This is a genomic window from Rhodococcus sp. NPDC057014 (assembly GCF_042673295.1).
In the GTDB taxonomy this organism is placed as follows: domain Bacteria; phylum Actinomycetota; class Actinomycetes; order Mycobacteriales; family Mycobacteriaceae; genus Rhodococcus_F.
Window position 1 is genome coordinate 1 of the sequence record NZ_JBHUSF010000044.1, and the last position, 40,475, is coordinate 40,475.

Here is a 40,475-nt window from a genome sequence, read left to right on the forward strand (position 1 = left end):
CGCGCGCATCGCCCCTTCTCACGAGAACGGCAGAATCATGACTTCCCACTCCTCGCTGTCCGCGAACGGCGGTGCCGGCCCGGACGGCGCCGATCGCGGCGAGGGCATGCATCCCCTGAACCGCGGATTGGGCGTCGGCGCCATCGTCTTCATGGTGGTGGCCGCCGCCGCACCGCTCGCCGTCGTCGCCGCCCAGGTACCCATCGTCATCGCGTTCGGGGGCAGCATCGGTGCGCCGCTGTTCTTCCTGATCGCCGCCGTCATCCTCACCCTGTTCGCGGTCGGGTACACGCTGATGAGCAGGCACGTCCGCAACGCGGGGGCGTTCTACTCGTACGTGCAGGCCGGGCTCGGACGGATCAACGGGCTCGGTGCCGCGTTGCTGGCGCTCGTGTCGTATTCGATGCTCCTCATCGCCGTCTACTCCTATCAGGGGGTGGCGGCGAGCAACGCCGCCGCGCAGTACCTGCATGTCGACGCTCCCTGGTGGGTGTTCTCGTTCGCCGCCTTCGCGATCGTCTCCGTGCTCGGGTACCGCGACATCGAGCTGAGTTCCAAGGTTCTCGGAGTGCTTCTGGTCGCGGAGGCACTCATCGTCGTCGTGCTCGACGTCGCCATCCTGGTCAAGGGCGGCGCAGCAGGACTGACAGGCGCCCCTCTGCTGCCGGCCACGGTGTTCGACGGCTCGCCCGGGCTGGGTCTGATGTTCGCGTTCTTCGCCTTCTTCGGGTTCGAGGCCACGGCCGTGTTCCGGAACGAGGCGCGCGACCCCGACCGCACCGTTCCGCGCGCAACGTACGTCGCGGTCGTGTCGATCGGGGCGTTCTACGCGCTGTCCGCGTGGGCGGTGGTCGTCGGAGCCGGTGTGACCGATGCGGTGGACACGGCGTCGGACGATCCCGTGAACATGGTGTTCGACCTCGCCACCCGGTACGCCGGGCCGGTCGTGCACGACATCATGCAGCTTCTCGTGGTGACCAGCGTCTTCGCGTGCGTCCTGTCGTTCCACAACGTCATCACGCGATACCAGTTCACGCTCGGCGCGATGGGAGTGCTGCCGTCGGCGCTCGGCCGGGTCAGCCCGAAGTACGGGGCGCCATCGCGCTCGTCGATCGCCCTGACCGCGATCTCCGGAGTGCTGCTCGCGGTGGTCGCGGTCAGCGGCATCGACCCGATCACCCAGGCCTACACGTGGCTGTCCGGTGCGGCGACGCTCGGGATCGTCCTGCTCATGGCGCTCACCAACCTGGCGGTCATCGTGTTCTTCCGCACGCACGATCTCGACAAACGCCGGTGGCACACGGTCGCGGCACCGTCGCTCGCGATCCTCGGTCTGCTCGCGGTGGTCGCTCTCGTCGTGACCAACTTCGAACTCCTCATCGGAGATCGGCTGGGCGCGTTGATCATCGGAGGCCTGGTGCTCGCCGCGTACGGCGCCGGTGTGGCCGTCGCCCTGCGGATGCGACGGTCCCGCCCTGCGGCCTACGCGGCGCTGCGGGGCGAACCGCAGGCCGGCGACTGACGCTGCGCAATGCGCAGCAAGGCCGGCGTAGTTTGACGCAAAGTTTCAGTGTCTCCGGGGTTGTGTGTCGGTTTGCGCGCTGTTAATGTGGTCTGCAACACGCAAAGCGTTGAATCAATCCCCATTGGACGCCGAAATGCGCAGCATCGGGTCCCATCCGCCGCCGAAGCGGCGCAATCAGAGGAGCGCGTCTTGACGATTCAGGACTTTCCCACCGCAGACTGGCCGGGAGGCAAGGCCGCCGCGGTGTCGTTTACCTTCGACGTCGACGCGGAGGCCGGCTGGCTCGGTGAAGGCGAGGAGTACGCACGCCGCCTGACCATCCTGTCCGAGGGCCGCTACGGCGTCACGCGCGGCGTGCCGCGCATCCTCGAACTGCTCGCCCGATACGACATCTCGGCCACGTTCTTCGTCCCCGGACACACCGCGGAGCATCACCCCGCGATGGTGGAGAGCCTGCTCGACGCGGGGCACGAGATCGGCCACCACGGGCACCTGCACCTGCGCAGCGACAAGGTGAGCGAGCAGCAGCAGATCGACGAGATCGACAAGGGCCTCGAAGCCCTCGAACGGCTCGGCGTCCCGCGGCCGAAGGGATACCGCTCCACGTCCTGGGAACTCACCCCAGAGACGTTCGCTCTGCTCGTCGAGCGCGGATTCCTGTACGACTCCAGCTGTATGGGCGACGACCGCCCGTATGTCGAGTCCTGGGACGGCCTCGAGATCCTCGAACTGCCCGTGCACTGGTCGCTCGACGACTGGCCGCGCTTCGGCTGGAACATCGACGGCGGCGGCAACGTCGCCGACCCCGAAGAACTGCGTCGTTGCTGGACAGCCGAATTCGAGTCGGCCCGCGCCGAACGTCGGCACACGAGTTTCACCATGCATCCCGAGGTCATCGGACGCCCCTACCGGCTCGCCCAGTTCGAGCAGGTGGTGGCACACATGGCCGAATCCGGCGACGTGTGGTTCGCCCGTCTCGACGAGGTCGCCGAGTTGGTGGCGCCGCGACTGCTGCGGGTGGCGTCGTGACCCGCCGGTTCCGCTCCACGCAGACCCGGCCGTGGGACCGCGGATACGAATTCGGCAATGCCCACGCGGAACGGGTCGGCGCGTCGGTGGCCGCGTACCAGCGGCTGTTCGACCGTGCCGCCGGCTCGGCCGTCGACCTGGACCACTGGGGAACCCTCGCCCTCGAACGGATCACGGCGGCCGCGCCCGCACTCGCCGACGAGATCGCCGGCATCGCGGACGGCGCCGGCCTTCCCGTGACCGCGGTCGCGGCGATCAATGCGCGCACCGAAGTGCTTGCGGCGGTGGGCTCGACCACGCCGAGTGAGTGCTCGACGGTCGTTCGTCTCCGGGACGGGGCGCCGCCGGTCTCCGTCCAGGCGTGGGACTGGTTCGCCGAACTCGCCGACCTGTGGCTCGTCTGGGAGATCCCGCACGAGAACGGTCACCTGACCACCACCGTCACCGAATACGGCATCGTCGGCAAGATCGGCGTCAACGACCGCGGCCTGGGCGTGCACTTCAACATCCTCCACCACACCGGGGACGGAAACGGAATCGGTGTCCCGGTGCACGTGCTGGCCCGCGCCGTACTCGACGAATCACGCGACCTCAACCACGCGCTCGTCCGGCTCGCGCAGGCGGACGTCACGGCGTCGACGTCGCTGACGCTCGTTGCGAGCGCCGGTGGCGAATCCGCGGCCGTGAGCGTCGAACTCCACCCCGGCGGGATCGGATACGCGCTGCCGGACCACGACGGCCTGCTCGTCCACACCAACCATTTCCTCAGCAGCCCGGCGAACCTGCACGACACGGAACTCCGGAACGGACCGGACACCGTGATCCGATTCGACCTGCTCCGCCGTCGACTGGCCGGCAGGCCGGACATCGACGCACCCGCGGTCGTCGAGGCGATGACGTCGCATCTGCTCGGCGGCGGGGCGACGTGCTGCCACGTCGACCCGTCCCTGCCGGCCTCGTCGCGTTTCGAAACCCTCGCGACCGTCTCGCTCGACGTCGAGAACGGAACCCTGACCGCCCATTCCGGTGGGCCCTGCACCATTCCCGCCGATTTCGCGGCACCGACCAAGGAGAACACCGTGCTGAAACTGAAGCGCATCGACAACATGGACATCCTCACGCGCGATGTCGACGCACTCGTGGCGTTCTACCACGGCGTCCTCGGGCTGCCCTTCCACCTCCCCTACGAGAAGGACGAGGAGTGGGCGGCGATCGACATGGGCAACGTGACGCTCTACATCTTCAAATCCGAAGTGGGCGAACATGCTCCGCGCCGCACCGCGGTCAACCCCGACAACGCACCCGGCTACGACTCGATCGCGTTCGAGGTCGACAGCCTCGACGAGGCCGAGGCCGCGCTCGACGGGCGCGTCGAATGGGTCGACGAGCGGATCCAGTGGAAGCACCCCAGCGGCACCTGGTACCAGTACCGCCCGTTCTTCGACCCCGACGGCAACATGCTGTACGTCACCGAGCCGCACATCGTGGGAGCGGGAGCATGAGTGTCACCGCCATCCCGAGTGTGCGGCTGGACGGCCGTGTCGCGCTGATCACCGGGGCGGCACGGGGCATGGGGGCCGCACACGCGCGGACCCTCGCGTCCCGCGGCGCCGACCTGATCGTCGCCGACCTCGACGCCGCGGAACTGTCGGCGGTCGCCAAGGAGATCCGCGACAGCACCGGCCGCCGCGTCGAATGCCTCGAGCTGGACGTCACCGCTGTGGACGCCGGCGAACGGGTCGTCGCCGTAGCGAACGACAACTGGGGCCGCCTCGACATCCTCGTCCACAACGCCGGCATCATGCACGACTGGAAGGGTTTGAGCGACACACCCGTCGAGAACCTGCGCCCCTACCTCGACGTCAACGTCCTCGGGCCGTACGCCATCACCCGCGCCGTCGCGCCGCTCCTCGCCCGCAGCGAGGCACCGCGCGTCATCTTCATCTCCTCGCAGTGGGGGCAGGTCCCCGGCGGCCACTCCTACGGCTACATGGTGTCCAAGACGGCGCAACTCGGGCTGATGAAAGCGCTTGCTTCCGAACTCGTCTCGCAGAAGATCCTCGTCAACGCCGTCGCCCCGGGCGCGATCCACACCCGGATGGTCCCCGACGACGTCTACGCCGAGGAACTCGCCGCCGTCCCCCTCGGCCGCCTCGGCGACGCCCACGAAATCGCCGCGGCCGTCGCCTTCCTCGCCTCCGACGGAGCCGCCTTCATCACCGGACAGACCCTCGCGGTCAACGGTGGAGCGCTCGTCGTCGGCGCCTGAACTCCCCGAAAGGACCCTCGTGACCACCTCGATCCCCACCCCCACCAAACGCGAACTGGCCGAAGCGTCGATGCGCCGCTCCTGGTTCCCCGTCGCCCGCCTCCGCGACCTCGACAAGCCCCAGACGGCCACGCTTCTCGGCGTCAGCCTGGTGATCTACCGCGACGGCGAGGGGCGGATCTCGGTGCAGTCTCGGCGTTGCCCGCACCGCGGCGGCGACCTGTCGATGGGTGAAGTGCACCAGAGCTCCATCGGCTGCCCGTACCACGGCTGGGAGTTCTCCAGCACCGACGGCAGCTGCAGCCGCATCCCGTCCCTGGCCGATCAGGGCAAGATCCCGCCGCGCGCGTCGATCGTCACGTACCCCGCCGTCGAACGGTTCGGTCACGTCTGGACGGTGCTCGAGGACCCGATCCGCGACATGTACGAGATCGAGGAGTGGCAGGGCCTCGACCTCGAATGGCTGGCCGCCGACCCCATCGACTCGTCCGTCGGAGTCGGGGTGACGATCGAGAACTTCCGCGACGTCGCGCACTTCCCCTTCGTCCACAAGGTGTCGATGGGCCCGACGCCGGAGGTCGTGGAACCGCTCAACGTCAACCGGGACGGACTCGACGTCTGGATGGACCGGCCCCTCGACGCCGGCTCCGGCGACTGGGCCAACGACGGCGACTGCATGATGCGGTACCGCTGCTCCGCACCGGGTCTCGCGTCCATCACGTACCACTACGAGAAGCTGGGCCGCCGCGTCGTCGCCGGGTTCCCGTCGCCGATCGACTACGAGCACGTCAAGATCTTCTGGGGCGTCGCCAACGAGGTCGGCTACCGCGGCGCCGACCTCGAGGAGTGCCTGCGCGTCGAGGAGATGGTGTACCTCGAAGACATCCCGATCGTCGAATTCATCGAACCCCGCGAAATTCCCTGGGATTCGGAGTTCCAGGAATTCTCCGTACCCGCCGATCTGTTCACCCTCAACTACCGGCGCTCGTTCACCGAGCTGATGAACCGCGTCAAGGACGGCAGTCATGTCAACGAGTTCGTCTGACCCGCTGACCCTCCCGCTGCGCGTCGTCGCCGCTCGCTGGGAGGCGGAGTCGATCACGTCGTACGAGTTCGCCCGCCCCGACGGCGGCGAACTGCCGGCCTGGGAGCCGGGCGCGCACGTCGACGTGCACCTGCCGTCGGGGACGGTCCGGCAGTACTCGCTGTGCGGCGACCCCGCTGACACGAGCCGTTACCGCATCGCCGTCCTCGAACTGCCCGCGGGCAGGGGTGGTTCGGTGGAGGTCCATCGCGAGCTGCGTCCGGGCCGCCTGATCGAGATCGGTCGTCCCCGTTCCAATTTCGCGTTGACCGACGCGGACCGGTACGTGTTCGTCGCCGGCGGCATCGGCATCACCCCGATGCTGCCGATGATCCGGGAAGTGCAACGGCGCGGCGGAACCTGGGAGCTGGTGTACGGAGCGCGCACCGCCGAGCACTTCGCGTTCGTGAGCGAGCTGGACGCGTCCGCGGTCCGGCTGGTGCCGCAGGACACGGACGGTCATCTCGATCTGGCGTCCGTCGTGGCGTCCTCGGCGGAGGCGGCGGTCTACTGCTGCGGGCCGACACCGCTCATGGACGCGCTGGTGGAACGGATGTCGCATGCGGGTCGCGCCGGCGACCTCCACCTCGAACGGTTCGCCGCGGCTGCCCCCGCGGTCGGGTCGAGTGGTGAGTTCGAGGTCGAACTGGCCCGCAGCGAGAAGGTCGTCCCGGTGCGCCCCGACCAGACGGTGCTCGAGGCCGTCCGCGGCGCCGGGATCGACCATCCGTCGTCGTGCGAGATGGGCATCTGCGGGTCCTGCGAGGTGAAGGTCCTGAGCGGCGACGTCGACCACCGTGACGACCTCCTCACCGAAAGCGAACGCGCGCAATGCAACAGCATGATGATCTGCGTGTCCCGGGCAAGGGGTGATCGCCTGGTCCTCGACCTGTGACGGGGGCGGCTCCGCCACCCGTGAGTACTTGTTAACCGCGGGCGGTTAACAAGTACTCACGGGCGCGAAGCGCACGACGACACCGGGACGGAGCAGGGCAGGGGGAGTGCGCCCGGCATCCCAGATCGATTCGTCCGTGGTCCCGATGAGCTGCCACCCGCCGGGCGAGGTGCGGGGGTAGATCCCCGTGAACTCCCCTCCGAGCGCCACCGTCCCGGCGGGGACCGAGGTTCGGGGCGTCGCGCGGCGCGGCACGTGCAATTCGGGTGCGCCGCCGGTGAGGTACCCGAAACCGGGGGCGAAGCCACAGAACGCCACCGTCCACGGCGTTCCGGTGTGCGCCGCGACGACGCCGTCGACACCGAGACCGGTCAGTTCGGCCACGTCTTCGAGGTCGGGTCCGTCGTAGCGCACGGCGATCCGGACCTCCTCCGGGGAGTCCTCGGCGACAACCGCCGCCGGTTCCGTCCTCCGCACCCACTTGGCGACGCGGTCGCGGCTCGTCGCGCCGTGGTCGAACCGCACCAGGATGGTGCGCGCCGCCGGTATCACCTCCCGGACCCCGGGTGGCCGGGAGTCGTCCAGAGCCCGGAAGTACGCGAGCACGGTGCCCTGATCCTCGAACTCGGCGAGGATCGCGCTTTCTCCGACGTCGAGGATGCGCATCACACGAACGGCTCCACCGTGACGCCCTCGGCGTCGAGCAACGACCGGATGGCGGTGGCCATCTCGACGGCGGCGGGCGTATCGCCGTGCACGCAGACGGATTCGGCGGTGACCGCGAGGACGGTGCCGTCGACCGCTTCGAGGGCGTGATCGACGACGAGTCGACGGACCCGCTCCGCCACGACCACCGGATCGTGCAGGACCGCGCCGTCCCTCGTGCGGGGCACCAGCGTTCCCTCGGGCGTGTACGCGCGGTCGGCGAACGCCTCGGTGACCGTCCGCAGTCCGGCCTTCTCGGCCTCCTCCAGGAACACCGAACCGGGCAGACCGAGAACCGGAAGGGTGTCGTCGTATGCGGTCACCGCCGCGACCACCGCGCGGGCCTGCTCTCGGTGATGCACGATCGCGTTGTACAGCGCGCCGTGCGGTTTCACGTACGCCACCGCGGACCCGGAGACCTGGGCGAGACCGTCGAGAGCGCCGATCTGGTACACGACGTCGGCCGTCAGATCACGCGGTGTGACGTCGATGAATCGGCGCCCGAACCCGGCGAGGTCGTGATAGCCCACCTGCGCGCCGATCCGGACCGTCAGCTCGGACGCCGCGGAACAACAGGCCAGCAGGGTCGCGGGATCACCCGCATGAAAACCGCAGGCCACGTTTGCACTGGTCACGAGCTTCAGCATCGCGACGTCGTCGCCGAGGGTCCAGGCACCGTAGCTCTCGCCGAGGTCGCTGTTCAGATCGATTGCCGGCACATATTCGATATTAGGGTTCCGAGTGCCGTCTTGTAGATTCTCTCGCGGGGGCGGGCGGAACCGGTGAGGGTGCTGCTGCGTCAGAACAATTGACCGTGTGTGGCGGACCGCGCCATCGGAGGGGGAAACGTGACCGACCCGGCATACATCAAGGATCCCGAGAACTTCCACTCGGACCAGTGGGACCACGCGAGGATCGCGAGTGCCGTCGCCGGCATGGACGTCGAGCACGTGAGCGGCATCGCGCGAGCCTGGACCGAACTGGGGACGACGGCCCACGACGCGATCGTCGATTTCAGCGACGCGATCAAGAAGACGATCGGCGAGAGCTGGCAGGGCGCGGCCGCGTCGGCGGCCTACGTCGAGACCGAGCGGTACTCGACGTCCGCGCCGGAGGCACAGAATCAACTTCACGGAGTGGCGGCGGCGCTGACCCCGCTGGCGGAGACGGTCGCGTCGCTGCGGTCGCAGGTCCCCGAGACCATCGGCACCGGACTGTGGGACAAGCTGACGCCCTGGGACACGGACACCGAGGACGAGTACTACCGGCGCGAGGGTGAAGCGCGCGAGAAGATGGCCACGATCTACAACCCGGGGCTCGCGACTTCGGACGGCACCGTCCCGTCGTTCACGAGACCGGAGAGCCGGGTCGATGTTCCTTCGGGTCCGTCCGCGCCCGGCGTCGACTACTCGAGCGGCGTCCCCAGTTCGAGCGATCGGATCGGGGGACCGATCGCCGGGCAGCCGAGTTCCGGCGACGCTCCGAATATCGACGGTCCCGACAGCGACGCGTCCGCTGCGCCCGGCACCCCCGCAGCGGACGGCGCGCAGCAGGATGCGGAAACCGCGTCGTCGTCGGCCACCGCCCCCGCGGCGACGGCCCCGGCCGCGGTGACGGGTGATCAGGCGCAGAGCCGATCGGTCGTGCCGCCGGGTGCCGACTCGTCCTCGGGTGCCGGTTCGCGATCCGCGGGGGCGGGTGCGGGTGGAGGTGCCGGCGGATTCGGCGTCGGCGGGCTCGGCAGTGCCGGCGGCGTCGGCGCCGGAAGTCGGGCGGGGGCCGGCGCCCGGCCGGGCACTACACCGCCCGGGGTCGCGGGGACCGCAGCCGGTGGTCGCACCGGTGCCGGGGTGCGGGGCACCGGCCCGATGGGCGGCGGAATGATGGGCGGCGCCCCGGGGGCTGCCAGGGGCGGCGGCGAGGACAAGGAACACAAGACGCCCGACTACCTGATCACCCTCGACAACGGCAACGAGCTGATCGGCAAACTGCCTCTTGTTTCACCGCCGGTGATCGGCGCATGAGCATGCGCAATTGGCGGTTGCGTCCCGAACTGTTCGACGCACTGTGGGCCGGCACCGGGCAGGACCGCATCCCGTACCCGTTCCGGATCGTCAGCGCACACCCCGGGCTCAACGCCTATGTGGCAGAGCAGAACCAGATAAGGGAAGCCTTCGCGGGAGCCGGGCACGACGATGTGCGGTCGGCGTTGAACGTGCTCGCCGAGCCCGAGGTGTACGTCGAGATCTCCGGTTCCACCGCCGATGAGACACCGATCCGCATCATCGGTGCGCAGCACCGGCAGTGGGTCGTGATCGCGTCGCAACTCCCCGGCCGGGCACCGCGGATCGGAGGCGACGTGGTGATCGGCGCCGGGCCGGCCGGCCGCCTGGGCGCGCAACTGATCGGCCTCATCCCGCAGAACGCCGCCGGCAGTCGCCGGTTCCAGCGACGGGACGACGTAGACGCCCACTTCTCCCAGGGAATCCTGCAGGAGGTCAACCGGGCGGCCCCCGCCCCGCGACTCGAATCCGCCGTGCAGAAGGGATACGCGGGCCGCGGCAAGATCCGAGTCTTCCGCGGCCCCCGCTACGGCACCGGCCGCGACGTCGGCATCATGCAGTGGATCGACATCGCCGGCGACGGCCGCTACCTGATCGGCCCGCACGATCCCGCCGCCGCGCACCCGGCAGGCCCCGACCAGCTCGTATCCTCGCTCGACACCCTGATCAGGGTCGGTACGACTCCTCGGGCAGGCTCGGTCGGTGCCCGCAGTTGGTAGATTGCCACGCGCCGGCGATTGCACAGGTGGGGACACAGGGAGGGACACGAACATGGCGGGGCCAGAAGCACCGGAAGCCGGATGGAAGGCTTTCACCGAAAACATCGTCGGCGGAGGCAGGCTCGAACTCGACCCGGCCGGGTTGGAACAGTGCATCAAGCTGTGCCAGGAGCATGCGGAGGATATGCGCGAATTGGCCAGGCGCGCGCGAAACGACCTTCGAGCCCTGGACCTCGGTATCGGCGAAAAAGACATCGAATCAGCGAAGGACCTTGCTCGGAAGTTCGACGAGAAGGCAATTGGCGGCAGCGGAACCATCGATTCCGGCAACACCGCGGTGGGGTTGTTTCTCGCTCATGAGGCCTATGCACTCGATATGAAGTCGATGTTCGAGGCGACACTCACACAGTATCGGGAGCAAGATTCAGCGCTTGTCGGAGACTTGAATCAGTCAGGACAGCAACTGTGATCTATCACCGCAAACGCGTCGGATCCGTGGTCATTCTCGCGGCAGTCTTCGCGCTCAGCGCTTGCAATCAATCATTCGATGGTCAGCCGGGCCAGCAACCGGAACCTGAGATCACATTCCATCCGTGCGACGGACTCCCGCCCGACGCGATCCGCGCCATCGGTCTCGATGTGCGGCCGCCGGAACGCGATGACACCGACGTCCCACGCGCTCTCGGCTGTGGGTATTTGTCTAATAATCCGAATTACGGCATCACGATCGCGGCGCGTGCCGAAACGTTCAGCAGCGTCGAGTCGAGCGACCGCTTCAACGTTCTGAGGGAGACCGACATCGGCGGGCGTGATGCGCTGGTGTCGGATTTCCGTGGTGGTAGTGCGTGCACGGTGTCGGTGGCGATCGATCCGGGGATTTTGGAGTTCATGATCGGGTACAGCGAGTTGGAGGATTTCACGACCGTGGATGCGGCGTGCGATCAGGCGACGAAGGTGGCGACGGCGCTGGCGCCGTATTTCCCCGACCACCTGTGAGGGAGTTGTACTGAGCCTCCACTCTTCGGGGTGTGAGGGCCGATTCGGCCGCCGGGCGGCGAAGAGTGGCGGCTCAGTGCGTGTGTGCGTGGGTGTGGGCGATGCGTCCGGCGTTCTTGCGTCGTGAGGACCCGCTGAGTCGGCAGGCGAGGTAGATGACGAACGAGATCGTGGTGACGAAGCTGGACACGGGCACGCCGGGTGCGAGGGACAGCAGGATGCCGCCGACGGCGGCGAGTTCGGCGAACACGATCGACAGGATGGTCGCCTTGAGGGGGCTGGCGGTGACGTAGGCGGCGGCTGCGGCGGGGGTGATGAGCAGTGCCATGACGAGTAGTGCGCCGACGATCTGGACGCCGAGGGCGGCGGTGATGCCGACGAGGACGGCGAACACGATCGACAGGGCGCGCACGGGGACTCCGCGGGCTTCGGCGACGTCGGGGTCGGTGCTCGCGAACAGGAGGGGACGGTAGATCAGGCCGAGGACTCCGATGACGAGCACGGCGCACAGCAGCAGCAACTGCAGGCCGCTGTCGCCGGGTGCGACGATCTGGCCGATCAGCAGCGAGAAACTGGTGCCGGTGCGCCCCTGGTACGACCAGATGAACAGCACGGACAGGCCGAGCCCGAATGCCATGATCACGCCGATCACGGAGTCACGGTCGCGGGCCTTCGCGCCGAGCAGCCCGAACAGGACGGCCGCGACCACCGACCCGGCGATGGCGCCTGCCCCGACGCTGACGCCGATGAGCAGGGCAGCGGATGCGCCGGTCAGGGACAGCTCGCTGGTGCCGTGCACGGCGAACGACATCTGCCTGCTCACGATCAGCGGTCCGATGGCTCCTGCGAGGAGGCCGAGGATGGCGCCGGCGATCAAGGCCTGCTGCACGAAGTCGTAGTGCAGGAGGTCGACGGTGGCGGAGACGTCGAACATGCGTGACATGGCGTCGGTGAATTTGTTGCTCATGCGTGTCCCTCGTCCGTGTGGTGCACACCCTCGCCGGGGCGGAGGCCGCCCGCGCTGCCGAGGGCGTCGATGGCGTCGCCGGTGCCGATCACGACGAGGCGGCCGCGTACGTGCAGCACCTCGACGTCGGTGCGGTACAGCTCGGACAGCACCTCCGACGTCATGACCTCTTCCGGTTTGCCGATGCGGAACTGGCCGTCGACGAGGTAGAGCACGCGGTCGACGAGGGGGAGGATCGGGTTGATCTCGTGGGTGACGAACAGGACCGCGGTGTCGTGGGTGCGGCGCCGCCGGTCGATGAGTCCGGAGACGAGGTTCTGGTTGGCCAGGTCGAGGCTGAGCAGCGGCTCGTCGCACAGCAGGATCTGCGGGTTGCCGACGAGGGCCTGCGCGATCCGCAGCCGCTGCTGCTCGCCTCCGGACATGGAGCCGATCGGCGCGTCCGCGTAGTGCTGGGCGCCGACCTCGGCGATCGCCGCGTCGACGATGGCCCGGCGCCGCCCGCGCCGGAGGAGACCGGTTCCCCACTGGTGGCCGTCGACGCCGAGTCCGACGAGGTCGCGGCCGCGGAGCGGCAACCCGTCGTCGAGCGACTTCTGCTGGGGGATGTACCCGACGTGCGAATTGCCCTTCCGCGCCGGGGTACCGGCGATGCGGGCGGTGCCGGAGCTGAGGGCGAGCTGACCGAGCAGCACCTTCAGCAGCGACGTCTTGCCCGACCCGTTGGGTCCGAGGACGGCGACGAATTCGCCGGGTTCCACGGTGAGGTCGAGGTCCTGCCAGAGCGTGCGTTCGCCGAAGGACAGTCGCGCCCCCGTCAATTCCAGTGCGGGGACGCGACCGTTGCCGGCGTTCGTCGAAGTGGGTTCTGTCACAAGCCGATCAGTTCTATTGCAGAGCCGCGGCGAGCGACTCGGCGGTGTTGGTCTGCCACTGAATGTAGTCCAGGCCTTCGGGCAGGGTTTCGGTCACCTCGACGACGGGGATGTCCGCCGACTCGGCCGTGGCGCGCACGTCCTGGGTGACCCGGTCCTGTGTCTGCACGTTGTAGACGAGGGCCTGCACCTGCTTGCCGGTGAGCAGTTGCCGTGTCGCGGCGATGGCGGCGGGCGCGGGGTCGTTGCCGTTCTCGATGGCGCTCGTGAACTCGGGCGGGGTGACGTCCTTCAGGCCTGCGGACTGGAGCAGGTAGTAGGCGATCGGTTCGGTCTGCGCGACAGGTGCGTCTTTGTGCGCTGCCGCGATGCCGTCGGTGATCGCGGAGATCTGCTCGAGCTGACCGTGGAAGGTGGCGGCGTTGGCCTGGTAGGCGTCGGCGTTGTCGGGGTCGAGTTGGCCGAGCTTGTCGGCGATGGACTGCGCGGTGGCGTCGACGGTGTCGACGTCGAACCAGACGTGTTCGTTGACGTCGCCGTGGTCGTGGCCCTCGTGCGAATCGCCGCCGTCCGAGTGCTCGTCCTCGCCCGCGTGCGCGCCGCCCTCGAGGAGGTCGAACGCGTTGACCGTGAGTTGGTCGCTGTTGCCGGTGCCGATGATGTCGTCGACGAAGTGGTCGTATCCGCCGCCGTTGTAGACGATCAGCGACGCGTCGGTGAGCTTGGCGGCGTCGGTGGGGCTGGCCTCGAAGGAGTGCGGGTCGGACGACGGTTCGGTGATGATCGAGGTGACGTCGACCTTGTCGCCGGCGACAGCCTGGGCGACGCTGCCCCACACGTTCGTCGACGCGACGACGGTCAGGGTGCCGTCGCCGGTTGTGTCGGAGCCGCACGCGGTGAGGGTGAGGGCCGCGGCGAACGACAGCCCGACGGCCGCCGTGGCTGCACGAAAACCTGAGGAAGCGCGCACAGAGAACTCCTGACAGAACGAATCGCTAAACGCTATTGGAAACCGTTACCGTTGCACTTTAGCGGATCGGTCCTGGTAGTGCACTTTCGGTGCAGCCCCGACGAGCCCGAACCGGCACCAGGTACTAACGTCCCCCTATGCCCAGGTCTCGACAGCCACGTCGCCAAGCCACGCTGGCGTCGCTCGCGGCCGAGCTCAACATTTCGCGAACGACGGTGTCCAACGCCTACAACCGGCCCGATCAGCTTTCCGCCGAACTCCGCGACCGGGTGCTGCAGGCGGCGAAGCGCCGCGGCTACCCGGGCCCCGACCCGGTGGCCCGGTCACTGCGCACCCGCAAGGCCGGCGCCGTGGGACTACTGCTCACCGAGGCCCTCAGCTACTCCTTCCGCGACCCCGCCGCGATGAGCTTCCTGTCCGGGCTGGCCGAGTCGTGTGAGGCCGCCGGGCAGGGCCTGCTCCTGATCCCGGCGGGCCCGGGCCGGGAGGAGGCGGACGCCGCGGCGGTCGTGCAGCAGGCGGGTGTCGACGGGTTCGTCGTGTACTCGGTGGCCGACGACGACCCGTACCTCGCGGCGGTGTACGAACGGCACCTGCCGATGGTCGTCTGCGATCAGCCGCGGGAGATCCCCGGTGCGTCGCTCGTGGGCATCGACGACCGCGGCGCGATGCGCGGTCTCGCCGACTACCTCATCGGCCTCGGCCACCGCGACATCGGCGTGCTGAGCATGAGGCTGGGGCGCGACCGCGCGGACGGGGTCGCCGACGCCGAGCGGCTGCGGTCGCCGAACTTCCACGTCCAGCGCGAACGCATCGAGGGCGTGCGCGACGCCATGTCCGACGCCGGCCTGGACCCCGCCACCCTCACCGTCATCGAGCGGTTCGAGCACACCGGCAAGTCGGGGCATGCCGGTGCCGCGCAGGCGCTCGCCGTGAATCCGCGGATCACCGCGCTCGTGTGCACCACCGACGTCCTCGCGCTCGGCGCGCTGGACTGGGCGCGCTGGCAGGGCATCGACGTGCCCGGTCAGCTGTCGGTCACCGGATTCGACGGCGTCGACGACGCACTGCGCGAGGGCCTGACCACGGTGCGGCAACCGCAGGAGGAGAAGGGCCGCCGGGCCGGGGCCCTGCTCATGTCGCCGTCGCACTCCGGCGTCGCGACCGTCGAGATGCTCGAGACCGAACTGCTGCGCGGTTCGACGGCCGGGCCCGCCAGACGCTGACCCGGCCTCCGGCTCACGCCAGGAGCTGAGCGCAGCGCAGCAGTCCCAGGTGGCTGTACGCCTGGGGGTGGTTGCCCAGCGACCGCTCGGCGACGGGGTCGTACTCCTCGCTGAGCAACCCGGTCGGCCCGGCGGCGTCGACCAGTTGCGCGAACAACGCCTCCGCCTGCGACCGCTGACCGATCAGCAGGTACGCCTCCACCAGCCACGCCGCGCAGAGGTGGAACCCGCCCTCGGTGCCGGGCAGTCCGTCGTCGTGGTGGTAGCGGTACACGGTGGAGCCGCTGCGCAGTTCCGCCTCCGTGGCCGTGACCGTGGCCGCGAACTTCTCGTCCGACGGGTCGATCAGCCCGGACAGTCCGATATAGAGGGTGGCGGCGTCGAGGTCGGTGCCGTCGTAGGCGGCGGTGTACGAGCGGACCTCGTCCTTCCAGCCCTTCTCGCGCACCTCGTCCGCGATCTTGTCGCGCAACGGTATCCAACCGGGTTCGACGTCGCGCCCGAAGTGCTCGGCCAGCGCCACCGCGCGGTCGATGGTGACCCACCCCATCACCTTGGAATACACGTGGTGCCGCGGGTTGTCGCGGATCTCCCAGATGCCGTGGTCGGGTTCGAACCAGCGCCGCTCCACGGCCTCGACCATGGCGCAGACCAGTTCCCAGTCGCGGTCGTTGAGCGCCACCGTCGCGCCCTGCGTCTCGCGGGCGTGGGAGAGGTCGTGGATGAGTTCGACGATGGGGCCGAACACGTCGAGTTGCACCTGCTGGTTGGCCGCGTTGCCGATGCGGACGGGACGCGATCCTGCGTACCCGGGCAGCGAGTCGATGACGGCCTCGGGTGGCAGACCACCGCCGTGCAGCGTGTACAGGGGGTGCAGGCGTTCGGGGCCGGGCAGCGTCTCGAGGACGTCGTGCACCCAGTCGAGGTAGCCCTCGGCCTCGCCGAGCGAACCGAGGCTGACGAGCGCGGACGCGGTGAGCGCCGCGTCGCGGAGCCAGCAGTACCGGTAGTCCCAGTTGCGGACGCCGCCGATCTCCTCGGGCAGCGACGTGGTGGCCGCCGCCATGATCGCGCCGGAGTCGACGTGCACCAGGCCGCGGAGAGTGAGCGCGGAACGCTTCATCAGGTCGGGTTTCAGCGTGGGCAGGGTCAGGCTCTTCGCCCAGTCCGACCAGTACGATTCGGCGAGCGCGCGGCGTTCCGCCTCCGGGGTCTCGGAGGGTCCGAGCTCCTCGGTGCCGCAACGCAATTCCAGGACGACGTCGCCGCCGGACGGATCGACGACGGCATGCGCGGTCTGCTGGTTGCCGTCGGAGGTGACGTTCCACTGCACGCCGGGGGAGCGCAACACGATCGGCTCGTTGGTGCCGTGCACCCGCAGTCCCTCGCTGACCGCCTCGAGGATGACCTGGCCCTGACCGAACTCGGGCCGCGGGGCGAACGTCACGACGGCGGCAGCCTGCCCGCTGATCACCCGGGTGAGGTCGGTGCGGCCCAGGCGGACGTCGTGCGGCAGGTAGTCGGTGACGGAGAGGCTGGCCCACCGGGTCTGGACGGTCATCGTGCTGTCGATGTACCGCTGGCTCAGCGGCAGGGCGCTGCGGTGCGGGCCGACGCTGAAATGGCCGGCCTCCGGTCCGCCGAGCAGGTGCGCGAAGACGGAAGCAGAGTCGGGTTCGGGGTGACACAGCCATGTGAGGGTCGCGTCCGGCGTGACGAGGGCGACGGTCCGGGGGCTGGCCAGCATGGTGAGGCGCTCGATCGGCGGCGCGTGCGCCCCGGACAGCCAGGTGCGGCGCTCCTCGAGCAGGAACGCGAGGGCCGCGGCGACGTCCTCGGTGGTCGACACCCGGAATTCGGCGAGGCTCTCGCCGGGGCCGACCTTCACACCGAGGTCGGGACCCTGGAGACGGGCGAACGCCTTCTCGTCGGTGACGTCGTCGCCGACGAACACGGCCGCGGTCGCGCCGTCCTGGTGGCGGATCAGGTCGAGGGCGTGGCCTTTGTCGGTGGCGACGACGGCCAGTTCGATGACGGACTTGCCTTCGGTGACCTGCACGCCCACCCGCTGCCCGGCGTCGGCGCGCACCGCGGCCAGGGCCCGGGCGCCTTCCTCGGCGTCGGCGTTGCGGACGTGCAGGGCGACGCTCGCCGGCTTCGCCTCCACCGACGTGCCGGCGTGCAGGCCGGCGATCCGGGTGAGTTCCTCGGTGATCTCGCCGAGAAGCTTCTTGGCGTCGGCGTCGATCGCGTGGATGAACCCGATGTCGAATTCCGAACCGTGGCTGCCGACCAGTTGAACCTCGGCGGGCAGCCGCGACAGCGCGGCGAGGTCCTTGAGCGCCCGGCCCGAGATCACGGCCGCCGTGGTTCCGGCGAGGCTGGCCAGGGCGCGGAGAGCGCGCACCGATTCGGCGTGGGGAAACGCCTTTTCGGGGTCGGAGACGATGGGGGCCATCGTGCCGTCGTAATCGGACGCGACGAGCAGGCGAGGGGTCCGTGCGACCCGGGAGAGGGCACGACGAAGTTCGATGGGCAGATCATGGGCGCTCACACGTTCAAATCTAGGGGATGTGACGGATGTGAGCGCGTTCTCGGCCGGGGCTGTGCCCCGATCGCGTCCTATTCGGGTCTGCGGCTCCCGTCACCGAGCAGCAGTTCGACGGTGAGTTCGAGCCGATTCGCCACATCGGTCGCGGACGAGCGCCGTGTGAGCCAGGCCACCAGGTTCGACAGCCATACGTCGGAGATGACGCGGGCGACGGCCAGCTGGTCCTCGGTGGGTTCGGTGTCCGTCATCGCGCGGGCGAACAGCCGGTCCATCAGCTTGCCCACCTGATCGACCTCGGCGGCGGCGGACGCGTCGGCGAACATGAACGCGCGCGTCATGGCCTCGGTCAGCAGCGGGTCGCGCTGCATGGCCCGGGTGATCTGACTGAGGATCAGCTGCATCCGCTCGAGGGGGTTGCGGCCCGGCGGGTTCTTTCCGCGGGAGTCGATCCGCTCGAACTCGCGGGCGAGTGCCGACACCAGCAGGTGCACCTTGGACGGGAAGTAGCGATACAGCGTTCCCACGGCGACGTCGGCGCGCTCGGCGACGGCCCGCATCTGCACGGCTTCGTATCCGCCCTTGGACGCCAGGGCCAGGGTCGCGTCGAGGATCCGCTTGCGCCGTTCCTTCTGCGCGTTGGAACTGAGATCGTCCTCGCCCAGCGTCGCCGCAGCGACCGTCGTGGACCGTGATCGAGAGCTGGTCGTCATTACCTGTTTTCCTTCGCGCCTTGACTCATGGCCAGGTGTCATATTAGAACACGTTCTAGACAAATGTGTCATTCAGGAGAGGCGGATACCCGTTGTGACTATCGCCACCACCGAGGAACAGAGAGCTGCAGCGGGTGCGATCCAGGCGTGGGCGCGGTCGACGGATCCGCTGGCCACAGTACGGCAAGGACCAGCAGATTCGTGGCACACGTCGTGGCCGTCCTTCTCTTCGCTCGGAATTTTCTCGGTCGCCGTGCCCGAAGAGGTCGGTGGGTCGGGGGCGGAGATCGTCGATCTCGCCGCGATGCTCGAACAGGCCGCGACCGAACTCGTCCCGGGCCCTGTTCTCTCCACCGCTCTGGCCGCTCTCGTCGTCGGCCGCAGCTCCGGCGCCGCCGCGAAACGATGGTCCGAGGACCTCGCCGACGGCGCGATGCCGTGCGCGGTGGCTCTCGGCAACTCCCCGGTGAACGCGACCCTCGGCGCCGACGGCGGGTTGACGGTCACCGGCGACGCCGGCTTCGCGATCGGCGGCGACACGGGAGTGACCGTGCTGCTGCCGGCCGACACGGGCGAAGGGGTCGTGTGGTGCCTGGTCGACGGCGAATCCGACGGTCTCGACATCACGGTCGCCGACACGATCGACAAGAGCCGTCCGCTCGCGCGGGTGCGGTGCGACGGGGTGGCGGTGGCGGCCGACCGCGTGGTCGCGGGGGTGCGGGACGGGCTGGTGCCCGACCTCGCCGCGACCCTGGCCGCCGCGGAGGCGTCCGGCATCGCGGCCTGGTGTCTGCGAACGGCGGTGGAGTACGCCAAGATTCGCGAGCAGTTCGGCAAACCCATCGGATCGTTCCAGGCGATCAAGCACCTGTGCGCGGAGATGCTGTGCCGCGTCGAACAGTCCGCGGCGGCGGCCTGGGACGCGGCCGTGGCGGCGGAGGACGCGTGGGACGCGGACGGCGGCGAGCTGCCGGTCGCGGCCGCGGTGGCGGCGACGATCACGCTCGACGCCGCCGTCGAAACCGCCAAGGACTGCATCCAGGTGCTCGGCGGCATCGGCTTCACGTGGGAGCACGACGCGCACTTCTACCTGCGCCGGGCGACGTCGCTGCGACAGCTGCTCGGCGGCTCCGCCCAGTGGCGGTCGCGGGTCACGGAACTGACCCGGGCCGGTGCTCGCCGGCACCTGTCGATCGACCTGACGGGCCTGGGAGAGGAGCGGGCGCGGATCCGCGCCGACATCGCCGCGCTGGTGGCCCGGCCGGAGTCGGAGCGACGCGCGGCCCTGGCCGAGTCGGGTTACCTGGCGCCGCACTGGCCCGTGCCCTACGGGCGAGGTGCGCGCGCCGCGGAGCAGATCCTGATCGAGGAGGAGTTGGCGGCGGCCAGGGTCGGCAGACCCGACCTCGTGATCGGCTGGTGGGCCGTGCCGACCATCCTCGAGCACGGCAGCGCCGAGCAGATCGAGCGTTTCGCCACCCCGACGCTGCGCGGCGAGATCGTCTGGTGCCAGCTGTTCAGCGAACCCGGCGCCGGCTCCGACCTGGCGGCGCTGCGCACGTCGGCGGAGAAGGTGGACGGCGGGTGGCGGCTGAACGGCCAGAAGGTGTGGACGTCGCGGGCGCAGGAGGCGGACTGGGCGATCTGCCTGGCGCGCACCGACAAGGACGCGCCCAAGCACAAGGGCATCAGCTACTTCCTCGTCGACATGACGACCCCCGGCATCACCGTCTCGCCGCTGCGCGAGATCACCGGCGACGCCCTGTTCAACGAGGTGCACCTCGAGGACGTGTTCGTGCCGGACGACCTGGTGGTCGGGAGTCTCGGCGACGGCTGGAAGCTGGCCCGCACCACGCTGGCGAACGAGCGGGTCGCGATGGGCGGGGGCTCCTCGCTCGGTGCGGCGGTGGAGGAACTGCTCGCGCTCGCGGGTGACGGCGACCCGGTCACCGACGACACGCTCGGCCGGCTCATCGGCACCGCGCTCGTCGGCTCGCAACTCGAACTGCGCACCACCCTCCGGCAGCTGGACGGCCAGGACCCCGGGCCCGAATCGAGCGTCCGCAAGCTGGTGGGCGTCCGTCAACGGCAGGCGGTCGCGGAATTCGCGATGGAACTCGGCGGCACGGACGGCTGGGTGGAGGGTCCGCTCGCGCGCGAGTTCCTGAACACCCGCTGCCTCTCCATCGCCGGCGGAACGACGCAGATCCTGCTGACCGTGGCGGCCGAGCGGATTCTAGGGCTGCCGCGCGGCTGAGCCGGGTCGCGCTCGGCCTTTCGCGGGCTCCGGGATGGTGATACAACTAGAACACGTTCTAAATCGAAGGTGGGATTGTCAGCGTGGACTTCACTCGAGACGAAACCCAGGAGGCCGTGGCCCAGGTCGCGGCCGGACTGCTGGCCCGCGACCTCGACGGCGACGCCCTCTGGGCCGCATTCGCCGACGCCGACCTGCTGACCCTCGCGCTGCCGGAACGTCTCGGCGGCGAAGGGCTCTCGGTCACCGACGTCGGCGCGCTGCTCACCGAGGTCGGGCGGAATGCGGCGCAGGTTCCTGCGCTGGCGACGCTCGGATTCGGGGTGCTGCCCATCGTCGCGCTGGGCGACGACGCGCAACAGGACGCCCTGCTCACCGGTCTCGCCGACGGTCGCACGTTCACCGCGGCGCTCGCCGAACCCGGGGCGCAGTTCCCGGCACGGCCGTCGGTGACCGCGGTCGTGGACGGCGACGGCCACTCCGTCACCGGTCGCGTACTCGCGGTCCCGTTCGCCGAGCACGCGCACCGGATCCTGGTGCCGACGGACGCCGGGGTGGTGCTGGTCGATCCGGGCGAGGACGGCGTCACGCTCACACCGACACCCACGGCGTCGGATAGTCCCGAATTCGCGATCACGTTCGACCGGGCCAAAGGCGAACTGCTCGCCGCCGGCGACAACGCGGTGCAGACGCTGTACCGGATCGCGCTGGCGTCGATCGGGGCGGTGGCCGACGGACTGCTCTCCGGTGCAACGGTTCTGGCGGGCGAGCACCTGGCCACCCGGCACCAGTTCGGCAAGCCGCTCGCGACGTTCCAGGCCGTCTCGCAGCAGATCGCCGACGTCTACGTCACGTCCCGCACCCTGCACGTGTCGGCGCTCGCGGCGTCCTGGCGGGTGTCCGAGGGCCTGGACGCACAGGACGATCTGGACGTGATGGCCTACTGGATCGCCGCCGAGGTGCCCGCCGCCATGCAGGTGCTGCACCACCTGCACGGCGGGATCGGCGTCGACGTGACGTACCCGCTGCACCGCTACTACTCGACCGCCAAAGACCTGGCCCGCCTCGTGGGCGGCGCCTCGTACCGACTCGACCTCGTGGGGGCCCGGTGTTCATCGATCTGACCGACGAGCAGCGGGAGCTGCAGGCGGAACTCCGGCGCTACTTCTCCGGGCTGATCTCCCCGGCCGAGGCGGAGGTGATGCGCACCGAGCGCCACGGCGCCACCTACCGCGAGGTCATCCGCCGGATGGGGAAGGACGGCTGGCTCGGGGTGGGCTGGCCGGTGGAGTTCGGCGGTCGCGGTTTCGGAGAGATCGAGCAGCAGATCTTCGTGAACGAGGCTGTGCGCGCCGATGTTCCGCTGCCCTCGGTGACGCTGCAGACGGTCGGGCCGACGCTGCAGACCTACGGCACCGAGGAGCAGAAGCGCAAGTTCCTGCCCGCGATCCTGGCGGGCGAGGTGCATTTCGCGATCGGCTACACCGAACCCGAGGCGGGTACCGACCTGGCGGCGCTGCGGACCACGGCCACCCGGGTGGGGGACGAGTACATCGTCAACGGCCAGAAGATCTTCACCACCGGCGGCCACGATGCCGACTACCTGTGGCTCGCCGTCCGCACCGGTTCGGCCGACTCGCGGCACCGCGGCATCTCCATCCTGATCATGGACACCAAGGACCCCGGTTACAGCTGGACGCCGATCATCACGTGCGACGGCGCGCACCACGTCAACGCCACGTACTACGCCGACGTCCGGGTGCCCGCGAACATGCTGGTGGGCGAGGAAAACCAGGGATGGCGCCTGATCACCACCCAGCTCAACCACGAACGCGTCATGCTCGGGCCCGCCGGCCGGGTCGGGGGACTCTACGACCGCGTCCGCAACTGGGCGGTCGCGCACGACCTGCTCGGCGAACCGGACGTGCGGCGCGCGCTCGGCGAGATCCACGCGACGTACCGCCTCAACGAACTCCTCAACTGGCAGGTGGCGTCCAGTGAGTCGGATGCCGTCGACATCGCCGACGCGTCGGCGACGAAAGTGTTCGCCACCGAACGCATTCAGCGTATCGGCAGGCTCGTAGAGGAGATCGTCGGACGTTACGGCGATCCGTCCGAGCCGGCGACCGCCGACCTCGTGAGGTGGCTCGACATGCAGGTGAAACGCAATCTCGTCATCACGTTCGGCGGCGGCGTCAACGAGGTGATGCGCGAGCTGATCGCGACAGCCGGCCTGAAACTTCCCAGAGTCCCGCGATAGGAGCGCCGCGCGATATGAGTTCCGAACAGATTCTCGCTGCCGCAGAAGAGGTCCGGTCGGCGGGCCCGAGCGCTCCCCGGCCCGGGCGGGACCCGATCAACCTGCCGATGATTCGCAATTGGGTGGAGGCGATCGGCGACAAGAATCCGATCTACGTCGACGAGGCGGCGGCGCGGGCAGCCGGACACGACGGCATCGTCGCCCCGCCCGCTATGGCGCAGGTGTGGACGATGCAGGGCCTGAACGCCGTTCGGCAAACCGACGACCCGCTCGGGCGCATGACGACCATCCTCGACGAGGCCGGGTTCACGTCCGTCGTCGCCACCAACTGCGATCAGATCTACCACCGCTACCTGACGGTCGGCGAGGAGGTCACCATCACCACGACCCTCGAGGACGTGGTGGGCCCGAAGAAGACGGGCCTCGGCGAGGGGTGGTTCTTCAACACCCGCAGTGTGTGGCGCGACGCCGCAGGCGAACCGGTGGCCGAGATGCTGTTCCGGATCCTGAAGTTCATGCCGAGAACCGACCGGCCCGGGCCGTCGGGGAACGGCCGCGGTGCGTCCTACGACGACCTGGACCCGTCGAGGATGATGCGGCCCAGCGCCTCCCAGGACACCCAGTTCTTCTGGGACGGTGTGGCCGCGCACGAACTGCGGATCCAGCAACGCGAGGACGGGTCGCTGCAGCATCCGCCGGTGCCCGCGCTGTGGAAGGACAAGGCGGAGGCGACGGACTACGTCGTCGCGTCGGGCCGCGGCACGGTGTTCAGTTACGTCGTCCACCACGCGCCGAAGGTCCCGGGCCGTTCGCTGCCGTTCGTGGTGGCGCTGGTCGAACTGGAGGAAGGCGTCCGCATGCTCGGCGAACTACGCGGGGTCGAGCCCGCCGACGTGACGATCGGGATGCCGGTGGAGGCGATCTACCTCGACTTCCCCGGCGACGAAGAGACGGGCGGCGCGCCGTGGACCCTGTACGCGTGGCAGCGCGGAGCGAAGGAGCAGTCATGACGTCCACTCTCGATGTCGTCGTGGGAACGACGCTTCCGGAACTGTCCGTCACCGGCGACCCGACGTTCGTCGTCTCGGCCGCGCTCGCGACGCGCGACTTCCAGGACGTCCACCACGACCGCGACCTGGCGCAGCAGCGCGGATCGAAGGACATCTTCGTCAACATCCTCACAGACACCGGTCTGGTGCAGCGGTTCGTCACGGACTGGGCGGGACCGACCGCGGTGATCAGGTCGATCGCGCTGCGCCTCGGGGTTCCGTGGTACGCCTACGACACGCTCACGCTGAGCGGCACGGTGGCGTCGGTGGACGACGGCGTCGTCACGCTCGACGTCGTCGGGAAGAACGGTCTCGGCGACCACATCACGTCGAAGGTGACCCTCGTCCTGGACGGACGCACGAACGGAGCGGGTGCATGAGCGGGCTGTCGGGCAAGGCTGTCATCGCCGGGATCGGCGCCACCGACTTCTCGAAGGATTCGGGCCGCAGCGAATTGCGGCTGGCGGCGGAGGCCGTGACGGCGGCGCTCGAGGACGCCGGGCTGACACCGGCGGACGTCGACGGGCTGACGTCCTTCACGATGGACACCAACACCGAAGCGGCCGTGGCCCGTTCGGTAGGCATCCCGGACCTGAAGTTCTTCAGTCGCATCCACTACGGCGGTGGCGCGGCGTGCGCGACCGTGCAGCAGGCCGCGATGGCCGTGGCCACCGGCGTCGCCGACGTGGTGGTGGCGTATAGGGCGTTCAACGAGCGGTCGGGGATGCGGTTCGGGCAGGTGAACTCCGGTCTGGTGCAGCAGGTGAACTCGTCCGGTACCGACAACGCGTTCTCCTACCCGCACGGCCTGTCGACGCCTGCGGCGTTCGTCGCGATGGTCGCGCAGCGGTACATGCACGAATACGGCGCCACGAGTGAGGACTTCGGCCGGGTCGCGGTCACCGACCGCAAGCACGCGGCCACCAATCCGAACGCCTTCTTCCACGGCAAGCCGATCACCCTCGAGGACCACCAGAATTCCCGCTTCATCGCCGAACCGCTGCACCTGCTCGACTGCTGTCAGGAGTCCGACGGCGGCATCGCGATCGTGGTCACGTCGCCGGAGCGGGCGAAGGATCTGAGGCAGAAACCGGTCGTGATCACGGCGGCGGCGCAGGGGAGCGGCAGCGACCAGTACATCATGACCAGCTACTACCGGCCCGAACTCGCGGGACTGCCCGAGATGGAGCTGGTCGGCAGGCAGCTGTGGGATCAGGCCGGACTCGGACCACAGGACATGGACCTGGCGATCCTGTACGACCACTTCACACCCTACGTATTGATGCAGCTCGAAGAGCTCGGCTTCTGCGGTCGCGGCGAGGCCAGGGACTTCATCGCCGACGGCACCATCGAACTCGACGGCAGCCTGCCGCTCAACACCCACGGAGGCCAGCTCGGGGAGGCCTACATCCACGGCATGAACGGCATCGCCGAGGGGGTGCGGCAGATCCGCGGCACGTCCGTCAACCAGGTCTCCGGTGCGCAGAACGTCCTCGTCACCGCCGGGACGGGCGTTCCGACGTCGGGTCTGGTGTTGACGGCCTGAGCCCGATCAACGCAGGAAGGCACCGATCACCGGCGCCAGCGCGCCTGCGTTGGTGACGATGTCGATGTGCCCACCGGAGTGCAGGTGCAGCGTCGCATTCGGCAAGAGTCGATTCATGATGTGCGCGTTGACGACCGGGATGATGGGGTCGTCGGTACCCGCGACGATCAGCGTCTGCTGCCGAATCAGGGGCAACACCGGCAGACTGGTCCACACCGATCCGGCCAGCAGTTGGTGGAGGTAGCCGACGAGGGAACCGGCGTGGAGTTGCTGCAGGAACAATTTCGCGACGTCGTCACCCCTGCGGTGCGCGGTCCCGCCGTACAGGTCGCCGGCGATCGAGGCGGCGTAGTCGGGGTCGGTGAACCGGCGCGGCGTCAGCATCTTCGCCAGCACCCGGGGACTGCCCGGAACCATGAGCACTCCGGTCCCCGTCGCCACGAGAACCAGCCGCCGGCAGCGGGACGGGTTCTGCAGGGCGAACTGCTGGGCGAGGGCGCCGCCCCAGGACAGCCCCAGGACGTCCACGACGCCCGTACCCAGTGTGGTGAGCAACCGGCCCAGCACCCACGCGAGGTAGGGGAACCCGTACGGCAGGGGCGAGGCGGGCGACCCACCGGTTCCCGGAACGTCGAACCGGACGATCGCCCGTTCCGGATCCAGCTTGCCCACCAGGGGTTCGAGTACCTCGAATCCGGCGCCGATCCCGTTGCACAACACCAGGGGCACCCCGGTTCCGCGACGGACCTTCACCCGGATCCGCTGGCCGCCGACGGGGACGACGTACGTGTCGTCCCCGCCGCGGTCTGCAAACAATTCGGTCACACTCATCGGTACAGCACCACGACCTCGGCGATGCACGCCGGCCGTTGCGCTCCCTCGATGTCGTAAAGGTGAAGGGTCATGGTTGTCTCCGGGTGTGTCGGGTGTCAGTTCTGGTGCACGTAGGTGCCGGGGGCCGGGGCCACGGGCGGATACTCGCCGGCGCCGAGGCTCTGCGGAGCGTCGATCTCGGGGCCGCTGCGCTCACCGAGCCACTGCGCGTAGTCGGGCCACCACGAGTCCGAGGCCGTCTGGGCGGTTTCCAGCCACTGTTCGGGGGTCTCGTGGTCGGCCTGGGCGAAACGAAACGACGCGCGCGGGTTGTCAGGCGGGTTGACCATCGAGGCGATGTGGCCGCTCGACGAGAGGACGAATCGGTTGTCCTTGCTGCCGAGCAGGCGGGCGCTGCGGTATGCGGACTGCCACGGGCTGATGTGGTCGGCGATACCGCCGATCACGTACGCGTCGGCGGTGACCGTCGACAGATCGACGGGGGTGCCCAGCATGCTCACCGCTCCGGGGGTGGTGAGTGCGTTCCGCAGGGCCATCATCACGAGGTCGCGGTGGAGGGCGGCCGTCATCCGGGTGGTGTCGGAGTTCCAGAACAGCACGTCGAAGGCCGCCGGACGACGTCCCTGCACGTAGTTGTTGACCCAGTACCGCCAGACCAGGTCGGTCGGGCGCAGCCAGGCGAACACCTCGGCCAGTGTGCGACCGTCGAGGTATCCCTGCGCGGACGAGGCCCGGATCGCGGCGCTCGCGGCGCGTTCGCTCAGCGCGGCCGAGGCGAACCCGGCCCGGTTCTGGTCCAGCACGGTGACGGCGAGCGCCAGCCCGGCGATCCGGTCGCCCTCGCCGATCTCGGTGAGATGGGCCGCCGTCATGGCGGCCAGGATGCCGCCCGAGCAGGTGGCCAGCAGGTGCGTGCGATCGGCACCGGTGATCTTCTCCACCGCGTCGAGTGCGTCGATGATCGCCTGGCCGTAGGCGTCGGTGCCCCAACTGCGATGGCGGGCAAGAGGATTGCGCCACGAGATCGTGAACACCTGTTGGCCCTGCTGCAGCAGGTATTCGATCATGCTCCGTCCCGGAGCGATGTCGAGGATGTAGTACTTGTTGATCACCGGGGGCACGATCAGGAGCGGCGTCGAGCGGACGGTCGGCGTCTGCGGTGTGTAATGGATCAGCTCGAAGGCCCGGGTCTGGAGCACCACCGCGCCCTTGGTGGTGGCGACGGTCTCACCGACCGCGAACGCGTCGGGCTCGACCATGGCGGGCACCCGCGGCTGGGAACTCATGTCCCGGGCGAAGGCACGCAATCCCCGGACGGCGCTGAGACCGCCGGTGTCGATCAGGGCCTTCCACCCGAGCGGGCTGAGGAGCGGGCTGTTGGTCGGGGACAGGCCCTCGACGATGTTGTCGAGGACGAACCGGATCTTCTCGGTGTCCCGCCAGTCCAGCGCGGCGTCGGCGAGCAGGGCATCGCTGGTGTGCGCCGCCGCGAGATAGGCCTGCATGGTGCGACGGAGCAGTGGATTCTGCTGCCACGCGACGTCGCTGAAACGCTTGTCCGCCTTGGCCGGGGCGCGGTCGGACCGGCCGGCGGCGATCGCGCCGAGCTCACGTGCGAGTGCGCCGCCCCGGGAGGCGAGCGTGCGCGGTTGCTTGGCGAGTTCGAACCCGAATCGGGTCCACGAACTGTTCGGCTGCATTCTCGCCGGGAGTCCGCGCGTCGGCTTCGTGAGCAGGAGGTCGAGGGGGACGGCGAGTTCGTCGGGGCTGGTGAACGAGGGCGCAGTGGTCACGGTGCGGTGCTTTCGGTGGTGGATGCAGGGATGGTGATCTCGCGGCGGACGATCTTGCCGGTCGGGCCCTTGGGGAGGGTGTCGACGAGCCAGATCTCGCGCGGGTACTTGTAGGCGGCGACCCGGGTCTTGACGAAGTCGCGCAGTTCGGCGGGATCGGCGTGCGCACCCGCTTTGAGCGCGATCGCGGCGCCGATCTCCTCGCCGAGGGACTCGTGCGGAACACCGACGACGGCCGCCTCGGCCACCGCGGGGTGCTCGTAGAGCACTTCCTCGACCTCGCGGGGGTAGACGTTGAGACCGCCACGGATGATCAGGTCCTTCTTCCGGTCGACGATGATGAAATACCCGTCCTCGTCGGCCTTTCCGATGTCCCCGGTGGCGAACCAGCCGTCCGTGGAGACGGCCGCCGCCGTGGCGTCGGGCAGGTTCCAGTAGCCCTTCATCACATTGCCGCCGCGGATCTGGATCTCGCCGGGTTCGCCCTGCGCCGCCTCGGCGCCCGCGTCGTCGACCACGCGCATCTCGACGCCCTCGATGGGGGTGCCGATCGTGCCGGGTTTGCGTTCCCGGCCGGGGTGGTTGAACGAGGCGACGGGGGAGGTCTCCGACAGTCCGTACCCTTCGAGGACCACGGCCCCGACGGCCTCCTCGAAGTCGGTGAGCACCTGCACCGGCAGCGCCGCGCCGCCGGACACGCAGACGCGGAGGGTCGCGGTAGCCGACTTCGGGAACTCGGACGCCACGCCGAGCAGCGCCGAGTACATCGTCGGGACACCCTCGAAGACGGTGACGCCGTCACGTTCGACCACCTCGAGCGCCTTGCGTGGCTCGAACCGCGGGATCAGCGTGAGGGTCGCACCGACCGACACGGCGGCGTTCAGCCCGCAGGTCAGGCCGAACACGTGGAAGAGCGGCAGACATCCCATCACCACGTCGGCGGGCCCGATCTCGAGCAGAGTGCGCGCGGTGACCTCGGCGTTCCGCGCGAGTCCGCCGTGGGTGAGTTCGGCGCCCTTGGGCTTGCCGGTCGTCCCGGACGTGTGGAGCACGACGGCGGTGTCGGTGTCCGTCCGGTCGACCGGACGCGGCTGCGGAGCAACGCCGGCCATCAGGTCGTCGAGGCCCGCGTCGTCCACCAGCCAGCACCGCGCGCCCGTCGCCGCCGCGGCGTCGGTGGCCGCGTCCGCGAACGCCGGCGACCCGAACAGTGCCGTCGCGCCCGTGTTGGACAGAAAGAACTCGACCTCCCGCGACTTCAGCAGCGGGTTCATGGGGACGGCGATCGCACCGCAGCGCAGGATGCCGTAGAAGACGATCGCGAACGCGGGGGTGTTGGGCAGCATCAACCCGATACGGTCGCCCGGTGCGACGCCGGCGCGTTCGAGGACGGTGGCGAGCCGGGCGGCGGCGTCGTCGAACTCGGTGAAAGTGAGCTGCAGGTCGTCGCACCGGAGGGCGATGTTCCCGGGAACGTCGTGGGCGGACGCTGTGAGATTCAGACTCAGATTCGGCAAGATGGGTCTCCGCTCGCTACCGGTTGTCGTCGATTGCATCCATCGTGACCTCACCCGCGCGGAAGGGCGATGGTGGCGGAAACAACATGACGGCCTCCAGGATGTTCCCGGCCACAGTGCGTGTTCCGGCCGACTATCGTGTCCGGTATGGCTGCGTCCCCCGATCCCTCAGTCGCAGCACTGGGCAAGGTGATGCTCGTTCACGCCGACGAACTGGGTGCGCAGCTCGCCGAACTGATCTGCGTGCAGATCGAGTTCTACGGTTCGAATGCCGTCGTCACGAAGGACGAGCTCCGGCAAAGTTGCACCGCCAACATTGCTTTCGTCTTCCGGCAACTGTCCGGTGAGGCCGACTCGGACTTTCCCGCGGCGGCAGAGACCGGTACCGCGCGGGCCCGCGCCGGTGTGCCATTACCGGCGGTCATGGACGCGTACCGCGTGGGGTTCAGATTCATGTGGGAGACGACGATCGCGCACGCGCGCCGAAACGGCGACCTGTCGATCGACTCGATCCTCGATGCGACGTCGCAGATCCTGCTCGCCCAGGACACCTTCACCCAGGCCATGGCCACCGCCTACCGAAAGCAGCTCACCATTCAGATCCTCAGCCACGAGGAGGAGCGGTCCGCATTGGTGGAAGCGCTCCTGTTCCGGCGGATCACCGACCGGCACAATCTGTGGGAGATCGCCGACAGTCTCCGGTTGCCCACCTCGGGTCCCTATGTGGTTGTAGCAGCTGAGGTCCCGGAGATCGGACGTCTGGGGCTCCCCGAGATCGCGAGCAAACTGGACGTGCGCGACATTCGCTCGGCGTGGCGGCTGCTTCCCGACCTGCAGGTCGGGATCGTCTACCTTCGGGCGCCTGCGGTGCTCGATGCCGTCGTCCAGGTGCTCGAGGGCGTCGCGTCGTCGCGCGTCGGGATCAGCCCGCGCTTCGACGACCTCGCCGAGACGAGTGAGGGGCTGCGTCTCGCCCGGCTGGCCATCGCGGGTGAACCCTCGTCGGAGTCACTGGTCGCGCTGTTCGACGATTCCCCGCTCGCCTTCGCCGCGGCGAGCGCACCGGACACGATGGCTCGCATCCGGACGTCCATTCTCGGTCCGCTCGACGATCTGCCGGACGCGGAGCGTCAGATCCTGGTGACCACCTTCGAGGCCTGGCTCGACACCGGCGGTTCGGCGAACGACACCGCGACCGCCATCTTCTGCCACCCCAACACGGTGCGTCACCGCCTGCGCCGGATCGAGGAGCGGACCGGCAGGTCTCTCTCGCGACCGCGGGACGTGGCCGAGTTGTGCCTGGCGTTCGAGATCGACCGCCGCCGGCCGCGAGCCTCCGAGGCGTAGTCAGGCCACAGCCCGCGGCGACCGTACGACCACGCGCTTCGCGATGTGTTTTGCGACGTAGGCGGCGTCGCGGCCCACCCCGCCGGTGAGCATCGACGCGAAGGCCTGCAGGAACGGCAGACCGACGAAATACAGTCCGGGATGGTCGGGTGAGACTCCGCGGGACTGCTCGGGCCACCCGTCCGCACCGGTGACGGGGATCTGGATCCACGTCGTGTCCTTGCGGAACCCGGTGCACCAGATCACGTTGCGGACGTCGAGAGCGGTGCCGTCGTCCAGGATCGGATTGCCGTCGCGCACGTCGGTGACCTTCGCCGGAAAGTGCTCCACACCAGCCGCGGCCAGGTCGGCGCGCTTGACCCGGAGCAGTGGGCCGCCGCCCGAGCGGACGTGGGCGCGCATCTTCCGGCCGACGGGGGTGCGTTCGGTCAGAACGTGATTCGCCATGAACCACATGATCGGGATGGCGACGCGCGCGGCGCCGCCCTCGAGGTCGAACGGCACCTCACCGCGGACGGGACCGCAGATCGTGGTGTGATGCGAACGCGACGCCTCCAGGGCGATATCCGCGCCGGAGTGGCTGCACCCGACCACCAGCACCGGCCCGTCCTGCAGTTGGGAGGGATTGCGGTAGTCGCTGGAATGCAGTTGCCGGATCCGGGGGTCGAGGCGGTCGGCGAGGTCGGGGACGACCGGGGTCTGCCAGGTGCCGGACGCGACGACGACGTTGCCGGCCTCGAATCGGTCCGTCCCGGCGGTGACGACGTAGCGGTCGCCGAGACGGGACAGTCCGTCCACGGTGACGCCGGTCCGGACCGGCAGCGCGAACCGCTCCGCGTAGGCCTCGAAGTAGTCGGCGATCTCGTCCTTCCCCGGCCAGGACCACGCGGGGGCCGGGATTCCCCAGCCGGGCAGGCCGTCGTACCGGGCGGGACTGTAGAGCCGGAGCGAGTCGAACCGTTCCCGCCACACGTCCCCGACGCGGTCGTGGGCGTCGAGGATCACGAACTGCTGCCCGCGCCTTGTGAGGTGGTAGCCGGTGGCGAGACCGGCCTGCCCGGCACCGATCACGATCGTGTCGAAACGTTCTGTGGACATCGGGTGCCTTCTTCCCTCGGCGTTCGGTGGTTGTGCTCAACGCTAGGAGCGGGGCCGATCCCGGCGCGTCGGGAGAAAGGCGCAGATACGTACGACCGTATGGGTACTTTCATGTAGCCGGGCCGACGAGATGATGCTCGTAGGCATAGGCCGTGGCCGCCGACCGCGACGAGATTCCGAGCTTGACGAAGATGTTGCTCAGGTGCCGCGCGATCGTCTTCTCGCTGAGGAACAGTTCCGTCGCCACCGCCCGGTTACTCTTGCCCGCCGCGACGAGGCGGAGCACGCACACTTCACGCGGGGTCAGCGGAGCGGAGTCCGCGGGGCCGGGACGGAACTCCGCCCGCAGTCGCTCGAGGTCGGGGAGCGCGCCCAGTTGCCGGTACGTGGCGGACGCGAGGTCGTGCTCCATCTCCGCGGTGTCGTCGTCGCCGAGGTCGCGGCACACCAGCGCGACCGACTCCCGGACCCGCGCGCACTCGTAGGGCGCGCCGATCTCCTGCCAGCGGCGCCACGCATCGCGCAGAACGGTCAGCGCGTCACTGCCCCGCCCCTCGGCGTGCAGCATCGATCCCGACGCCTGCGCGGCCAGGGCGCACAGATAGGGAATCGCGAATCGGGTTGCCGTCGCGTCGAGTTCGTCCGCGGCCGATCTCGCCGCCGGGACGTCGCCCGAGGCGAGCAGGATCTCCACGCACGCGGGCAGCAGCCGGGCGCGTTCCACGGCGCCGGTGGCTTCGTCCAGCGCGCAGCGGATCGACGCGGCCGCGCTGCCGACCCGCCCCTGCGTCATCCGCAGCAGTGCGAGTCCGGGTTGCGGGCGCCTGCCCAAGCGGTTCGCCTCCAGGAACAACTTCTCGGCCTGGGCGACCTCGCCGCGCAGGCGGTGGAGGTCGGCCATCACGTAGGCGGCGGACCCGGCCGCGGGTTGCGAGGCGAGTCGTTCGTGCGCCCGCCGCGCCGAGTCCATCGCCGTCGGCCACTCGCCCTGAAGTTGCAGGATCTCGGCACGGTGGACGAGGCACTGGCCGCGGTAGGGGACGAGACCGGGTTGCGAAGAGCACCATTCCTCCAGCGCCACAGTCCATTCCCTCGACCGCCGGAGGTCGCAGATGTTCTGGCACTGCTCGATCACGGCGCAGTACACGATCCCCGCGACCACCGGGGAGACGTTGTCGGACGTCACCCCGACCATCGCCTCGTCGAACGCGGACACCGCCTCCGCGACGTGCCCCAGCAGGACGAGCGAATGGCCGGTGCCCAGCACCCCGAGCGTCGTCAGATCCGGGTCGGCGAACCGGATGCCCACGTCCGTCACCGTGCGGAAGATGTCCCGGGCCGCGGTGCCGTCGCCGTCGTCGATCCGGCGCAGCCCCTGCGGCACCAGCAGGTAGCCGCGCTCCGCGCAGTCCACGCCCGCGGTGTCCAGAAGTCGCTGGGCCTTGCCCAGCCAACCGCCGCCGCGGGCGTGCTCGCCCCGCATGAGCAGGCCGAACGAGAGCCAGAACGCGCACCGCGCCGAGCGCACCGGTCGACCCGTGCGGGTCCACTCGTGCACCGCCCGCTCCCACCATCCGGTGCTGGCGTCGTCCTCACCGAGCAGGTAGGCGGCGGTGGCGAGCAGTTCGAGGTCGGCACCCGGCAGCGGGTCCTGCCGATCGGCGCTCGACAGGCGGGTGTAGGTGGCGCGCCAGTCTCGCCGCTCGAAGGCCGCACGGCCCGTCCGGAGTTCCGACGCCGCATCCGACATCATGGTCTCCTGCCGAAGATCTGCGCGCTGACCTGCTCGAATTTCAGACTACCGCCGCACAGTGCCTGCCCGGAACGTCGAATATTCCGCTGCACCTGTCGGTGCCTCGAGTCACACTGGGTCGACACGCCAACGGATGGGAACTTCTGATGGTCGATGCGATAACGGCAGAGGGTCTGGTCAAGAAGTACGGCAAGGTCACAGCGCTGGACGGGGTCGACCTCGCGGTCCCCTCGGGAACGGTGATGGCGCTGCTCGGCCCGAACGGCGCAGGCAAGACGACGGCGGTGCGGGTCTTCACCACCCTCCTCGTCCCGGACGCCGGCCGCGCGCAGGTCGCCGGTCTCGACGTCGTCCACGACGCGCGGGTGCTCCGGTCCCGGATCGGCGCGTCGGGACAGTACGCGGCCGTCGACGAGTACCTCACCGGCTTCGAGAACCTGGAGATGGTCGGTCGGCTCTACCACCTCGGGGCCAAACGCAGTAAGGCGCGAGCCCGCGAACTGCTCGACCAGTTCGACCTTGTCGAGGCGGGAGATCGCCCCGTCAAGGGGTACTCGGGCGGCATGCGCCGGCGTCTCGACCTCGCCGGCGCGCTGGTGGCCGAGCCGGAGGTGCTGTTCCTGGACGAACCGACCACCGGGCTCGACCCCCGCGCCCGGCTGGCACTGTGGGACGTCATCGACAATCTGGTCGCCCGGGGCACCACCCTGCTCCTGACCACCCAGTACATGGAGGAGGCCGAGCGCCTCGCCGACCAGATCGCGGTGATCGACCACGGCTCCGTCATCGCCCGCGGAACCGCCGACGAATTGAAGGACCGCGTGGGCGGTGAGCGCATCGAGTTGAGCGTCCGTGAGGGCGTCGACCTGTCCGTCGTGCGCGACGAACTGGCCCCGCTCGCCGCAGGCGACATCCTGCTGGAAGAGAACGTCCGCCGGGTGACGGTGCCGGTGACCGGCGGTGCCGACGCCCTCGTCGAGGCGCTGGGCCGACTCTCCAACAGAGGAGTGAAAGTCTTCGACGTCGGACTCCGCAGGCCCACCCTGGACGACGTCTTCCTCACCCTGACCGGACACGAAGCCGAAGAGGAGCACATCTCATGAGCGCCCCACAGACGGCGTCCGTGCACACCGCGCTCGCGGACGGGCTCACGATCGCCAAACGAAACATGATCAAGATCAAACGCGTCCCCGACCTCATCGTGTTCACCACGTTGTCGCCGATCATGTTCGTGCTGCTGTTCGCGTACGTATTCGGTAGCGCGATCCAGGTTCCCGGGATGTCCTACCGGGAATTCCTGATCGCAGGGATCTTCACGCAGACGGTCATCTTCGGGGCCACCTGGACGGGCCTCGGGATGGTCGAGGATCTGCAGAAGGGGATCATCGACCGATTCCGGTCGCTGCCGATGGCCCCGTCCGCCGTCCTCCTCGGCCGCACGTCCACCGACGTCCTGATCAACATCGTCAGCCTCGTCGTGATGTCGCTGACCGGTCTGATCATCGGGTGGCGCATCCACTCGAGTCTCGGCGAAGCGGTCCTCGGCTACCTGCTCCTGCTGTTGTTCGCCTACGCCCTGTCGTGGGTGATGGCGGTGGTCGGGCTCTGGATCCGCACCCCGGAAGTGTTCAACAACGCCAGTTTCATCGTCATCTTCCCGCTGTCGTTCATCGCGAACACGTTCGTCGAGACCACCAACCTGCCCGGCCCGCTCAAGGTGATCGCCGAATGGAACCCGGTGTCCGCGGTGACACAGGCCGTGCGGGAACTGTTCGGAAACACCAACCCGGCCATGACCGTTCCCGACGCCTGGCCGTTGCAGCACCCGGTCATCGCATCACTTTTGTGGTCGGCGGTCCTGTTGGTGATCTTCGTGCCATTTGCCATCCGGCGGTACAAGAAGGCGGTCAGCCGCTAGTGGAGTTCGCGCGGCGAATCGACGTCGCGTCCCGAGCCCAGATCGGAGCAGTCGACCGCCTCGGCGCCGTGTGCCGCAAGGTACTTTCGTGCACCGGAGTCCCCGGTGAGGCTGCGCCGCAACGGGAGCCAATGGTCCCGGCCGATCAGAACCGGGTGCCCCGGGCGTCCGCCGTAGTGAGCCTGGCGCAGCGCCGACCGGGCGTCGCCGGGCGGAACCGAAGCCACCCGCCGGACGGCGTCGACGCCGAGGTCGGGGAGGTCGACGAGGGTGATGACGACGGCATCGACGTCGTCGAACGCATCCGCGACCTCCAGCCCCCGCCGCAGGGACGCGGACAGCCCCGACTGCCAGTCGTCCGCGATCCCGACGGTGACGGGGAACCCGCCCGGCAGGAGCTGCCGGGCCTCGTCGGCGCGGGCACCGAGCACCACGACGGTCGGCGCGCATCCGGCCTCCGACAGCACCCGGACACCGCGCGCCAGCCACGGTTCCCCGTCCGCGCCGACGACGAGCGCCTTCGGCATGCCCATGCGCGAACCGGCCCCGGCCGCGAGCAGCACGCCCCCGATCGTCATCGAACTCTCACCGTCCAACGCTGCATGCGCTCAAACATACGACGGTGCGGTCGTAGACTGGCCGGTGGCCTCGGCAGGCCCAACAGACGGCACGCCCAACAGACGGCACGCCCAATCGGAACGGACGGACGCATGGTGGATCCGAACAGAGTCGGCGAACCTGCCCAGCAGGAGTTCGCGCAGCGGTGGGGCGGCGCGGGCAGCGTCGTCGACCTCGACGGTCCCGTTCACTGGGTCGAATACGGCGAGGAGACCGAGTTCCCTCCGGTGGTCATGGTCCACGGTCTCGGCGGCTCGCACCTGAATTGGGTGCGGATCGCGCCGGTCCTCGCGCGGCGCACCCGGGTGCTCACCGTCGATCTCCCCGGTTTCGGGCTCAGCCCGTCAGGGCAACGCCGGACGGGCGTCGGCGCCAACGCGAAGGTGCTGCACCGCTTCCTGCGCGAAGTCGTCGCGCGTCCCGTGATCCTGATGGGCAACTCGATGGGCGGCATGATCTCGCTGTTCGAGGCGGCGGCGCATCCGGAGACCGTCTCGGCCCTCATCCTCGTCGACCCTGCACTGCCTGTCGCGCAACGGATTCCGGACCCGCGGGTCGCCGCACAGTTCGCGATGTACTTCACCCCGTTCGTGGGCGAGCGGTTCCTGCAGTATTCGAGCCGGAAGATGACGGACCGGCAGTTGGTCGAGCGCACGATCGAGCTGTGCTTCGCCGATCCGAGCCGGGCGTCGGAGGATTCCCTGGACGCCGCAACGGCGCTCGTGGGTTACCGCCGCGCGCTGCCGTCCGAGGACGCGGCGTTCCTTCAGGCCAGCCGCTCACTGATGCGTGTGCTGGCGCGTCCGCGGCGATATCTCGATGCCATGCAGTCGCTCGCGCAGCCCGTTCTGCTGCTCCACGGCGACCGTGACCGGCTGGTCCCGGTTGCGGCGGCCCGCAAGGTGGCGACCGCGAATCCGCGGTGGGACAGCGTGATTCTCGCGGACGTGGGGCACACTCCGCAGCTCGAAGTCCCCGACACGATGCTCGACCGCGTGCTGACGTGGGTCGACCGGCACGGGCTGATCGACGTCTAGGTGTCGGCCGCTCCGCCGGTCCCGGCGATCGACTGCGCGAGCGCACGGAACAGGTGCGTCAGTTCGGGCCGCGTCGCAGTTCCGCTCCGGACGACCCCGCACACCGGGATGCGCAGCCGATCGTGCGCCTCGCGCAGGAAGCTCAGCCCCCGCCGGGGCGTCGCGTCGGCGGTGTCGGCGTACAGCACGGTCCACGACCGCGGGGTGGTGAGGACGTCGAGGGTGGCCGTGTGGTCGCTGGGGATCGACGGTCCGAGCATGACCCGCTGCCCGACCTGCCGGAATGCGTCCTCGACCACGTTGTGGATCAGGATCTGACTACTGCGGGGCGGCAGTAGCAGCGGGTACGGCGCCAGTTCGCTGAGGTCGACGGTCGAGACCCCGGCCAGCGGGTGTTTGCTCGACGTCACGATGACCAGGTCTTCGAGCCCGAATTCCACGGTTTCGAGCCCGGGCCGGTCGACGCCGCCGCGGATGAGTGCGAGGTCGGCGTCGCCCGACGCGACCGCGGTCATCCGGTCGGTGAAATCCTTGATGACGAACTCGATGTCGAGCTGTGGGAAGTCTTCGCGGACAGCCGATATCGCCTCGAGGCTCTGGGTCGCGAAGCTCATGCTCGCGCTGATGCGGAGCCGGTTGCGCGGGTCGAGTCCCACCGACAGAGCGCGGGCCTCGAGGCCCATCATCTCGGCGGCGATGGGCATGAGTCGTTCGCCCGCCGCGGTGAGCCGGGTGGCGCGCGTCGAGCGTTCCAGCAGGGTGGTGCCCAACTCCTGTTCGAGTTTGGCGATCTGATGGCTGATCGCCGACTGGGAGATGAAGCAGCGCTGTGCCGCGCGCGAGAAACTGCCCTCCTCGCCGACCGCGAGGAAGTAGCGAAGCTGTCGGAACTCCATGACCTGAGGTTACGTCCTTCGGGGAAGACTTATGAGCAATCGAGATAACACAATTTCGATTTCCCCAGCTTACTGGCGATTAACACGGGCCGATCCCTAATGTGGAGCTCATACGCGGCGCTAAGTAGACGCCAGAAGCAGTAGGAGGTTTTCGGTGGATCGCACACAGGTCGTCATCGTGGGATCGGGATTCGGCGCACTCGCGGCGGCGAAGAAGCTCGGCAAGGCAGGCACGCCGTTCGTGCTGATCTCCGAGACCACCGAGCATCTGTTCCAGCCCCTTCTGTACCAGGTCGCCACCGGTGTCATCTCGCCCGGCGAGATCGCTCCGTCCATCCGCGCGATCCTCGCCAAGTACCCGAGCGGCGACGTCCGGCTCGGCCGCGTCGTCGACGTCGACCCGGACAAGAAAGAGGTCGTCTACGAGGCCGGCAGCATCCGCCACACCATCGGATACGACAGCCTCATCGCCGCGACGGGCGCCCGGCAGGCCTACTTCGGTCGCGACGAGTTCGCCGAGGTCACGTACGCGCTCAAGACCGTCGCCGACGCCGACCGGCTGCGCAGGCAGATCGTCCGCTGCTTCGAGGAGGCGCACACCACCTCCGACCCGGAGCGTCGCCGCGACCTGCTGCACTTCATCGTCATCGGTGCGGGCCCGACCGGTGTCGAACTGGCAGGTCAGATCAAGGAACTGGCGGGCCGTTACTTCGAGAAGTCGCTTCGCGACATCACGTCCGAAGATGTCACCGTCACGCTCGTCGAGGGTGCGAACGAGACGCTGCCCGTCTTCGGCGGCAAGCTCAGCAAGTACACGCAGGACTCGCTGGAGAAGGCGGGTGTCGAGGTGGTTCTCGGCACGATGGTCACCGACATCGACGAACACGGCGCCACGCTGTCGTCGCCGAGCACCGGCTTCGAGAAGCGGCTCACGGCCGACACGATCATCTGGTCGGCGGGCATCCAGGCCAACGACTTCGCGGCTGTGCTCGCGGACCGGACCGGCTGCGAGACCGGGCGCGGTGGCCGTCTGCTCGTCGACGACGACCTCACGGTGGGCCGCTACGACGACGTCTACGCGATCGGCGACATGGCGTCGCTGAACAATCTGCCCGCGCAGTCGCCGTTCGCGATGCAGGGTGGACGCCACGTCGCGGCCATCATCACCGGGAAACGCGCCCTCGGCACGCCGTTCACGTACCGCGACAAGGGCAGCATGGCGATCATCAACCGGTTCCGCGCCATCACCCGCGTCGGCAAGGTCGAGCTGACCGGTGTGCTCGCCTGGTTCCTGTGGCTCGCCGTGCACCTCGTCTACCTGGTCGGATTCCGCAACCGGTACGTCGCGGTGATGTCGTGGTGCGGTTCGTTCCTCGGACACCGCCGCCCGCACTTCCACTACGCCCAGGAGATCGAAACCATCGAGTTGAGCGACCAGCGAGAGGACGCCGCGGCCTAACGTGGTTCCATGACCGTCACCAGCGCTGGAGTACTCCTGTATCGCACAGACGATGCGGGAGTGCTCCAGTTGTGGATCGTGCACATGGGCGGCCCGTTCTGGGCGCGCAAGGACGAGGCCGCGTGGTCGATCCCCAAGGGCGAATACGTCGCCGGCGAGGATCCGTTCGCGGCCGCGCTGCGCGAGTACGAGGAAGAGATCGGGGCACCGCCGCCCGCGGTCGAGTACGAGTTGCTCGGCGAATTCCGGCAGCCCTCACGCAAGGTGATCACCGTCTACGCGGCGGAGGTGAGCGAAGACGTCGCCTTCGTCGAGAGCAACACGTTCGACCTGGAATGGCCGCCGCGGTCGGGGAAGATTCAGCAGTTCCCCGAGGTCGACGACGCCCGCTGGTTCCCGTCGGATGTCGCCGAGACGAAGCTGGTCAAGGGTCAGCGTCCCATTGCGCGTCGCGCCCGTGAGTACTTATTAACGTCGGGCGGTTAACAAGTGCTCACAGGCGGCGAAGC

37 protein-coding genes are annotated in these 40,475 nt (G+C 69.0%); 23 read left to right on the top strand and 14 right to left on the bottom strand.

The genetic code is table 11. The annotated features are described in order from the left end of the window. From ACFTZB_RS12080 to ACFTZB_RS12105, 6 genes are all read left to right on the top strand, one after another. Positions 1–1,522: APC family permease (locus tag ACFTZB_RS12080; protein ID WP_378431832.1), on the top strand; the 1,522-nt coding region annotated here is incomplete at its 5' end. 192 nt (positions 1,523–1,714) lie between these two features. Then, positions 1,715–2,554 carry a polysaccharide deacetylase gene (locus ACFTZB_RS12085; RefSeq protein ID WP_378431833.1) on the top strand — a complete coding sequence of 280 codons (840 nt, stop codon included), beginning with the start codon at positions 1,715–1,717 and terminating at the stop codon, positions 2,552–2,554. Then, positions 2,551–4,056, top strand: coding sequence for a C45 family autoproteolytic acyltransferase/hydolase (locus ACFTZB_RS12090; protein WP_378431834.1), 1,506 nt, complete (start codon positions 2,551–2,553; stop codon positions 4,054–4,056). Before ACFTZB_RS12085 ends, ACFTZB_RS12090 begins: the two co-directional genes overlap by 4 nt. Beyond that, positions 4,053–4,823, top strand: a complete 771-nt coding sequence (locus ACFTZB_RS12095) for an SDR family NAD(P)-dependent oxidoreductase (RefSeq protein ID WP_378431835.1) — start codon at positions 4,053–4,055, stop codon at positions 4,821–4,823. The genes ACFTZB_RS12090 and ACFTZB_RS12095 overlap by 4 nt, the downstream gene beginning before the upstream one ends. Positions 4,824–4,842: 19 nt before the next feature. Next, complete coding sequence (locus ACFTZB_RS12100; RefSeq protein WP_378431836.1) at positions 4,843–5,868, top strand: Rieske 2Fe-2S domain-containing protein; 1,026 nt, start codon at positions 4,843–4,845, stop codon at positions 5,866–5,868. Beyond that, positions 5,849–6,802: a PDR/VanB family oxidoreductase gene (locus ACFTZB_RS12105; RefSeq protein ID WP_378431838.1), complete on the top strand. Its 954-nt coding sequence runs from the start codon at positions 5,849–5,851 to the stop codon at positions 6,800–6,802. Before ACFTZB_RS12100 ends, ACFTZB_RS12105 begins: the two co-directional genes overlap by 20 nt. Positions 6,803–6,847: 45 nt before the next feature. Here the strand turns inward: ACFTZB_RS12105 and ACFTZB_RS12110 are convergent, their stop codons facing one another. Further along, complete coding sequence (locus ACFTZB_RS12110; protein ID WP_378431839.1) at positions 6,848–7,468, bottom strand: allophanate hydrolase subunit 1; 621 nt, start codon at positions 7,466–7,468, stop codon at positions 6,848–6,850. After that, positions 7,468–8,226 (bottom strand): LamB/YcsF family protein, encoded by a 759-nt coding sequence (locus tag ACFTZB_RS12115; RefSeq protein ID WP_378431841.1) that lies wholly within the window; start codon positions 8,224–8,226, stop codon positions 7,468–7,470. Before ACFTZB_RS12115 ends, ACFTZB_RS12110 begins: the two co-directional genes overlap by 1 nt. Positions 8,227–8,355: 129 nt before the next feature. Between ACFTZB_RS12115 and ACFTZB_RS12120 the strand changes: the two genes are divergently transcribed. From ACFTZB_RS12120 to ACFTZB_RS12135, 4 genes are read left to right on the top strand one after another with little or no spacing between them, the layout of a single operon-like run. Continuing rightward, positions 8,356–9,531: a hypothetical protein gene (locus ACFTZB_RS12120; protein WP_378431844.1), complete on the top strand. Its 1,176-nt coding sequence runs from the start codon at positions 8,356–8,358 to the stop codon at positions 9,529–9,531. Further along, the gene (locus ACFTZB_RS12125) at positions 9,528–10,289 is read left to right on the top strand and encodes an ESX secretion-associated protein EspG (RefSeq protein WP_378431845.1); all 762 of its coding nucleotides are present in this window, start codon (positions 9,528–9,530) and stop codon (positions 10,287–10,289) included. Before ACFTZB_RS12120 ends, ACFTZB_RS12125 begins: the two co-directional genes overlap by 4 nt. 52 nt (positions 10,290–10,341) lie before the next feature. After that, the gene (locus ACFTZB_RS12130) at positions 10,342–10,758 is read left to right on the top strand and encodes a hypothetical protein (RefSeq protein WP_378431847.1); all 417 of its coding nucleotides are present in this window, start codon (positions 10,342–10,344) and stop codon (positions 10,756–10,758) included. Continuing rightward, a complete protein-coding gene (locus tag ACFTZB_RS12135) occupies positions 10,755–11,285 on the top strand; it encodes a DUF3558 domain-containing protein (RefSeq protein WP_378431849.1) in 531 nt (176 codons plus the stop codon). The genes ACFTZB_RS12130 and ACFTZB_RS12135 overlap by 4 nt, the downstream gene beginning before the upstream one ends. 73 nt (positions 11,286–11,358) lie before the next feature. Here the strand turns inward: ACFTZB_RS12135 and ACFTZB_RS12140 are convergent, their stop codons facing one another. From ACFTZB_RS12140 to ACFTZB_RS12150, 3 genes are read right to left on the bottom strand one after another with little or no spacing between them, the layout of a single operon-like run. Further along, a complete protein-coding gene (locus ACFTZB_RS12140; protein WP_378431851.1) occupies positions 11,359–12,252 on the bottom strand; it encodes a metal ABC transporter permease in 894 nt (297 codons plus the stop codon). Beyond that, positions 12,249–13,127 carry a metal ABC transporter ATP-binding protein gene (locus tag ACFTZB_RS12145; protein WP_378431853.1) on the bottom strand — a complete coding sequence of 293 codons (879 nt, stop codon included), beginning with the start codon at positions 13,125–13,127 and terminating at the stop codon, positions 12,249–12,251. The genes ACFTZB_RS12140 and ACFTZB_RS12145 overlap by 4 nt, the downstream gene beginning before the upstream one ends. Positions 13,128–13,140: 13 nt before the next feature. Then, positions 13,141–14,097, bottom strand: coding sequence for a metal ABC transporter solute-binding protein, Zn/Mn family (locus tag ACFTZB_RS12150; RefSeq protein WP_378431854.1), 957 nt, complete (start codon positions 14,095–14,097; stop codon positions 13,141–13,143). 137 nt (positions 14,098–14,234) lie between these two features. On the opposite strand from ACFTZB_RS12150, the gene ACFTZB_RS12155 reads away from it, so the two are divergent. Next, positions 14,235–15,323 carry a substrate-binding domain-containing protein gene (locus ACFTZB_RS12155; protein WP_378431855.1) on the top strand — a complete coding sequence of 363 codons (1,089 nt, stop codon included), beginning with the start codon at positions 14,235–14,237 and terminating at the stop codon, positions 15,321–15,323. Positions 15,324–15,336: 13 nt separating this feature from the next. On the opposite strand, the gene otsB is transcribed toward ACFTZB_RS12155, so the two are convergent. Further along, positions 15,337–17,877 (bottom strand): trehalose-phosphatase, encoded by a 2,541-nt coding sequence (gene otsB, locus ACFTZB_RS12160; RefSeq protein ID WP_378431856.1) that lies wholly within the window; start codon positions 17,875–17,877, stop codon positions 15,337–15,339. A gap of 68 nt (positions 17,878–17,945) precedes the next feature. Beyond that, positions 17,946–18,584 carry a cholesterol catabolism transcriptional regulator KstR gene (kstR, locus tag ACFTZB_RS12165; protein WP_005566090.1) on the bottom strand — a complete coding sequence of 213 codons (639 nt, stop codon included), beginning with the start codon at positions 18,582–18,584 and terminating at the stop codon, positions 17,946–17,948. A 94-nt stretch (positions 18,585–18,678) separates the two neighbouring features. Between kstR and ACFTZB_RS12170 the strand changes: the two genes are divergently transcribed. From ACFTZB_RS12170 to ACFTZB_RS12195, 6 genes are all read left to right on the top strand, one after another. Next, a complete protein-coding gene (locus tag ACFTZB_RS12170) occupies positions 18,679–20,841 on the top strand; it encodes an acyl-CoA dehydrogenase family protein (protein ID WP_378431857.1) in 2,163 nt (720 codons plus the stop codon). A gap of 83 nt (positions 20,842–20,924) precedes the next feature. Next, positions 20,925–21,965, top strand: coding sequence for an acyl-CoA dehydrogenase family protein (locus ACFTZB_RS12175; RefSeq protein WP_378431859.1), 1,041 nt, complete (start codon positions 20,925–20,927; stop codon positions 21,963–21,965). Beyond that, entirely contained in the window at positions 21,950–23,101 is a 1,152-nt protein-coding gene (locus ACFTZB_RS12180) for an acyl-CoA dehydrogenase family protein (protein ID WP_378431861.1), read from the top strand. The genes ACFTZB_RS12175 and ACFTZB_RS12180 overlap by 16 nt, the downstream gene beginning before the upstream one ends. Positions 23,102–23,115: 14 nt before the next feature. Continuing rightward, entirely contained in the window at positions 23,116–24,111 is a 996-nt protein-coding gene (locus ACFTZB_RS12185) for a bifunctional MaoC family dehydratase N-terminal/OB-fold nucleic acid binding domain-containing protein (protein WP_378431863.1), read from the top strand. Continuing rightward, positions 24,108–24,530: a MaoC family dehydratase gene (locus tag ACFTZB_RS12190; RefSeq protein ID WP_378431864.1), complete on the top strand. Its 423-nt coding sequence runs from the start codon at positions 24,108–24,110 to the stop codon at positions 24,528–24,530. Before ACFTZB_RS12185 ends, ACFTZB_RS12190 begins: the two co-directional genes overlap by 4 nt. Then, positions 24,527–25,696, top strand: coding sequence for a lipid-transfer protein (locus ACFTZB_RS12195; RefSeq protein WP_378431865.1), 1,170 nt, complete (start codon positions 24,527–24,529; stop codon positions 25,694–25,696). The genes ACFTZB_RS12190 and ACFTZB_RS12195 overlap by 4 nt, the downstream gene beginning before the upstream one ends. A gap of 6 nt (positions 25,697–25,702) precedes the next feature. Here ACFTZB_RS12195 and ACFTZB_RS12200 read toward each other — a convergent pair whose 3' ends face one another. From ACFTZB_RS12200 to ACFTZB_RS12210, 3 genes are all read right to left on the bottom strand, one after another. Beyond that, positions 25,703–26,527, bottom strand: a complete 825-nt coding sequence (locus ACFTZB_RS12200) for an alpha/beta fold hydrolase (protein WP_378431867.1) — start codon at positions 26,525–26,527, stop codon at positions 25,703–25,705. A 98-nt stretch (positions 26,528–26,625) separates the two neighbouring features. Then, positions 26,626–28,323 (bottom strand): PHA/PHB synthase family protein, encoded by a 1,698-nt coding sequence (locus ACFTZB_RS12205; RefSeq protein WP_378431869.1) that lies wholly within the window; start codon positions 28,321–28,323, stop codon positions 26,626–26,628. Beyond that, a complete protein-coding gene (locus ACFTZB_RS12210) occupies positions 28,320–29,840 on the bottom strand; it encodes a long-chain fatty acid--CoA ligase (protein ID WP_378431871.1) in 1,521 nt (506 codons plus the stop codon). The genes ACFTZB_RS12205 and ACFTZB_RS12210 overlap by 4 nt, the downstream gene beginning before the upstream one ends. A 147-nt stretch (positions 29,841–29,987) precedes the next feature. Here ACFTZB_RS12210 and ACFTZB_RS12215 point away from each other — a divergent pair, with 147 nt between their 5' ends. After that, positions 29,988–31,187 carry a PucR family transcriptional regulator gene (locus ACFTZB_RS12215; RefSeq protein ID WP_378431872.1) on the top strand — a complete coding sequence of 400 codons (1,200 nt, stop codon included), beginning with the start codon at positions 29,988–29,990 and terminating at the stop codon, positions 31,185–31,187. On the opposite strand, the gene ACFTZB_RS12220 is transcribed toward ACFTZB_RS12215, so the two are convergent. Beyond that, positions 31,188–32,285 (bottom strand): flavin-containing monooxygenase, encoded by a 1,098-nt coding sequence (locus tag ACFTZB_RS12220; protein ID WP_378431873.1) that lies wholly within the window; start codon positions 32,283–32,285, stop codon positions 31,188–31,190. Positions 32,286–32,394: 109 nt separating this feature from the next. After that, positions 32,395–34,035 (bottom strand): LuxR C-terminal-related transcriptional regulator, encoded by a 1,641-nt coding sequence (locus ACFTZB_RS12225; protein WP_378431881.1) that lies wholly within the window; start codon positions 34,033–34,035, stop codon positions 32,395–32,397. A 149-nt stretch (positions 34,036–34,184) separates the two neighbouring features. Between ACFTZB_RS12225 and ACFTZB_RS12230 the strand changes: the two genes are divergently transcribed. Together ACFTZB_RS12230 and ACFTZB_RS12235 are read left to right on the top strand one after the other, a co-directional pair. Continuing rightward, on the top strand, positions 34,185–35,141 hold the full coding sequence (locus ACFTZB_RS12230) for an ATP-binding cassette domain-containing protein (protein WP_378431875.1): 957 nt from the start codon (positions 34,185–34,187) through the stop codon (positions 35,139–35,141). Then, the gene (locus tag ACFTZB_RS12235; RefSeq protein WP_072939452.1) at positions 35,138–35,956 is read left to right on the top strand and encodes an ABC transporter permease; all 819 of its coding nucleotides are present in this window, start codon (positions 35,138–35,140) and stop codon (positions 35,954–35,956) included. The genes ACFTZB_RS12230 and ACFTZB_RS12235 overlap by 4 nt, the downstream gene beginning before the upstream one ends. Here ACFTZB_RS12235 and ACFTZB_RS12240 read toward each other — a convergent pair. After that, on the bottom strand, positions 35,953–36,534 hold the full coding sequence (locus ACFTZB_RS12240) for an NTP transferase domain-containing protein (protein WP_378431876.1): 582 nt from the start codon (positions 36,532–36,534) through the stop codon (positions 35,953–35,955). The two genes, ACFTZB_RS12235 and ACFTZB_RS12240, sit on opposite strands and share 4 nt — an antisense overlap. 132 nt (positions 36,535–36,666) lie before the next feature. Here ACFTZB_RS12240 and ACFTZB_RS12245 point away from each other — a divergent pair, with 132 nt between their 5' ends. Further along, complete coding sequence (locus ACFTZB_RS12245) at positions 36,667–37,611, top strand: alpha/beta fold hydrolase (RefSeq protein WP_378431877.1); 945 nt, start codon at positions 36,667–36,669, stop codon at positions 37,609–37,611. On the opposite strand, the gene ACFTZB_RS12250 is transcribed toward ACFTZB_RS12245, so the two are convergent. Next, positions 37,608–38,507, bottom strand: coding sequence for a LysR family transcriptional regulator (locus tag ACFTZB_RS12250; RefSeq protein ID WP_378431878.1), 900 nt, complete (start codon positions 38,505–38,507; stop codon positions 37,608–37,610). The genes ACFTZB_RS12245 and ACFTZB_RS12250 overlap by 4 nt on opposite strands. A 154-nt stretch (positions 38,508–38,661) precedes the next feature. Between ACFTZB_RS12250 and ACFTZB_RS12255 the strand changes: the two genes are divergently transcribed. Together ACFTZB_RS12255 and ACFTZB_RS12260 are read left to right on the top strand one after the other, a co-directional pair. Next, entirely contained in the window at positions 38,662–39,966 is a 1,305-nt protein-coding gene (locus ACFTZB_RS12255) for an NAD(P)/FAD-dependent oxidoreductase (RefSeq protein WP_378431879.1), read from the top strand. A gap of 9 nt (positions 39,967–39,975) precedes the next feature. Beyond that, entirely contained in the window at positions 39,976–40,452 is a 477-nt protein-coding gene (locus tag ACFTZB_RS12260; protein WP_378431880.1) for an NUDIX domain-containing protein, read from the top strand. Positions 40,453–40,475: the final 23 nt, after the last annotated feature.

Coding starts and splice junctions, on each gene's coding strand:
- ACFTZB_RS12095 (WP_378431835.1), top strand. CDS start 4,053: ATGAGTGTCACCGCCATCCCGAGTGTGCGGCTGGACGGCCGTGTCGCG.
- ACFTZB_RS12105 (WP_378431838.1), top strand. CDS start 5,849: ATGTCAACGAGTTCGTCTGACCCGCTGACCCTCCCGCTGCGCGTCGTC.
- ACFTZB_RS12110 (WP_378431839.1), bottom strand. CDS start 7,468: ATGCGCATCCTCGACGTCGGAGAAAGCGCGATCCTCGCCGAGTTCGAG.
- ACFTZB_RS12125 (WP_378431845.1), top strand. CDS start 9,528: ATGAGCATGCGCAATTGGCGGTTGCGTCCCGAACTGTTCGACGCACTG.
- ACFTZB_RS12130 (WP_378431847.1), top strand. CDS start 10,342: ATGGCGGGGCCAGAAGCACCGGAAGCCGGATGGAAGGCTTTCACCGAA.
- ACFTZB_RS12140 (WP_378431851.1), bottom strand. CDS start 12,252: ATGAGCAACAAATTCACCGACGCCATGTCACGCATGTTCGACGTCTCC.
- ACFTZB_RS12155 (WP_378431855.1), top strand. CDS start 14,235: ATGCCCAGGTCTCGACAGCCACGTCGCCAAGCCACGCTGGCGTCGCTC.
- kstR (WP_005566090.1), bottom strand. CDS start 18,584: ATGACGACCAGCTCTCGATCACGGTCCACGACGGTCGCTGCGGCGACG.
- ACFTZB_RS12185 (WP_378431863.1), top strand. CDS start 23,116: ATGAGTTCCGAACAGATTCTCGCTGCCGCAGAAGAGGTCCGGTCGGCG.
- ACFTZB_RS12190 (WP_378431864.1), top strand. CDS start 24,108: ATGACGTCCACTCTCGATGTCGTCGTGGGAACGACGCTTCCGGAACTG.
- ACFTZB_RS12195 (WP_378431865.1), top strand. CDS start 24,527: ATGAGCGGGCTGTCGGGCAAGGCTGTCATCGCCGGGATCGGCGCCACC.
- ACFTZB_RS12200 (WP_378431867.1), bottom strand. CDS start 26,527: ATGAGTGTGACCGAATTGTTTGCAGACCGCGGCGGGGACGACACGTAC.
- ACFTZB_RS12215 (WP_378431872.1), top strand. CDS start 29,988: ATGGCTGCGTCCCCCGATCCCTCAGTCGCAGCACTGGGCAAGGTGATG.
- ACFTZB_RS12220 (WP_378431873.1), bottom strand. CDS start 32,285: ATGTCCACAGAACGTTTCGACACGATCGTGATCGGTGCCGGGCAGGCC.
- ACFTZB_RS12225 (WP_378431881.1), bottom strand. CDS start 34,035: ATGTCGGATGCGGCGTCGGAACTCCGGACGGGCCGTGCGGCCTTCGAG.
- ACFTZB_RS12230 (WP_378431875.1), top strand. CDS start 34,185: ATGGTCGATGCGATAACGGCAGAGGGTCTGGTCAAGAAGTACGGCAAG.
- ACFTZB_RS12235 (WP_072939452.1), top strand. CDS start 35,138: ATGAGCGCCCCACAGACGGCGTCCGTGCACACCGCGCTCGCGGACGGG.
- ACFTZB_RS12240 (WP_378431876.1), bottom strand. CDS start 36,534: ATGACGATCGGGGGCGTGCTGCTCGCGGCCGGGGCCGGTTCGCGCATG.
- ACFTZB_RS12245 (WP_378431877.1), top strand. CDS start 36,667: ATGGTGGATCCGAACAGAGTCGGCGAACCTGCCCAGCAGGAGTTCGCG.
- ACFTZB_RS12250 (WP_378431878.1), bottom strand. CDS start 38,507: ATGGAGTTCCGACAGCTTCGCTACTTCCTCGCGGTCGGCGAGGAGGGC.
- ACFTZB_RS12260 (WP_378431880.1), top strand. CDS start 39,976: ATGACCGTCACCAGCGCTGGAGTACTCCTGTATCGCACAGACGATGCG.